We start from the raw sequence: 55046 nt of genomic DNA, 5'->3' as shown, positions 1-55046 counted from the left end.
GAACGGCGTGATCGCCGCCAGCGCCTCGATTCATCAGCAACTGTCGGCACTGCTGGATCCGGCCGGGCCGGGAATTGGAACATGAGCAAACCGCGCTCACTCAGCTTGGCCGCCTACAGGGTGTTGTCATGGGGGTTGCGCAACGGGGTTGCGCCGCAATCCAACCTGCCGCGCCCCGAAGGTGAGTTGCTATGGATCCATGTTGCCACCCCGGATCGGCTGCGGGCTGTGACCGACTTCTGCCGTCGGCTGTCGCAGGTCAGGGCCAAGCTGAATTTCCTGCTGACAGCCCCCCCGGATGAGGATCTGTCCAACTGGCCGGACAGCAGGTTCCCTTTGATCAACCTGCCACAGGAACAGAGTGGAGCCGCCCGCGAGTTTATCGAATACTGGCGTCCGAACATGGGGTTGTGGGTCGGTGGCGATCTGATGCCCAACATTGTCACGCGCGCTGACGAACAGGCGATCCCGCTGGTCCTGTTCGACGCCCAATTCAGCGTCACACTGTCCCGGAACGCCCGTTGGCTGCCGGACATCACACGGGTGACCTTTGACTGTTTCCGCAAGATTCTCACGCCATCCGCCGAGACGGCTCGACAGATCCGCCGCCTCGGAATCCAATCCGGAAAAGTTGCGGAATCACCGCCTTTGCGGATCAGCCCCAACCCTCGGCCCTGGCCAGAAGACGAACTTATCGAGACCACTCACACACTTGCCGGGCGCCCGGTTTGGCTGGCGGCATGGGTTCAGGACAAGGAGTTCATCTCGGTTCTGACAGCCCACCGTCAGGCACTGCGGATGCTGCATCGGCTGGTTCTGGTGTTGCACGTGGCAAACGAGCCGGAAGTCTCGCCGCTGAGACGGCGGCTGGAATCGATGGACCTGCGCTGCGTCAACTGGGATGAAGGGGACATGATTGAAGATACCACGCAGGTCGTCCTGACATCGGACCCCGAAAACCTGGGCCTGTGGCATCGCATGGCACCAGTGACCTTCATGGGCAGTTCACTGGAACGCGGCGCGGGCGGTCAGGATCCGTCCGAAGCAATCGCGCTGGGGTCTGCGATCATGTTCGGACCATATGTGCATCGCCATCAGGAATTCTATTCCAGCCTGCAACAGGTGAACGCCGCCAAAGAGGTTAAAACGGCAACCGAACTGGGCGACGCCGTTGTGCAGCTTCTGGCGCCGGATCAAGCTGCCGACATGGCGTTGGCGGGATGGCAATTGTTGACCGAAGGCGCACCGCAGGCTGACGCCCTGATCGAAATGGTGCAGGATATTCTGGATCAGCGGAGTGCGGATCATGCGGGCACCTGATTTCTGGAACACGACCCCGGACCAACCGGATCTTAGGGCGCGTATGCTGGCACCGTTGGGGCGCCTGTATGCAGCGGCAACCGCCCGTAGGATCGCCTCGGAATCCGGCGAAAAGCCGGGTGTGCCCGTGATCTGTATCGGCAACCTCAATGCTGGTGGAACCGGTAAGACACCAACGGTGATCTGGACCCTTGAACAGCTTCGAGGCGCCTGGCACGAACCACATGTCGTCACGCGGGGGCACGGAGGCTCTTTGGACGGGCCGGTGCAGGTTGATCCGACCCGGCACACGGCTGCCGAAGTAGGAGACGAGCCGCTGCTTCTGGCGATGTTTGCCGAAGTCTGGGTTGCCAAGGACAGGGCGGCGGGCGCACGGGCCGCCGCAGCGGCGGGCGCCACGGCAATCGTGCTGGATGACGGTTTTCAAAACCCCTCGGTGGCCAAGGATTTCTCGATCATTGTTGTCGATGCTCAACGCGGGTTCGGAAACGGTTTGTGCCTGCCTGCCGGGCCACTGCGGGAACCGGTCGACATCGGATTGAAACGGGCCGACCTTGTGTTGTCTCTGGGCGATGAGGCCGCGCAAATGGCTTTCACCGGTCAGTGGGGCGACAAGTTGTCTGTTCCCCATGTCACCGGAGCAATCGAGCCCCTGCAAACCGGCATGGACTGGACCGGCACACGCGCTTTGGCATTTGCCGGTATCGGCCACCCCGAGAAGTTCTTCAAAACCCTGCGACAGCTGGGCGTAGACCTGGTCCGCGCCGAAGCCCTGGACGACCACCAGCCTCTGACTCAGGCACTGATGGCCCGTCTGGAAAACGAGGCGCGCCAACTGGGTATTCAGATGATAACGACCGAGAAAGACGCCGTACGTCTGCCCCCGGCTTTTCGGAGCAAAGTGATCACTCTGCCGGTTCGTCTGCGAGTGGGCGAAACTGACAAGGTCCGCGACATGCTATTGAATGCAGCACCTGCACCAAAATAGGCCCGGTCGGCCCCTACAGGGCCAACCGGAAAAGGGTTTTTAGCCGCCCAGTTCGTCTTCGATCAGCTTTTTGAAGTCAGCGTAGGACTGGTTGTCGACTTTCTTGCCGTTCACAAGGAACGACGGGGTCGACTGAATACCATCTCGTTCGGCGTTTTCCTGATACCACGCAGCCAATGTCCGCGCCTTGGTACCGTCTTGCAGGCAAGCCTCAAGCTGGTCGCCATCGATGCCGGCCAAACGACCGATCTTGCGCAGCTCGTCCACGATCTCGGCCGGACCACCTGCGCGTGTCCATTCTGCCTGCCCTTCATAGATCAGGTCTGTGATACCGAAAAACTTTTCGGGGCCAGCGCAGCGTGCAACCATCGATGCCCAAAGGCCGTAGCGGTCAAAATACACCTCACGATAGGTAAACTTGACCTTGCCGGTGTCGATGAAGTCTTTCTTGAGCTGCTTATACGCGCCTGTGTGGAAGTTTGCGCAGTGCGGGCAGGTATATGATGCATATTCGATGATTTCGACAGGTGCATCCTCGGCGCCCTGCACCATCTCGACGATCGTCGAAGTATCCAGGTCTGCCTCCTGCGCTTCGGCGGCACTGACCAGTGGAATGGTGACATTGGTGTTCGACCCTGTCAGCCAATAGCCGCCAGCGGCCACGGCGACGGCCGCACAGATTACGGTTGCAATACGGCTCATTTTCAGCCCTTTCTCAGCGTTTCTGTTTGGATAAAACGTTGCGCCCGAGACGTTCAAGAGCCGCGCGCAAATCTACATCATGTACATCGCGTGACATTTTGTCGGCCTCGGCGGCAATGTCAGGCGCAATCTGGGGTTTGGCTTGCTTCGGCTTGTGGTCGAAACTGGCCTGCCCCTCGGCAAATCCGGTCGGAGCGGTCTGGGTGATACGGACACGGCTGATGGCGTTATAGCCATAGACCGCGTTTACCTTGCCGCGCAGCTGTTCCTTCTGCATTTCCAGCATCGGAGCCTGTGGCCCGGTCGTTAACACAGTTAGGGTGGCACCAAATCCGCCCTTGCCATAACCCACTTTGACCGGGCGCGCGATGGCGGCGGTTTCCTGGCCGACAATCTCGGCCCAGTGGGTCAAAAGCCGCGACACGGCAAACCCCCGGCTTTCCCCGGCGCGCCGGATCTGATCGTTCAGCAAGGATGCGGTGCGTTTGAACCCGCGGGTCGAAGAACGTCTGCGTTGCATCTGGTTTCCTGCTCCTACACCTCTATTGTACTGGGCAGGCCACCATGTGCCAGCGAAACCCGACCGGGAGTTGAATAAAACTTGCGTGACTCTGCTGAATTCACCGTCAGTGATGCGTTGCTGGAATGGTACGACCGGCACGCCCGCGAAATGCCATGGCGCATCGGTCCGGCAGATCGCGCCGCCGGGATGCGCCCCGACCCCTATCGGGTCTGGCTGTCCGAAGTGATGTTGCAGCAGACAACAGTTGCCGCCGTTCGCGACTATTTCCTGCGCTTCACCACCCGATGGCCTACGGTTCAGGCTCTGGCCGCCGCACCGGACGATCAGGTCATGGGGGAATGGGCCGGGCTTGGCTATTACGCCCGCGCCCGCAATCTTTTGAAATGCGCCCGGGCCGTCACGCAAGACTACGATGGCCGGTTTCCCGACAGCTTTGAAGCGCTGCTGAACCTACCCGGCATAGGCCCCTATACCGCCGCTGCGATCTCGGCCATCGCGTTTGATCGGCCTGAAACCGTGCTGGACGGAAACGTCGAGCGTGTCATGGCCCGGCTCCATGACATTCACGATCCGCTGCCCGGCTCCAAACCCCTGCTGAAGGAAAAGGCGTCGACCCTGACCCCGGCCACACGTCCCGGCGATTACGCGCAGGCGGTCATGGATTTGGGGGCAACCATCTGCACGCCGAAGTCGCCGGCATGTGGCATTTGCCCCCTGCGTGACCCCTGTCAGAGCCGCGTCGCAGGCACCCAGGCCGACCTGCCACGAAAAACACCCAAAAAGCCCAAATCCACGCGCTATGGGCACGTGTATGTTGCGCAAAGCGCAGACGGGGCCATGGTGCTGGAACGCCGGCCTGACAAAGGTTTGCTGGGCGGAATGCTGGGCTGGCCCGGATCAGAGTGGAACGATGCCCCGGCCGAACGGCCTCCGTTCCCGGCGAATTGGAAGATGTTGCCGGGCGAAGTCCGCCATACATTTACGCATTTCCACCTGATTTTGCGGATCTGGACCACAGATGCCGCCGATCACGACGTACCCGAACATCTGACAGTTGTAGACAAACAAAGCTTCAGGCCCGGCGACCTGCCAACCGTGATGCGCAAGGCCTATGATCTTTGGCGAGGACAATAAGTCCGCTGTGCAAATCTTCGGGCCATGGCTAGGATATCTCCGTAAAGTCGGAGCAGAAAAGATGATCGCAACAGGCACATTGTCCCGCTGGCAATCTGCATCCCCTTTCTGGGTGTCGCTGCTGCTGATTCCGCTGGTCTGGTTTTCAGCTGCCACCGGTGGATGGTCACTGCTGCTGGTTCCTGCCGCAACCTGGTGGGCTTTTGCAGTGCTGGACCGGATCACCGGGCTCAACACGCAAAACGCCGACCCCGAGACGCCGGACACGGCGCTGCAATGGTACATATTACTGACAAAACTCTGGGCCCCGATCCAGTTCGTCACCCTTTTTGGTCTGATCTGGTACGCAACCCACGGCACCCATCTGTCAACGCTTGAGAAAATCGGCCTCTTCTTTGGCATGGGCGTCATTTCGGGCACGATTGGGATCAATTACAGCCACGAGTTGATGCACCAGAAAAGCCATATGGAACGCTGGCTGGGGGACATCCTTCTTGCCATGGTGCTGTATTCTCATTTTCGGTCCGAGCACCTGTTGGTCCATCACCGCCATGTTGGCACCCCACGCGATCCGGTAACGGCGCGCTACAACGAAGGTTTCCATCGCTTCTATCCCCGCGTTCTGTGGCAATGCTGGGTTTCGGCCTTCAACGCCGAGCGCAACAAGCTGGCCCGCGTCGGCAGACCGTGGACAGATCGTTCAAACCCGTTCTGGCGGTACTGGGCGCTGCAAGGTGGGATGCTGGCACTGGCCGGCCTGATCGGAGGATGGTCCGGCGTGGCGCTGTTTCTGCTTCAGGCTGGTGTCGCGATCTGGCAGCTCGAGCTGGTCAATTACGTCGAGCATTACGGCCTGACCCGAAAACACCTGGGCGACGGACGGTACGAGCATGTCCTGCCACGCCATTCCTGGAATGCCTCGCAGAAAGCTTCGAACTGGTTGCTGATCAATCTTCAGCGCCATTCGGACCACCATTACAAACCCAATCGCCGGTTTCCGCTGCTGCAACATCACGCGTCGGACGCAGCCCCACAATTGCCCTATGGCTATCCCGTCATGACCGTGTTCGCTATGATCCCTCCGCTTTGGCGGCGGGTCATGAACCCGCGCGTTCGCGCGTGGCGACGCCACTATTATCCCGAGATCACCGACTGGCACCCCTACAACAAATCTTTGAACCCCATGCCCAAAGCGTGACCGCAGCGCGCACTGGCGCGCTGCTTGACCCAACTGTCAGCACTGCATCTGCGATCCTGTTCTGACGGGCGGGAGGCCCTCAGCTTTTCATCACCCAGACATCCATCGGCGCCTCGACCCCTCGCACGGTTTGGTCGCGGCAGGCACCAAAACCGGCCATGACCTCCGGCGCCTGCGGGTTTTCTTCCTCAACCCGCAAACGCACGGCATCGCTGACAACGATACGCGCCTTGAAATCACGCGTCAGTGCCTCAAGCTTGGCCGCCACATTGACCGCATCGCCAATCACCGCGAATTCCAACCGGTTGGCGCCGATATCCCCAAGTACGACCGAGCCGTAATGCACCCCAACGCCGACATGGATTTCGGGCTCTCCCACCCTGCGACGTTCCAGATTCCAACGGTCGATCACACCCACCATCGCACGCGCGCAGTCCAGGGCATTGCTCGCGTCCAGGGGCGTCGGCACCGGAGTGCCGAAGGTCGCCATCAAACCGTCGCCCAGATACTTGTCCAAGGTCCCGTGGTGCCGGAATACCTCGGTTTCCATACGGGCATGAAACCCGCGCAGAACCTCGATCACTTCATAGGGATCCCGCCCGGCGGCGTATTTGGTGAACCCGACGATATCGATGAAAAGAACGGCCACATCTTCTTTGCGGACCTGTTTCAGCGGTTCATCGTTCTGGCTCAGCTCATCCACCACATTGGGCGAGAAATACCGCGACAGGTTGGCCCGTTCACGTTCCAATCCTGCGTTGTTCATCAACAATTGATTGAGACGCCGCATCGAAATGCCCAGAGTTACCGCGACCATTATGAATACGATCACTTGCTGGATACGTTGAGGGACCATGAAACTGTTGGGGTCCAACAGCTCGGCAACATCCGGATAGCCCTGCAAGGCCTCTGCAACCTTTTCGCTGATCCCCGGAATCGGCGTTGCCACCCACGAGGCAACGATCCAACCGATCGTCCACATCAATGCCGTCCACGAACCGATGGCAATGACCGTTCGCCAGGAATAAGCCAGGGTTCCAGCCGCCAGGATGACGAAAAAGTACTGAAAGTTGTCAAACCGGTATTGCATGGCCAGAGGGCGAACATCGTCACTGAACGGGTTGGGCACGATCATTCCAAGGGTCATGATCAGCAAATCCACGAAGATCAAAAGAAGCTCGACCCGCGATTGTCCCACCCGACCGGAACGGCGGATCAGCCAACCGTTGGCGCAGATCAGCAGCAGAATGAAGTGATACCAAAGCACCTCCCATTGCGGGTTCAGGAAAACCAGAAGAACCCCGGTCAGCGCCATCGCCACCCAGCGCGCGCGGACGGCCAGTTCCAACCCTTCTCGCTTGTGCCGCTCCAACGCGGCCTCGGTGTATTTGTTGTCCAGATCGAACGTGTCAGGTTCCGTGAAAAACAGACTGCGGCGGGGCTGCGCGGTTGTCTCGGTCATGGCCGTGATCTTTCTTGCAGTGTCAGGGTCAACAACATGCAATCACTGTTGATCCGAAAACAAAAGACCCCGCCGTAGGATCGGCGGGGCAAGGCGTAGTGCCTTGTGTCAGGCCACAGGCACCGGCGGTGTTCTTTGTATCAGTTCATCTCGGCCCGGATCTGCTGGCGCAGAACGTCGATCGGAACCGTTTTGCCGTCACGCTTGAAGCACCAATAGGTCCAGCCATTGCAGGATGGCGCATTTTCCAGATGGGCGCCCACCTGATGGATCGAGCCTTTGACGTTGTCACCGACCAATGTGCCATCGGCCCGGACCTTGGCTTTGTGGCGCTGGTTCATGGAATACAACTCTTCGCCCGGGCGCAGCATGCCACGTTCGACCAGTTGCCCGAAGGGCACGCGCGGTTCGGCGCGTTTGCTGGCACTGACTTCCAGCGCTTCGCGGTCGAACTTGCGGACCTTGGCAATACGCTTCTCGGCCACCTTGCGGTAGCTTTCCTCGCGCTCGATCCCGATGAACTCGCGACCCAGCATTTTGGCGACTGCACCGGTTGTACCTGTGCCAAAGAACGGATCCAAAATCACATCGCCCGGATTGGTCGAGCCAATCAACACGCGGTGCAGCAGCGATTCCGGCTTTTGTGTCGGGTGTGCCTTGTCGCCGTTTTCATCTTTTAGACGCTCATGCCCGGTGCAGATCGGCAGCACCCAATCGCTGCGCATCTGCACGCCTTCGTTCAGAGCCTTTAGCGCCTCATAGTTGAAGGTGTATTTCGCGCCTTCGCGTTTGCTGGCCCAGATCATCGTCTCATGCGCGTTGGTAAAGCGCTTGCCCCGGAAATTCGGCATCGGGTTCGACTTGCGCCAGACCACATCGTTGAGGATCCAATATCCTGCGTCCTGCAAAGCCGAGCCTACACGGAAAATATTGTGGTAAGAACCGATCACCCAGATAGCGCCGTTGGGCTTCAGCAGACGGTGTGCTGCCTTCAACCATTCGCGCGTGAACTGGTCATAGGCACCAAAGCTGGAAAACTGGTCCCAGTGATCATCAACCGCATCCACCTGAGAGTTATCCGGGCGGTGCAACTGGCCTTTCAGCTGCAAGTTATACGGAGGATCGGCGAAAATCAGGTCAACCGACGCCTCGGGCAGACTGTTCATCACTTCGATGCAGTCCCCGGATAGAATCGTGTTTAAAGGGAGCGCTTTTGCGCCCTTTTTGGTGGTCGTTGTCATATCACTGCCTCAAGTATCCACGGCGCTTTTGCGCTCATTTGGTTGAGACAAGGATGAGTCAAAGACGATTCGCCGTCAATTTCTTTTTTGAATCAGCGACTTACGATTTACTCTTGATACAAGATATTGTGCACTGGCTTGAACGAACGTCTATGGTGTGGGGTCACGCCAAGATTTTGCAGCGCTTCCTTGTGTTGTTTTGACGGATAGCCGGCGTTGGTTTCCCATCCATATCCCGGATGCTGTTGCGCCAAATCCACCATCACCTGATCGCGCCAGTTTTTCGCAAGGATCGAGGCGGCTGCAATCGACACCGATCGGGCATCCCCCTTCACGACGGCCTGCGACGGGATTTTCAGGCCGCGTGGAATCATATTCCCGTCGATAAGCAGGAAATCGGGGGCCGGCGACAGTGCCTCAACCGCGCGCAGCATCGCCAGATGCGATGCCCTGAGGATGTTGATCTCGTCAATCTCGGCGACCGAGGCTTCGGCCACGGCAAACTCGGCGCTGTGCCGGATCTCGGCATCCAGGGCGGCCCGACGTCTGGCCGTCAGCTTCTTGGAATCATTCAACCCTTCGGGGATGGCCTGTGGGTTCAGGATCACCGCTGCCGCGACGACCGGGCCGGCCAAAGGGCCGCGCCCGACCTCATCCAGGCCCGCGATGCGGCAATGGCCCCGGCCCAGCAGCGCCTGTTCAAGTTCGAAATCTGGTTTTGTCATGCCTTTGGAAAACCGTGTTTCACACAGCGCCGCAAGAAAAAAAGAGAGGGCAGCCCACACCGCCCTCTCTCACACGGCGCTTCTTTGGCGCCGCTCCTGCTCAACCGGTGTTACTGGTAAACGACACGGTATCCTTTCTGGCGCAGGCACGCGGGTTCGTATGCCCGCTTGACCTTTTGCCCATTCCAGAAACCGACTTTGCACTCTTGCGGCAGGCTATTGGCATGTTTGTAGTGCTTCTTGAGGCATTTCGGCCCAAGCAGCGGATGATCCTGTGAATACCCGTTGAATGTGCGCAGGCAGCGCTGGGGCAGATCATAACGCGCCACGCGCGGCGGCAGAGGGCGCACCGGCTGCGGCGTGTAAGGTGCCGGGGTATAGGTTTGGTGGCGAGTCGCCCGATCCTTTTTCTTTTCCTTGTTGTAATAGTGAACCCCGGCCCCGATGATCGCGATGGCGGCCAGCCCGCCAAGAATGTCCTTTGCGTCCGCAGCCCGTGCCTGAGACGCAGACACCCCGGTTATTGCAACCGCGGTCGCAACGATGAATGCGATGAATTTCTTATGCATGATGCGTGTCCTTCATAGTGTTTGGGCGACCGTGTGACGGAGCGCGTCCTGATTGCCCTGACACTGGGGGCGACCGGCCCAGACAAGCAATAACGGCCCGGTGTTATCGGATATCAAAACCCGCAAACCCCTTGGGTTATTGAATATCGCGGCGACTCGTGCGCAGGATGCGGCCTATGAAACAGATCCTCTCTTCTCTGACCTTTGCGGTCCTGATATCGCTTGGCTCTGCTGCGTCTGCGGCGGATTGCTATGCGGATTACAAGGCCAAGAAAGACAACCCGCTGCGTTTGCATTATGGGGTTATCCAGGTCTCGAACTGCGACAAGGGCCAGGCCCAAGCAGAAATCGCCCAGCGCCTGAGCGCGTCAGGCTGGACCTTGCTTGAAGTGCAGTCCGTTTTCGGGCCGGAAGGGTTGGATCAGAGGAAAGGCAATGCCGGACAATACTATCTCCGTTTCTGACGCACGCCGGTCGGGGGTCCGTCTGGTTGTGCTGGGCGTCGCAGCCATTATCGCCATTCTGATCACCGCTGCCGTTTTCCTGTTCTGGACCCTGCCGGACGCCAACGCATTCAACGCGCGGGTCGAGCGATTGTTCATCGAGACCGATCTGACCTCGCAAACCGAAATCCGGTTGCTTGAAATTCTGGCTCAGTCCGGCACCGCCTTCGCCGACACCCTGTCCAGCTATCGGATGGTGATCTATGTGCTGCTGGTTTTTGCCTGCGCCATGATGGCCTCGGCATTGGTCTTTCTGGTGATGCTGGTACTGCTGAACCGACGCATGGCGCAGATCGAACGCACCGGCATTCAGGTGACCTCGTTGCTGATCAGCCGCGAGGAAAACACCGTCTACCTCAACAACATGGATTTCAAACTCACGCCTGCCGCCATGGAAACCTTGTCGGTTCTGGCTGAATCGCGACTGGATGATGAGGTTTTGTCCGGCGCCCAGATCGAGGCGATGATTTCCGGCCGTAATGAAGCCGATTGCGACGAAGCCGCAGGCGCGACGCGGATCAAACGGTTGCGGGATGCGCTTGGCAATCAGATGGTCAGTGAACTTCTGGTCAAAAACATCGCCAAAAAAGGGTACATGCTGTCCATCGAAAAAGACGTCATACAAATGGTCTGAACCTTGCTGCATGACCGTATGCGTTGGCACTTTTCCCTTCTGCGCCTCTTGGAATGTGGGATGCAAAGCCCCATTCTAGAAAAAACCCAGGCAAGGGAGGTCGCATATGAACGTCCACGCCGCACCAAAAATCAATGGGTATGGAATATCGGTTGAATCGCTGAATGGCAGAATTGCCATTTATCGCAATGATGTGCTTTTGGCTGAAAGCACAGATGCCAAGGTGATGTATGAAACGCGCCTGCCGCCCACGATCTATGTTCCCCGCGCGGATGTCTGTGTTGATTTGAGCGAAGAAACAGACCTGCAAACATTCTGCCCGTTCAAAGGCACTGCCACGTATCACGACATCAATCTGGGGTCCGAAAACCTGGCCAATTCTGTCTGGGCCTATGAGGAAGCCCTGCCCGAAAGCGCGGCCATTCAAGGCTGTATCGGCTTTGTGCCCGGCGCCTATACGAAGATCCATCTGGGCGACAACCGCCTTCGCGAACCTGAAGACGGCAACATCAGCGGGCCCCTGATTGATTGGTTGATGCGTGGTGCTTCGACCGCGGCAACGCCCGAAAGCTTTACCAAAGCGCTCGCCGAAAAGATGCTGGAGCACGGCATCGCAATACAAAGGCTGAGCATTCTGGCCTGGTCCCTTCACCCCCTGATCGCGGGAAAGCACTATATCTGGGAAAAAGATGAAGAAGAGATTCTGACCCGGGCTCCGACATACGAAATCTATGATCACCCAGCTTTCATCAACAGCCCCTTGCGGCATGTCTCGAACGGCCTGGGTGGCGTGCGGCAAAGGTTGAATGATGAAAACCCGCATAACAGTTTCCCGATCATGGAGGACCTGCGGGCCAAGGGCGCAACAGATTACGTGGCCATGCCCTTGCCGTTTTCCGACGGGCGCACCAATGTTCTGACGCTGACCTGCGATCACCCGGACGGGTTTACCACCGAAAATCTGGGCCTTGTCTTTGAATGTTCCTCGGTAATCGCCCGTTTCTACGAAGTGTTCATGCAGCGTGAAAACGCGCAGGTCTTGCTGGAAACCTATGTCGGCAAACGCACCGGCGCGCGCGTATTGGGCGGCGAAATCAGGCGGGGTGACGGGGATGAGATCGACGCCGCCATCATGTTCTGCGACCTCCGTAATTCAACGAGCCTGGAAGAGAAGCTGGGCCGGGGCGAGTATATCAATCTGCTGAACGAGTTCTTTGAAACGGTCTCGGGCATTGTTCATGACAACAACGGAGAAGTCCTCAAGTTCATTGGCGACGCTGTGCTTGCCGTCTTCCCGGCAACGGACGAGGATGCCAGTACGGCCCGCACCAATGCCCAGCGCTCGGCGATCAAAATCGTCGAAACTTTGGGAGAGCTGCGAAAAGTAGGTACGGACAGGCATTGCGACTGTTCGATCGGCGTCGCGTATGGGCGTGTCACCTACGGCAATGTGGGATCTCGCGAACGGCTTGATTTCACAGTTATCGGTCAGGCCGCAAACATCGCCGCACGTTTGGGCGAGTTCGGCAAGTCGCAAGGGCACCGCATTGTCGTTTCAGAAGACATCGAACCCGCCTGTTCCAATGCTGTACCGCTGGGAGACGTCAATCTGCACAATGTGTCCCGTCCCGTCAGATCATACGCTTTACGAACCGCAGCCGATGAGATTCTGAACGGTTGAGGCCTGTCGTTTGCAGTTCTGAAGAAACCCGCATTGCCTTGATCAACGTGACGCCCTTGCGATCATGCTTCACCGATCACTTCGATCCGGAGGCGTTCTGCTCAAACGGCCCCCAACAAGATCAATGCGGTCTGCGCCGGCGAGATCGTGTTCTGAAGTTGCGCAATCTGACTTCTGGCCAAATAGGTGTCGGTCAGTTTCTCAACAGACTGTGGGTTCGAAAACTGTGCCAGGTCATCCGAGCCGGTCAGTTTGAGCAACCTAGCCTTGAACTCGACCAGTTGTTTGTCAATGTCCAGCTGCGCAAAGGATGACGGCAGTCCAAGTGCCGTTTCCATCATGCTGCGCAAAGGTGGCAGCCCCATAAGATCAAACCACTTTGTGTCTGCGCTTGAGGTCCTGTTGGCAAGATCCGAAAGCTCTCGTTGTGCATAGAGCGAAATTCGCATCGTTTCATCCGACTCGCCAACGGCGATTTCAAACCTGGCCGTCAAATTGGCCTGGGCGATTTGCTCCATGTCGGACGTCCGCGCGGTTTTTCGGACAGCTCCGGGACCAAACCCAAAGGCGTCAGAAAATGCCCGGTATCGCTTGTCGGCCAAACGATTGGACAACGCGTCATCCGCCTGTGTCCCATCCTCGAGGATTTTGCGTATGAAAAACCGGTTGTCCAAATCTCCTTCCAAGCCGAACGCACCCAAAGCGACCTGCAACAACCTGCGATCCGTAACCAGCTCTTCAGCGGATTGGATTTTCCCGATGTTGTCCAGAAAATACTTTGTCTCTCTTTCATTTGCTGCTGACGACGAAAAACTCTGGAGCTGACTTTCATAGGTACGTTGCAGGAACCGCCAGCCCACGATTCCGCCGCTTGGAATGACGGGTTGGAATGTCATTGCTGGTAAGCCATCAGCCGCTCTTCGCGCGGCAGAAGCGAGCGAAGCGATTTGAGGCACTTGTAATAATGCTCTGCAACCAGGGCATCCGTGGCTTCGGCCAAGACCCGACGGCTATCCGCATCCGTAAAAACCTGGCTCAGCTCTTCCACGCGGCGCAACAGTTGCTGACGTGCTTGGCAAGGTTCGATGTCCCCTGACAATACAAGCTGCGCGGCATAACAGACGCGGCGCACCGGCGTATTCACCTCATCCGGATGAATCGCGTCCCGCAATCGAAGTACATTTGCCTGGGGCGTCATAATAGAAAACCGGCCGCGGCGATCGCCGTTCTCAATTACGACCCCGTTGATCAGAACCCTTTCTTTCGGGGCAAGCTTTAGGACCAGACCGCTCATCAAGTTGCCCTCATTTGGCGCAACCCGCGCAGTACGGCCGTGTTGATTTCCACCAACGGCTCAACGGTTGCGCCGTCTCCCAGAACGCGGCTGCTGTGTTGTTCGGTGAATTCGGCAAGGTAGAAGATCCTGGCTCTCAGGTCGTTGGGCAGGGCATTCTCGGAATCGGCAACGCCGGTTGCGAGCACCCCCCATAGCCGCCGGTTTTCGTGCACGGCCTGAACAAAACCCGAAAAATCCGTTGCCTTTTGTGCTGTTGCTGCCTTCAGGCGCCGTGTGATCCTTGAAATCGCTTCGTATTCTGTGTCTCGAGGCGTCCGAGTCGGCGCGGTGGTTTGCGCATAAGTTTGATGGGCTAGGGTTTGCGGTGTCACTTGAAATCCTTCCAAAGGGCCGTCATCAGGCAGTCATTGATGGGGCGCGAAGAACGCGCCCCAACCGATTTCGCGAATTAGCGGAACAGCGACAGAATCGACTGCGGTGCCTGATTGGCGATCGAAAGCGACTGTGTTGCCAACTGTTGCTGAACCTGAAGCGCCTGTAGCCGCGCCGAAGTCTCTTCCATGTCCGCGTCGACCAGAGACCCGATACCTGACTTGAACGAGTCGGACAGGTTCGAGATGAACTCTTTCTGAGTTTCGATCCGGCCTTGGGAGGAACCGAAAGCAGCTGATGCATCGATCGAAGTATCGATCAGCGATTCAACGGCGGCCAGGGCAGCGGTCGCACCCGCACCGGTCGATACATCAATGCCGGCCAGCGCGCCAAGACCACCTGCGCCGGCGTTCACGAATTGAGCCGAGAATGAAATGTCAGAGCCCGTACCGTTGGTGATGGACAGGGTTCCTGCTGTACCCGAGTCATAGTCGACGGTCAGACCGGTAATCCCAAGCTCTTCAATCTTCGATTTCAATCCAACGGCAACCAGATCACCGGTTGTTGTCGCGGCGGCGTCTTCGGCAGACACGGTATAGGACACGACCTGATCGTTGATCGCGACGACAACCTTGTCGCCGGCGGCAAATGCACCGCTGGATTCGTCGGTGACCAGCGCGGTCGCAGCAGTCGCGCCGTTGTCGATGGTTGCGCCGACGCGATCGTTGCCTGCCGATGCGCCGGTCGAACCGTCAAAAACCTGCTTGGTGACATAACCGCCGGTTGACAGGTTCTGCCCTGCAACGGTGATCGACGATGCGGTCACGGCCCCGGTATTGTCACGATCCAACGACGCCAGAACCGAAGCGGAACCAGCAGAGCCGTCAACCAGGTTCAGGCCATTGAACTGCGCTGCGCTGACAACGGACGCAATCTGATCTTTCAGAGCAGTCACATCATCATTGATTTTGCCTCGATCAACGTTGTCTTCCTGCGCGGCGACGATCTTGCCTTTCATCTGGGTCAGCAGATCAGTGACGGTTTCTGCGGCATTCCGGGCAACGGCGACGGTCGATTCGCCAAGCGCGAGGCTGTCCTTGATGGCGTTGAAACCTTTGACGTCCGACTCCATCACTTTGGAAATCGCCCATACTGCCGAGTTGTCCTTGGCCGTTGCGACATCCTTGCCGGTCGAGATCGCGTTCTGGGTCATCGCCAGGTTTTTGTTGACCGACTTGAGAGTTTGCAGCGCAACCATCGCGCCATTGTTTGTCAGAATGCTGGACATAGCTTTCATCCTTTTCGTTCGGGCCATTTTGCCCATGTTCACCCCGCACTATTTGCGGGCATTGGTGTCTTTCTGACCTGTGCGACGCGCCGCGTGGCCGTTCGCGCCACCTGTTGATCTCAGGTGCAACACCACTTTTGAACTCGATCCCCTAACGGAGTGCTAAAGCGCCCGGCCCAGAAATTTCGGATTTGAATCAAAATTCTGCCTATGCCCGCTTTTCCAGCTTTGCCGTGCTGCGCACCGCGAATTCACTTCGCTGTCCGTCTGCACCATAGGTGCTGAATTCCTGCCGAACGCGCCGCAATTCAGCCATTCGGCTGGCGACCGCCCGGATGCCTTCAGCCGCGCTGTTCAGCAGCGCCTGATTGCGCTCGGCTTTCTGTTGGACGCGAATCAGTGCCTCACTTTCCAGCACCTGAAGATCATTGATTGCCCCGATCAGCTTTTCTTTTTCAGGCACCATGCTGGACAAACGGTCCAGATCCCCCTGCACAAGTGCTGCACGTTCCAAATCCAGGACTTCTTCCAAAGACTTGATCAACGCTTTATCGGCCTTAGAAGTCATCGGTTTTCTCCATCAGTGACTTGAACAGAATTTCGGAAAGGCCCACGCCGCCGGACCGGGCCAGTTGCTGCGCCTGATGTTGAACAAGCATCGAAGAAAACTGATCCTCACCGGCGCCACCGCCAAAGGACTGACGGGTCTTTCCCAACCCGGCAGATTTCAGCGTTTCGGCCAGAAACGCGGCCTCCAGCTCTATGGCGGCGTTTTTCAGCCGGGTCTGGGGTGACTGTAATTGAGATACGTGAGGAAGGGTGGAAACCTTCATGGCATTCTCCGAATTTGCTTCGAACTTTCTCGATCAAAGGTGAAAGCGGTTAAAATAAACGTAACTTCCTACAGGCAGTGTTCCGACCAGTCACACGGAGCCGGAGCAAAATGCCCAACCCCCTAACGCTGGCGAACGCAACGCCGACCACAACCGAGAAAGCCGTCACATCTCGTAAGGCTCCGGGCCAAAACACTGGCTCGGAGAGCTTTCAGGATATCCTCGGGCAAGAGGTTGGTGCCACCGGCCGCCCTGAAGGCGAAAACGCTGCCATCAATGCCGAGCTGAAAATTGTCGAATCAGAGCCCGAATTTGTGCCGGAGACAACGGCCGAGGCATCTGAAACGGCCCATCCCACCCCGATTTCAGAACACATCGGCGAACAGCAACCCCCTTCTGCATTTCTGGAAACCCCGGACCTGGACGAGGTAAAGGTGGTGCCGGTTCAGTTGGCGGAGGTAAATCAAGCACCCTCGGAAACACTGAAACAACCACCGGTATCAGTACCAAAAGGTTTGCCCACACAAAGCGACACGCCTTCCCAGGTTCCGGCGCTCTCGCAGAAGGCGCTGGGTCCGACGACCCAACCTGTGCAAGTGACAGCCATGACCGAAATCGGCCAGATGTTTCATCAGCTTGCAAAGCCCACAGGCACGGTCGAACAAATGGGGGCCGTCCCCTTTCCGCTGGACCCTGAAAAGAAGCCGTTGCCCGAAGTGAACATTCCGACGCCCAAACCGTCAGCGCCTGACCGGGCGCCCTCGGTGGCGCAGCTTCAGCTGATGGCAACTGCCGTTGAAGCCGAACCCGTGGCACCCGTTATCGAAGCTGAGGCCCTGCCGGCCGCCAGAGAGGAACCTTTGCCGCTGACCTCGCGTGAGTCCGCGCCTCAAATTACGGTTCCGTCCACTGCTGCCCGAACGGAAATCGCCCGGTCGATTGCTGGTCAGCTGTCAGCAGCTGTCCAGACTCGTATCGGATCAGGAGCAACGGAAATAGCGCTGAATCCGGAAGAGCTTGGGCGTGTGTCGATTGTTCTGAACGGTCGGGAGGACGGCCTGCAAATCACCATTGCGACCGAGCGCCCGGAAACCCTCGAATTAATGCGGCGTCATTTGTCCGTTCTGACAGAAGAGTTTCAGAAGCTGGGTTATGGGGATCTGAGCTTTGACCTGGGAACCTCTTGGGGTTCTAGCGCACATCAAAAGGACGCAAACGACGCTGACACACAATCCCCTTCACATTCTGAAGCTGCGCCGCATGAACGGATCGATCACACAACTTCCCAAACACAGTATCTGGCCTCGGGCCAAGGCATCGACATGAGGTTTTGACCAATGATTACGCCTGTCAACACCGCGCAGCCCTTTGCGGATCAACAAAAGGCCGGGGCATCTCAGAAATCCGCGATTACGTCCGACTTTGAGACTTTCTTGCTGATGCTAACGGCGCAGGCAAAGAATCAGGATCCGCTGGAGCCGATGGATTCGACCGAATATGCGTCTCAGTTGGCGCAGTTCTCGATGGTCGAGCAACAAGTCCAGACCAATGACCTCTTGTCCAACCTGGCCAACGCATTGGGCGGCACAAAACTGAACGAGCTTGCAAGCTGGGTGGGCATGGACGTCCGTTCGACATCAGCCTTTCACTTTGCCGGCCAGCCCGTGACATTGTTTGCCCAGGCCGACCCTGATGCGGACGCGACGAAATTGGTGATCCGCGACAGTGACGGCACGGTGATCGATAATGTCACCGTGCCCACGACAACTGAGGAGTTTGTTTGGGCCGGAGTGGATTCTTCAGGCAATCCATTGGCATCAGGCAACTACACCGCAACTCTGGAAAGCTACAAGGGCGACAAGTTGCTCTCCGAAAAACCTGTCGCCGCCTACAATCGCGTCGTCGAAGCACAGGTTGGCGACGATGCTGTTTTGCTGACCTTGCAGGGCGGTCAGGTGGTTCCCGCAACTCAGGTCACCGCAGTCCGAACTGGTGCTTGATCTGTCGGGCGGGACGGGCCAAACCTTGGCAAATCGACTCGCCATAAGAAGTGATGGAACCTCTGCCCGACCTGCCTGCCCCCCCTCGTGATCTGGTTGACCATCTCCACGCGCAAGGATTGGTCAACGCGCATCCCCGGTTCGAGACCTTGTACGGCGGGCGCACCAACAGGGTGTGGAAGGTCAAGGGCCGCGACAGTGACAAAGTCCTGAAACTCTACAGCACAGCGTTGCGCAATCCTTTGTTTCGCAATGATGCCGAGTTGGAGGCCCAATGTCTGAAGGCGCTTGGCACCACGGGCTTCGTGCCAAGGTTGCGGGCCACAGGGCAATACAAAGAAGCCCGTTGGGTGTTTTACGACCACGCCCCCGGAGCCCCCTGGCGGCAGGATTCAGCCCAGGTTGGCGCCTTGCTGCGCAAGCTTCATACCCTGCCCATTGCCGTCCAGGCGCCAGCCGGATGCAATGGCAGCGCAGACTTGCGCGCTCATGGAAAAAGAATTCTGCAAGGCTGCACGTCAAACGGGCGCGACGAACTCGCTGATTTGCAACCTTCAAATTCGGTCGCACCCACGCAACAGACGTGCCTGATCCATGGCGACCCCGTGGCAGGCAATATCCTGGTGGCGACCGGTGGTCTGACCTTGATCGACTGGCAATGCCCGGCCCAGGGCGATCCCTGCGAAGACCTTGCGCTGTTTTTGTCGCCTGCTATGCAGCAGCTTTACCGAGGCTCACCGCTGTCGAAGAAAGAGGAAGACCAGTTTCTTTCGGCCTACGGCAGGCCCAAAATCGTCGCGCGCTATGAACAGCTCAGGCCATGGTATGCGTGGCGCATGGCGACGTATTGCCTCTGGCGCGCTGAAAATGGTGCGCCCGATTACGCGACAGGTTTGAACTTGGAAACCGCAATTCTGTAACGCCCCGCCTCATCGCAGGTCGGCCAGTGCCAGCATGGCGTAGGCTGGCGGCATGAGCACACGGCGCCAGCGACCCAAAGGAAACCGACCCGGTGTTTGCGTCATCACGGCCGGCAGCCTGGAGTCCTGCCCCAGAACCAACCGCGCCAATGCTCGACCGCAATACGTGCCCATGGCGACGCCGTTGCCGTGATATGCAAAACCGGCGAACATCCCCGGTTGATCCGGAACGGGGCCGACAAAAGGTGTCAGGGCCCGCGACAGGCACACCAAACCGGACCAGATATGAGTGACCTCGACCGTCGACCAAGCAGGAAACATATGTTTGAAATCCTGCTGAACCTTTCGCCGAATGGCTGCTTCAGCCTCGGCCGATGACCGCAGGCCGCCCCTCATACCAAACAGAAAGCGCCCGTCCGGCATCAGGCGGAAATAGTGCAACAGATTGCGCGTGTCATAGCACATCTGATCCGATGTCCATCCCTGTGCCATCTGTTCGGTTTGGCCAAGGGGTCGCGTTACCATGACGGTCGACTGGGCAGGCATGTATCGTCCGCACATCCAGGCCGGGATATCCTCGCTGGAGTAGCCGTTGGTACACACCAACACCGCCTGCGCTTTGACTGGCCCGCTCTGCGTTTGCAACACAAAGCCGGACGCCGTTTTTTCAACGCTCAGAACTGGGGAATTCCGGAACAGATGCGCGCCCATTGCTTCGGCGGCTCGGGCAATCCCGAACAGGTATTTGCGGGGATTCAACCCGAAACCAACCGGCGAAGTGTATCCACCATGAAACGCGCCACCCATGCCCTTCGCGGGCAGGTCTCTGGCTTCGTGCAGGGTTCCCGCCTCGTCGGCATTGCGGCGCAGCATGTCCATCGCCCGCCTGGAATGCGCCAGCTGGGTTTCCCCGCTGGAGTGGGTATCCGCATCGATCTGATGCTGTGCCAACAGATCAGCGACCAGTCGGACCGCTTCCTGTTCCGCTGCCGCATAGTCCAAAGCAGCATCGCGGCCAAATCGGCGCTGCATGGATGCGTGGCCAAGTTTTGAGCCGCCAAGACAGCAAAACCCGCCATTTCGGCCCGAGGCACCCCACCCCGGTGCGCCGGCTTCGAAAACCGCAACCGAAGCATCTTCAGCCAAATGCAGAGCAGCCGAAACGCCTGTAAATCCACCGCCAATAATGGCCACATCCACATGCATGTCGCCCTGGAAGTTCGGCCAATCCAGGCTGGCAACAGTTTCGTCCCACCAACAGCCGTCGCGAGGTTCGCTGCCAAAGGCGTAGTCTGGAAAAATCCGCTTCATTCGGTGCGCGCTGCGGCCATTTCGTCCTGCTGCTGACGTACCATCGCGCGTTTGGTCACAAGCGAGGCCGTGATTACCCCGACCGTCACCACAGCGATCATGATCGTCGACAACGCGTTGATTTCCGGGCTGACACCAAGGCGCACGGCCGAGAATATCTTGATCGGCAATGTCGTCGCCGACGGCCCCGAAGTGAAGGATGCAATCACCAGATCATCAAGTGACAAGGTGAAGGCCAGCAACCAGCCCGAGATTACCGCAGGTGCGATGATCGGCAGGGTAACAAGACGGAAGGCTTGCGCGGGCGAACACCCAAGGTCCAGCGCAGCCTCTTCCAGCGACCGGTCAAAGGTGATGAGGCGCGAGGATACGACAACGGAAACGAAACACATCGAAAAGGTCGTATGCGCCAGAACGATGGTCAGAATACCCCGATCCAGGCCGATGCCAATAAACAGCAAAAGCAGCGACAGGCCGGTGATCACTTCGGGCATGACCAGCGGTGCATAGATCATGCCGGAAAACAGTGTCCGGCCAAAGAAACGCCCGCTGCGGACCAGTACATAAGCGGCGGCCGTTCCAAGAATTGTCGCCAGCGTCGACGAAAAGACCGCGACCCGGATCGTGACCCAGGCGGCATCAAGGAACGCTTCGTTCCGCAGCAGCTCTCCGTACCATTTCGTCGAAAACCCGGCCCAGACCGTGACCAGCTTGCTTTCGTTGAAGCTGAAGACGATCAGGATGATCATCGGGATGTACAGAAACGCAAAACCCAGCGTCAGCGAAACCGTGTTGAACCAGCTCAATCTGTTCATCCCTCGGCCTCCGCCTGTTTCTGCTGGTTGCGCTGGAACAGCACGATGGGAATGACAAGGATCAGCAGCAGCACGATGGCCACCGCACTTGCCACCGGCCAGTCACGGTTCGAAAAGAACTCTTCCCACAGAACCTTGCCGATCATCAGCGTACCGGAACCACCCAGAAGGGATGGGATCACGAATTCACCGATCACAGGGATCATCACCAGGAAACACCCTGCAATGATGCCGGGTTTGGATAGCGGGATGGTCACCAACCAGAAGGCCTGCAAACGGGAACACCCCAGATCCTCGGCCGCTTCGATCAATGATCCGTCCAACCGTTCCAACGCCGAATAGATCGGCAGGATCATGAAAGGCAGGTAGGTGTAGACAATGCCGATATAGACGGCAGTTGACGTGTTCAGGATCGTCAGCGGCGTCGAGATGATACCGGTCCACAGCAAGATCTGGTTGAGGTACCCTTCGTTCGACAGAATGCCCATCCAAGCGTAAACCCGGATCAGGAACGAAGTCCAGAAGGGCAGGATGACCAGCATCATCAGTGTCGGTCGCCATTCCTGAGGCGCGCGGGCCATGCCGTAGGCAATGGGATAGCCCACCAGCAGTGTCAGGAAGGTCGAAATCAAAGCGATCTTGACGCTGGACAGGTAGGCTTTCCAATACAGGTCGTCCTCGGTCAGCCAGACATAATTCTCCAGATCAAGCTGGCTGAAAAACTCCTTTATCCCCGCCCAACCGGCAGACAGGTCCAAAGTCGGAGCATAAGGGGGTATGGCAAGCGCGGTATCCGACAGCGAAATCTTCAGAACGATGAAGAACGGCACCAGAAACAGTGCCAACAGCCAGACGTAAGGAATGGCGATCAGAACGGCGCGGCGCATCAGTTGGCCAACAGAACCGCAGCCGTGGCTGTCCAGGACAGCCAGACCGGGTCTTCCCAGGTGAAAGAACGGCGCGAGATGCGGCGGGTGTTGGCCGTCTGCGCCTTGATGATTGTGCCGTTTGCCAATTCAACGTGATAGGTGGACAGATTGCCCAGATAGGCAATGTCGTGAACCTTGCCCTGCACGGCGTTGACCGCATCGACGGGCCGTTCGGCAGAGATTGTCACTTTCTCGGGGCGGATCGCCAGATGGCAGGGCTGGCCGTCTGAGAAACCGGCAGGCGAAGATGCCGTGAACGGGGCCTGACCTTCGGCCCAATCGATCTGATAGGCGTCCTCTCCGGATGGAGTCGCGCGGCCTTCGATTATGTTCACATCTCCGATGAAGTCAGCGACATAAACAGATTCAGGGTTTTCATAGATGCGATCCGGGGTGGCCACTTGCTTTAACTGGCCTTGATCCATCACCGCGACGCGGGTGGCGACTGTCATCGCCTCTTCCTGATCATGAGTGACGATGACAAAGGTGGTGCCGGTCTTTTCCTGGATATCCATCAATTCGAACTGGGTATCCTGACGCAGCTTCTTGTCCAACGCGCCCAGCGGTTCATCCAGCAGCAGAAGCTTGGGCGCTTTGGCCAACGAGCGCGCCAGCGCGACGCGCTGCCTCTGACCGCCCGAGATCTGATGCGGTTTGCGACGGGCGAACTGTTCCAGCCGGGTCAGGCGCAGCATCTCTTCGACCCGATCTTCCAGATCGTGCTTGGGCATGTTGTCTCGGCGCAGACCGAAAGCGATGTTTTCCCAGACACTCAGATGCGGGAACAGGGCATAGGACTGGAACATCATGTTCACGGCCCGTTTGTTCGGCGGGATGGGGTCAATATCCTGCCCGCCCAGCAGAATATGGCCTTCGGTCGGGGTCTCGAACCCGGCCAGCATCCGCATCATCGTTGTTTTGCCGCACCCAGAAGGGCCTAGCAGGGCAAAAAACTCACGTTCGAAAATATCCAGAGACAGGTTGTCGATCGCCGTGAACTCGCCAAAGCGCTTGGTCACGTTCTGGAACTGGATCAAGGGTTTCGCCTGTGGGTCATTCCACGGCGCAAAAACGTCAGAACTCAAAGCAGCCCCCGCATGGTCAGTTTGGACAATAGTGCGGCGGGGCGATCGCCAGACCGCCCCGCGCTTTTGACCGGATCAGGTGCCTGACTTGATCTTGGTCCAAAGACGGGTCACGACCCGCTGTGTCTTCGCGGGGTACGGAGTCGTGATGTACAGGTTCTGCATCGTGGCTTCATCCGGATAAATTGCCGGATCGCCGATCACGTCTTCCTCAAGAAACTCCTGAGACGCCTTGTTGCCGTTGGCGTAGTATACGTAGTTGGACGCAGCAGCCATGTTGTTGGCATCCAGAATGAAATTCAGGAACTTGTGCGCACCTTCCGGATTCGGCGCGTCGGCAGGAATTGCCATCTGGTCGAACCACATCAACGACCCTTCTGCGAACGGGTGGTATTCGATGTTCACACCGTTGTCGGCTTCGGCCGCGCGGTCCCGCGCCTGCAAAATATCACCGGACCAACCCACGGCTACGCAAATATCGCCATTGGCCAGCGCGTTGATGTATTCCGAACTGTGAAACTTCTGGATGTAGGGGCGAACGCTTGTCAGAACGTCTTCGACCTTCTTGATCACTTCCGGGTCATGGCTGTCGGGGTCTTCACCGATGTACTGCAAGGTCATCGGTATCATTTCGGCTGGCGCATCAAGTAAGTGAACGCCACACGAGGCCAGCTTTTCCATATTTTCTGGCTTCAGAACCAAATCCATGCTGTTCAGGGCCACGTCGTCACCCAAGACTTCCCTGACCTTGTCGACGTTCACGCCGATGCCCGTCGTTCCCCACATGTAGTTGATCGAGTAGGCATTGTTCGGATCATATCCTGCGGTACGCTTCTGAATCACGTCCCACAAATTTTCCGCATTCGGCAACTTGGCCATGTCCAGTTCCTGAAACGCGCCCGCCTGAATCTGGCGTTGCAGGAATGTGCCCGACGGCACCACCACATCGTATCCCGAACCACCGGCCAGCATCTTGGTTTCCAAAACCTCATTGCTGTCGAACACATCGTAAATCAGGGTCAGACCGGTTTCTTCCTCGAATTTGCTTAGCAATTCTTCGTCGATATAGTCGGACCAGTTATAAACACGCACCTCTTCGGCGAATGCCGCCGAAGTCCCCAATGCGATGACCGCTGTCATGGTCAGCGTTTTGATTGTCATATTCTTCTCCCTGCAAGTGTACGGCTATTTTCCCGTTTTTTTGGATTTGATCAAGTTTTGCGTTTTCCCTCGATCCAGCGTATGGTTTCACGAGGTCTGTCACCTGACAAGTCAGGGTTAGTCGAAATGGGAAGAACCGATTGGATTTGATCAAAAATAAGGCATCTGCGTCGATAGTCGACAAAGGGAAACAGCCCGCGCATGAGCAGGTTTATCAAACGCTCAGATCACAGATCCTGTTCGGCGAATTGGTTCCGGGCCAGCCTGTCACGATCCAGGGCCTGACTGATTCGCTGGGTGTTGGCATGACACCGGTGCGCGAAGCCATCCGCCGGTTGATCTCGGACGGGGCATTGGTGTTCCAGGGCAATCGGCGTGTAAGTGTGCCGCTGCTGTCCCCGGGCGATATCCAGGAAATGATCTTTGCAAGAACCTCAATAGAATCAGAGCTTTCAAGGCGCGCGACGTCGAATTTGCAGGCCGAGGATATCGATCATCTTGAGCGGCTTGATACGCATTTGGACCGTATGATCGCCGACGGGGATGTGGGCGGATATCTGCGTCTGAACCAGGCGTTCCACGAAACGCTGTACTCTCATGCAAACGCACCGATTCTCAGTGATCTCGCCGAAAGGCTTTGGTTGCGGTTCGGCCCTTCGCTGCGTGTCGTGTGTGGTCGATTCGGGACTCAAAGCCTGCCGGATCGACACAAGGATATCATTTCCGCCTTGCGCGAAGGCGACGCCGAAAAAGCGGCAAAGGCAACGGCTCAGGACATCGAACAAGGCATGGAATTGATGTCGGACGCCCTGACTTCCGCTTAACTCAGCCTGATTCGATTGACAGCGATGAATTTGATCATATTGTGATCCGCAACTGCGTTCTTGTAGGAGATTCTCCGATGTCCACCATAACCAACCATATGCCGACCGCCGAATTGCAGGCGCTGGATGCGGCGCATCACATCCATCCTTTCTCGGCCAATGGTGCGCTGGGGCAGGAAGGGGCCCGCGTGATTACACGCGCCAGCGGGGTTTACCTGACCGACAGCGAAGGTGAGGAAATCCTGGACGCAATGGCAGGACTTTGGTGCGTCAATATCGGTTATGGCCGCGATGAGCTGGCCGATGTCGCGGCGCGTCAGATGCGCGAACTGCCCTACTACAACACCTTCTTCAAGACGACCCATGTGCCCGCAATCGCACTGGCGGCCAAAATCGCCGAACTGGCACCAGGTGATCTGAACCATGTCTTTTTCGCAGCTGGCGGGTCCGAGGCAAACGACACCAACATCCGCCTCGTGCGCACATACTGGGCCGAGAAGGGGCAGCCGGACAAAAATATCATCATCAGCAGGAAAAACGCGTATCACGGGTCTTCTGTCGGGTCGGCTTCGCTGGGCGGCATGGCAGGTATGCATGCGCAGGGCGGCATTCCGATCCCGAACATTCACCACATCAACCAACCGAACTGGTGGGCGGAAGGCGGCGACATGTCGCCCGAGGAATTCGGCCTGGCCCGCGCGCGCGAGCTGGAAGAGGCCATACAGGAGCTGGGCGAGGACCGTGTCGCGGCCTTTATCGCCGAGCCGGTTCAGGGTGCAGGCGGCGTGATCGTGGCGCCCGATACCTACTGGCCGGAAATTCAGCGCATCTGCGACAAATACGATATCCTGTTGATTGCAGACGAGGTGATCTGTGGGTTCGGCCGAACCGGCAACTGGTTCGGATCGCAAACCGTGGGCATCAAACCGCATATCATGACCATCGCCAAGGGGCTCAGCTCGGGCTATGCGCCGATCGGCGGGTCCATCGTGAATGATGAGATCGCCGAAGTGATCGGCGGGACGGAATTTAACCACGGGTACACCTATTCCGGCCACCCCGTCGCCGCCGCCGTGGCGCTTGAAAACCTACGCATTTTGGAAGAAGAGAAGATCGTCGAGCATGTGCGCGACGTTGCAGCCCCCTATCTGAAACAGAAATGGGAGGCCCTGGTCGATCACCCGCTTGTGGGTGAGGCGAAGATCGTCGGAATGATGGCCTCCATCGCTCTGACACCCGACAAAGCCAGCCGCGCCAAATTCGCGTCCGAGCCCGGAACGGTCGGCTATATCTGCCGTGACCGTTGCTTTGCCAACAATCTGATCATGCGTCATGTGGGCGACCGCATGATCATCTCGCCGCCGCTGATCCTGACCCCGGCAGATATCGACGAGATGTTCGTGCGGATTTACAAATCTCTGGACGAAGCACAGGCGGAAATCATCGCTCAGGGACTGATGAAAGCCGCATCCTGAGATCAGAAAAAGGTTCTATTAAGGGGCGGCCCGTCTGGGTCGCCTCTTATCGTTCACCGCAACCGCTCCAAAAGTGTCGCAGTTGGATAGCCGTCCGGCACCAAGCCCTGCGCCAGTTGGTAGGCGCGAACCGCATTGATGGTATTCGGCCCTGTACGCCCATCGATACCCTTTGTATCGAACCCCGCATTGGTCAGGCGGGTTTGCAGTTCTTTCTTCTCGGTGAAGCTTAGCGCCCGCTCCCCTCGGGGCCAGTCGGACTGAAACGGTGCGCCACCCGCAAGCCGGTCGGACAGGTGTCCGATACCGATCACGTAAGCGTCGGCCCCGTTATAGGCCTCGATCACGCTGAAATTGTCGAAAATCATCAGCGCCACGCCATGCCTCCCGGCGGGCAAAAGGATTGCGGCTTGCCCGTGATCCAGGACCGGTTTGCCGTCACGCCCGACCACGCCACGCGCCGCCCAATCTGACGGCAGCAGGGTGAAGTCCCGTTTGGCGGTGGCATAGTCAAACCCTTCGGGCAAGCGCACCTCGACGCCCCAGGGCTGCCCCTTTTTCCAACCGTGTCGCGCCAGATAGGACGCGGCCGAGGCCAGCGCATCCGTCGGATCATCCGACCAGATGTCTCGCCGACCATCGCCATCGAAATCAACTGCGTGATCCAGATACGAAGTTGGCATGAATTGCGTGTGCCCCATCGCACCTGCCCAGCTGCCCAGCATGTTTTTGGCGCTGACATCGCCTGCCTGCACGATCCTCAGCGCGGCGATCAACTGCGTTTCAAAGAACTGCGCCCGCCGTGCATCAAAGGCCAGCGTCGCCAAGGAACTCAGCGTCCGGTTGCTGCCACGATAAGAGCCGAATGATGTTTCCAACCCCCAGATCGCCGTGACCACTTCATTTTCTACGCCATATACCGCCTCGATTTGCTGCAACACCTGCCGATGTCGTTGCATCGCGGCACGACCATTGGAAACGCGCGTGTCCGAGACGGCGGAATCCAGATACGCCCAGATCGGTTTCGAAAATTCAGCCTGATTGCGGTCTCGTTTCAGGATGTCCTCGTCAAAGATCATGTCCGGGAACACCCTGTTCAATGTTCTTTCCGATATACCCTGCTGCTTCGCGCGCTCGTGAAACGCGCCGAGCCAGGCCTGAAACCGTACGGTCACGGCCGCGGACACCCGCAAAGCCTCAACCGCCGGGCGCGGGACCGGACGGATCGAAACCGCCACATCCGCCGAGGCCAGCTGTATCGTTTTGCCGGACACTGCACTGTCTGGCCAAGTCGTATTTTCTGATATGTCCGCCTGCACCATGGATGCCCACAATGCGACGGTCATGATGCCGCCTACGCATTTTTGCATTCCGATTTTTCCTGATTACTGCTCGACCTCAGGGTAGCGCAAAATCGGCGAATCACAAAGTCTCAGGCGTCCTCATCGCGTTCTTGCGCGTCGCGCGCTGCGCGGATTTGCGCCAAAACTGCGCGCAGCATGGGCACCCGGTAAGGTCTAAAGCTTTGATCTGTCACGGACATGTCCTGCATGCGATCCAACCGGAAGACGCGAAAATCCTGTCTCAGGTGGCACCAGCCGAGCAACACATTTGATCGATCCATATAGACGATGCTCAGCGGGTTGACCCGTCTTTGTGTGGCACCGCCCTTTGCGTCCGTATACGAGAACTCGATCGCGCGTTCGTCCCACGTCGCCTGCCGCAAAATGGCCACGTCGATTGTTGGCGCGGGCGGGCGATTGAACCGCGTTGCCGCCAGAACCGCGTGGCTCAGCCGATGGGACTGACGCTGTGGCAATCGCCCCTGCAATTTCCGCAGGGCGGCGCTGGCTGCATCTGACAAGGCCGGGTCACCAATCACCTGAACTTCGCGCAGGCCAAGAACCAGGGCCTCAAGCTCGTCATCGGTGAAACCCAATGGCGGCAAAGTGGCATCTTCGATCAGGGTGAATCCAAACCCTGCCTCACCGTCGATAACGGCCCCCAGACCACGCAGCGCGTCAATATCCCTGTGTATCGTTCTGGCAGAAACACCCAGATCCTGCGCCAGTTGTTCAGACGTTCTGGGCGATGGGCCAGAACGCAGGGCTTGCATCAGTTGGAACAATCGGGCGGTGCGGGACATGATGAACCCTAGCCTATCCCTAATGACAAAAACTGTCATCAGCTCGGTTTACTCATCCGGCACGTCAAATATACGGAGCCACGCGATGCTGACCCTTCTCACCTATCCTTCCGCCTTCGGACTGTTCAGCGCCAGTCCGTTCTGCGTCAAGACAGCCTTGATGCTTCAGCACTCCGGTCAGGTCTGGCAGCGTTCGGACATGCTTGACCCGCGCAGGATGCCGCATCAAAAACTGCCAGTGCTGCGGACGCCAGAGCGGTTGATTCCGGACAGCGATCTGATCCGCGATTGGCTGGAACGGAAGGGGGCGGAGTTCGATCAGGGGCTTTCGGATGTGGAAAAAGCGCAATCCCGCGCGCTGGTACGAATGGCCGAAGAGCATCTGTATTTCCACATCGTTCTGGACCGCTGGGGAAATGACGAGGTCTGGCCGATCCTTCGCGAAACCTTTTTCACCGGAATTCCGACCCTGATCCGAAAGCCGGCGTCCAATGCGATCCGAAAATCCGTTCTGAAAGGAATCAGGTCACAAGGGATCGGCCGGTTCTCGTTGCCCGAGCGCCTGGACCGGGTCGAACGCGATCTCGAGGCGATCTCGGCCCATCTGTGGCAATCCCGCTTCCTGCTGGCGGATCAACCGACTTCAGCAGATATGAGCGTCGGCCCAATGCTCGCCGCCATGCGCGCAACGCCTGCCGATACCCCACTGACCCGAAGGATCAAACAAGATAATCTGTTGAACAGTTACGTAGACCGGATGGAACAGGCGATACCGATTGCATGAAACCTTTTGATGACCCCACAGTCGCCTCGGCCTTTGAAGCCATGCCCCCGCAAGCACGCGCGGGGGCCCTGGCGCTTCGCGATCTGATACTGAATACAGCAGAGTCTCTGCCCACCGCCAATCCATTGCGAGAAGAGCTGCGCTGGGGCCAGCCCGCCTATCTTGCCCCCAAAGGGTCAACGATCCGGCTGGGGGCTCACAAATCCGCGGATTTCGCACTGTTCGTGCACTGCCAAAGCCGATTGATCGGTGATTTCACCACGGCCTTTCCGGGCGAGGACCGAATTGACGGGAACCGGGCCATTCTGTTCGATGACCCGAGCCAGATCGATGAAACCCGCCATGGCTGGCTGATTGCCCGGGCGCTGACCTATCACCTTTGACGGCGCTTGCGTTCGACCTTGCGCTTGATCTTGTCCTTCTTGCGCTTGGTGCTGGCTGCCTTGCGTCGCGTCGACCGCTTGGCGGGCCCGCGCCCGCGCGGCAGGGCCTGATCGTCGATGGACAGCAGTTCCAGCTCCAACCCGCCGGTCACAGGTGTCGCCTCGGTCAGCCTCACCGTGACCCGCTGGCCGATGGCGATGATCAGCCCGGAATCCGAGCCCATCAGCGTTCCGGCCTCTCGATCAAAATGGAAGAATTCGCGCCCCAAAGACCGCACCGGCACTAGGCCATCCGCGCCCGTTTCGTCCATTTTCACGAAGGCCCCGAACCGGGCAATGCCACTGATCCGCCCGGTGAATTCGTTGCCCACACGTTCGCTGAGATAGGCCGCCAGATAGCGGTCGGTCGTATCGCGCTCGGCCATCATCGAGCGGCGTTCGGTATCCGAAATATGCGTGGCCGTTTCTTCGAGCCGGGCAATTTCATCCTCGGTCAGCCCGTCCTTGCCCCAGCCATGGGCCGAGATAAGCGCCCGGTGCACGATCAGGTCTGCATAGCGCCGGATGGGCGAGGTGAAATGCGCGTAATTACGCAGCGCCAGCCCGAAATGGCCGAAGTTTTCCGGGCTGTAATAGGCCTGCGCCATCGACCGTAAGGTGCTGAGATTGATCAGCTCGGCATCCTCGGTGCCGGCGGCGGCATTCAGCAGCGCGTTCAGGTGACGGGTCTGGAGCACCTGCCCCTTGGCCAGATTCAGCCCGGCGGCCTGCGCCGTCTCGCGCAGGCTTTCCAGTTTTTCGGGCGCGGGTTCTTCGTGAACCCGGAACAGCAGCGGGCTGCGCTTGGCGATCAGCGTCTCGGCGGCGGCCACGTTGGCCAGGATCATGAATTCCTCGATCAGCCGGTGCGCGTCCAGCCGCTCGCGGAAGGCCACGCTTTCGACCTCGCCCTTGTCGTTCAGCACGATCTTGCGTTCCGGCAGGTCCAACTCCAGCGGCTGGCGATCAGCACGGGCCTTTTTCAGCGCGGCATATGCAGCATAAAGCGGTTTCAGAACGCTCTCCAGCAACGGCCCAGTGCGGTCGTTCGGATGACCGTCGATGGCCTCTTGCACCTCGGCATAGTTCAGGGACGCGGCCGAGCGCATCAGCCCGCGCACGAACCGGTGGTCGATCTTGTTGCCGTTTGCGTCGATCTGCATCCGCACCGCGATACAGGCGCGCGGCACGCCTTCGTGCAGCGAACACAGATCACCCGACAGACGGTCGGGCAGCATCGGCACGACGCGGTCGGGGAAATAGCTGGAATTGCCGCGCTTGCGCGCCTCGCGGTCCAGCGCGGTGCCGGGCCGCACATAGGCGGCGACATCAGCAATGGCGACCCAGATCACATGACCGCCCGGGTTTTTCGGGTCGTCATCAGCATGGGCATAACAGGCGTCGTCATGATCGCGCGCGTCCGAGGGATCGATTGTCAGTAAAGGCATATCCCGCAGATCCTCGCGGCCTTTCAGGCCGACAGGTTTGGCCTTGTCGGCCTCGGCAATCACCTTGTCGGGGAAATCATCCGGGATGCCGTGCTGATGGATCGCGATCAACGAAACGGCCTTGGGCGCAGTAGGGTCGCCCAGCCGTTCAACGATACGCGCGCGTGGCAGCCCCATGCGGTTTTTCGGCCCGGCTTGCTCGGCCTCGACCAGTTCGCCATCCCTGGCGCCCAGCGCAGCGCCTTCGGCCACCAGCCATTCGGTCGATCCGGCCTTGTCGATCGGCACGATCCGCCCGCCTTCGGCCCCTTTGCGGAAGATACCCACGATTTTCCGAGGGTTCGTTCCGATACGGCGGATCAGGCGGGCTTCGTAATTGTGATCTTCCTCATGCACCACGGTCAGACGAGCCAGAATGCGATCACCTTCGCCCAGCGCCGGGTCGCTGGCGCGAGCAATGATCAGAACGATGGGCTCGACCCCCTCGCCATGCCATTCCAGCGGCCGCGCGAACAGGTCGCCATCGGCATTCGGCGCCTTTACCTGCAACACGCTGACCGGCGGTAGGCGATCCGGGTCGCGGTAACTGCGCTTGCGCTTCTCAAGATGGCCTTCGGCCTCAAGCTCTTTGAGGATACGTTTCAGATCAATCCGATCCGCGCCCTTGATGCCAAAGGCTTTGGCGATATCGCGTTTTGAGGTCAGAGTGGGGTTCGCCGAGATCCAGTCCAGGACCTCCTGCTTGGTAGGGATGCGAGTCATACGTCCGGCCTAGCACGCGTTTGCGACCGCGTCATGACCAAAAAGCCTCAGGGGTCAAGATCGGTAACCGTATCCACATCGCGCAGCTGATCAAGCAATGACACCCGACCGCCAGAAATCGAGGCCAGCGTGTCAGCCAATGCGTGTTCTGTCGACCAGCGCACGTTTTGGAACAGACTTGCCGGCAAGGCTGCATATCGTTGCGCGCCGACCAGCCAATAGCCACCATCCGGGGCTGGCCCAAACACCATTTGAGAACACCCCAATGCGTTGAAAGCACGGGCAATATGGCGGCGCGAAATGCCCGGAATGTCCGCACCGATCAGGCAAACCGGGCCCTTGGGCATCCCGCGCAGCATCCGCCCCATACGATCCCCCAGGTCCCCACGCCCCTGCGCGGCGCGCGGCAGGTCAGCGGGCCATACCCGGCTGTTCAGACCCTGCTGATCGGGTGAGACGGCCAAAACGATTCGCCAACGGGGATCACGCAGCCGCCGGATCAGGGACCGGGTCTGGTGCCGAAACCACCACGCCGCCGCGACCATGCCGATTTCTCGCCCAAGCCGCGTTTTGACGCGGCCCGGTTGAGGTTCCTTCACCATGATCACCAATGTGCGCTGCATGGATCAGGCGAAATAGCCAGTCAGGATGCGGCTATAAATCGATTTGAGCTGCTGGATCTGGGCCACCTCGACGCACTCGTCAACCTGATGCATCGTGCGACCGACCAGACCGAACTCTACAACCGGGCAATGGTTCTTGATGAAACGCGCATCCGACGTACCACCGGTCGTCGAAAGCTCGGGCGTTGCGCCTGTTTCCGCCTCTACCGCTTTGGCCACCAGATCCGACAAGGGCCCCGGCGGGGTCAGAAAGCTTTCGCCCGAAATCTTGATTGCGACATCTATTTCAACGCCGAACCGAGCGGCCACCTGATCTGCTTCCGACTTCAGCCAGTCACTCAGGCTGGCCCCGGAATGCAGATCATTGAATCGAATATTCACCGTTCCCTTGCACTGCGCCGGGATTACGTTAGTGGCCGCATTCCCGGTGTCGATTGTCACCACTGCCAATGTCGAAGCATCGAAGTGGTCCGTGCCCTGATCCAGTTCGTGCCCCGCCAGCCGATCCATCAGCCGCGCCATGGCTGGCAACGGGTTTTTGGCACGATGCGGATAGGCCGAATGCCCCTGAACACCGGTGATCGTAAACCATGCGGTCATCGACCCCCGACGGCCGATCTTCATCATTTCACCCATCTTGTTCGGGCAAGTGGGCTCACCCACCACACAGACAGACATATGTTCATCGGCGCCGTCCATGTAATCCAGCAAGGCGGTCGTGCCATCCAGCGCGTCGCCTTCCTCGTCGCCGGTAATCGTCAGGATGATGGCTCCGTCAGGCGGGGTGTCGCGCACGAAATCGATTGCCGCCGCCGCAAACGCCGCAACGCCGGATTTCATATCCGTTGCCCCACGCCCATACATCACACCATCGCGTATTTCGGCCCCGAAAGGCGGCATCGTCCATGCGGCTTCGTCGCCGACCGGCACAACATCAGTATGGCCGTTGAACCCGAAACTGCGCGGATGGCCTTTCTGGCCCCATCGTGCGAACAGGTTGCTGACGCCACCACGGTCGACACGCGTGCATTCAAACCCCGCATCCGCCAGCTTCGATCCCAGCAGAACGAGCGCGCCGCCCTCGGCTGGTGTGACCGATGGGCAACGGATCAGATCGGCTGTCAATTGGACGGGGTCGGTCATGCAATGGCCTCTGGAACGGTGTCTTTCGCGGGTTCGCGCACAGATTCAACGAATTGGCCGGTTTTCCAACCCCAATTCGCAAAAATATCATTTCACCCGACTGAGCAGATATCAAAGCGATACCCTGACAAATCATGGCGGTTTACCCGGCGACCATCTTGCCGCCAGCCGCGCAATCGCGTTACAGGGCCGCGAAACAGGTGAATGAAAATGAAGCGCGCATTCTACGCACTGATCTGCCTGACTTTCGCCGTCCTAGCGCAGCAGAGCATGGCACAGTCCCTCACGGTCACGACGGTGACCCGCCCCCCGTTTTCCTATGTCGAAGACGGTGCGGAAACCGGCTTTTCGATGGATCTGCTCGCCGCGCTGGCAGAAGCGCTGAACTGGGACTATTCCATCAATCGGGTGGATTCATTCTCGGATATGCTGGAGGCGGTTCAGAATGGGTCCGCCGATCTTGCAGTCGCCAATATCTCGATCACTGCGCTGCGGGAAACGCAAATGGACTTCAGCCAGCCGATCTTTGAGGCGGGCCTACAGATCATGGTGCCATCGGAAGCCGCGCGCCAGCCTTCGCTGCTGCATGCGCTGCTCTCAAAAGAGTTGTTTATCGCCATCGGCCTGGCTTTCGCCATTCTGTTGGGCGGCGGCATGTTGATGTGGAGCTTTGAGCGCAGTGCTCAACCCTATTTCGACCGCAAGCTGAACGAGGCATGGTTTCCCTCGTTCTGGTGGGCGCTGAACCTTGTCGTGAACGGCGGGTTCGAAGAGAGGATGCCGCGCACGCCCTTCGGCCGACTTCTGGGTGTCGTTCTGGTTGTTTCGTCACTGTTCATCGTGTCCGTTTTCACGGCCCGCATCACGTCGGTGATGACGGTGGATGCGATCACGGGCAGCGTGAATTCGGTGAATGACTTGTATGGCAAAAACGTCGGGACAATCTCGGATTCGACCGCAGCAAGTTTTCTGAACCGGCGTGAGATTGAATTCACCGGCTATCCCGGGCTGGAGCAGATGCTGGATGCGTTCCAGTCCAAACAACTGGATGCCGTCGTATTCGACGCGCCGATCCTGTCCTACTATGCGGCCCATGAAGGCCGGCGAACGGCGTCGATGACAGGCGGCGTCTTCCTGCGCGAGAACTATGGCATCGCTTTCCCGACCGGGTCGCCTCTGGTCGAGGATGTCAACCAGGCCCTGCTTTCGTTGCGTGAAGACGGTACTTATGACGAAATCTATCGCAAGTGGTTCGGTATGCGGAACTAGGCCGGCGCCTCGTCCCCGAAGAACGGTGTCATCTGCGCGACGATCACGGCGTTTTCATCCAGGGCACGCTGCATCAGGGCACGTTCGTCAGGTTCGATGTCATGTCCCTGTGCCTCACGCTCGGCCAGGGTCCCGTAGCCGGTGACATCCAAAGGCGCGGTGTCGGCCTGCTTCAGAATAGCCACCGTCTCGCGCACGGCCTCGGCTTCGTCCACGCCGCTGGCGTAGCAGATCAGTGCCGCCCCCGTCGCACCGTCCGGCAGCCCGTCGCCGTCCTTGCGGCCGATCTGGACCAGAAGGGTATAGACTTGCTGACGAGAGGGCTTCTTTTGCTTTTCCATGGGCCCTGCATTACGCGCGGTGTTTTGGAGGGTCAACTGCTTCCATCGATCCAGGCTTTGAGCGTGGAATCTTCCGCAGCCCCCTGCCCGGCCCACAAGCCTAGAGGATTTGAAGGAACGCGACTCAGCAAAGCCCCTTCCCCATTTTCGCCCAAAAATTGAGCCGCGCTTCAACTCCATTCCTTAAGTTGAATCGGGCACATTTTTGCCACATTTTGACCTCAATTTTAGCCATTTCCTGCTGAGTTCGACGCGTTTCCTGCCTTTCACAACGGTGAAGAGAAGCCAACCCTAGGATGGTGCCACTGCGTAAGTCATTTTTTTACAGGAGAATTAAAATGAGTGTTCTGTCCAAGTTAATGATGACAACTGCAAGTGTGATTGTGCTTTCCGGAGTACCTGCTGTCGCCGTGCTGTCTTTTGTGACGCCAAGTGCAGCTTACGCCCAAGACGGCGGTGGCGATAGCGAAGACGGGGGCGATAGCGAGAGCGGTGGCGACAACGAAGGCGGCGGCGATAACGAAAGCGGCGGCGATAACGAAAGCGGCGGCGACAACGAAGGCGGCGACGATAACGAAAGCGGCGGCGACAACGAAGGCGGCGACGATAACGAAAGCGGCGGCGACAACGAAGGCGGCGACGATAACGAAAGCGGCGGCGATAACGAAAGCGAAGGCACGGAAACCAACGCAGGAAACTCAGAAGTTGACGCTATGCAGGGTGAAAATCGCTGACCCACACAGAGCGTTCGTCTGAGCCAGGACACAATCTCAGGACAGGCTCTGACCAAGGTGCGGTCGCATAAGTCAAACACCCCAAAAAACGGAAAGGCCGGAGCGGGTCAGCTCCGGCCTTTCTGTACAACCGGGGCGATCAGTCCCGCAGCAATTCGTTGATGCCGGTTTTCGACCGGGTCTTTTCATCCACCCGCTTCACGATCACCGCGCAATACAGGCTGATGTTGTTCTTTGACGGCATCGAACCCGCGACGACCACGGAATAGGGCGGGACTTCGCCATATGTCACTTCGCCGGTTTCCCGATCCACGATCTTGGTTGATTTGCCGATGAACACGCCCATCCCCAGAACCGAGCCTTCGCGGACGATGCAGCCCTCGACCACCTCGGAGCGCGCGCCGATAAAGCAGTTGTCCTCGATGATGGTCGGGCCGGCCTGCATCGGCTCCAGCACGCCACCGATACCTACGCCGCCCGACAGGTGGACATTTTTGCCGATCTGCGCGCATGAGCCGACGGTCGCCCAGGTGTCGACCATGGTGCCTTCATCCACATAGGCGCCAAGGTTGACAAAGGATGGCATCAGCACCACGCCCGGCGCGATATAGGCCGATTTGCGGACAACGCAGTTGGGAACCGCGCGGAACCCGGCCGAGCGCCATTGATCTTCACCCCAACCAGCGAACTTGCTGTCCACCTTGTCCCACCAGCCGCCGTCCTGCGGACCGCCTGTCTGAATTTCCATGTCCTTGATGCGAAAGCCCAGCAGAACCGCCTTTTTGGCCCACTGGTTCACGTGCCAGTCGCCGTTTTCCAGCTTTTCGGCAACACGCAGCGACCCGCTGTCCAGCGCGTTCAGCGTGTCTTCGATCGCTTCGCGTTGTTCACCTGCCGTGGCAGGTGTGATCGTGTCGCGCGCCTCCCAGGCGGCTTCGATGGCGGCTTCCAGTTGCGCGTTGGACATGGGGCGTCTCCCTACAGAATCTGTTCATGTTGGTTTGGCCTATACGCAAGCCGGGCCCATGGCGCAATGCGACGAACACGGGCCGTTTTGCGTCTGAAAGGCCCGCAATCAGCTGGCGCGGCGTATATGTCGGGTCAGAATACCTTTTGCCGTGCTCAGGTCCTTCCGCCTGAGTGCCTGAACAAGTGCGGCGTGATCCTTGTCAGTTTGCTGCACCCATTTCGACCGCCAGTGCGCAAACAAGTGGCGTGCGCTTGCGATATGCAGATCGTCGATGGTGTGCAACAGACGGGGCAGCCCGCAAGGTGTCAGGATGGCGCGATGGAATGCTCTGTTCAACGCCTCCCATTGGGGCATCGTCTGCGCCTCGTCACAGGCGATGCGTGCGCGATCGATCTTGTCCAACGCGACCGGAGACATGTTCTGCACCGATTGCTGCAACGCCAGTGTTTCCAGCGCCACGCGCATTTCGATGACCTCTCGCACCTCTGCCGGGTCCAGCGCCGTGACCCGCATGCCCCGGCGCGGCTCGTGCCGGGCCAGTCCATGCGCCTCAAGCCGCAACAGGGCTTCCCGCACCGGAACATGGCTGGTGTCGAAGGTGCGGGCAATATGATCCTGCCGCAGCTTTTCCCCGGCGCTCAGCTCTCCGGTTATGATTTGCTGGCTGAGGTTCTGGTAAATCGTGTCCGAGATCGTAGCGGTCATAAATTATAGATAAAATCTACGACAGCTATCCTCAACCAGATAATTCACCCCGCAAGCGGGTCCGGCGCGACATTCGCACCACACACCAGAACGGCCACGCGCTCGCCCGGTTCGGGCCGATACACGCCCGAGGTCAAGGCTGCCAACGCCGTGGCGCCCGCCGGCTCCACCAGAATACGATGCGCCTGCCACAACGTCTTCTGAGCCGCCGCGATGGCATCATCCGACACCAGGACCGACGTCATCCCCTGTGCCAGGTCGAAACAGATCTGCCCGATCCGGCGCGCGCCCAGCGCGTTTGCCGCGATCCCGGATACGGAAACATCCACCGGCTCACCGGCCTGCAACGCCGCATTCAATGCGCAAGAGGTCTGGGGTTCGACCGCCACGACCTTGCGCGCACCGTCGAACCAGGCCAACGCCCCGGCGATCAGCCCACCCCCGCCCACGGCGACCAGCACCGTATCTGCCTGTAGGCCCTGCGCATCCCATTCCGCAAAGCAGGTCCCCTGCCCCGCCACGGTAGCCGGCGCATCATAGGCGTGAATCTGCATCGCGCCGGTCTCCGCTTCATGCGCCTGCGCCTGTGTCAGCGCATTGGCGTATTCGCCGGGCACAACACTCAGATCCGCGCCGGTTTGCCGGATCAATGCAATCTTGGATGGCCCCGCCAGTTCGGGCACGAAAACCTTGGCCGGATAACCAAGCGCCTGCGCCGCAAAGGCCGCCGCTGCACCATGATTGCCACCGGATGCAGCCACGACACCTGCATCGGGCACGTCGAGGCTCAGCAACGTATTGAACGCACCGCGCGCCTTGAAACTGCCCGTGTGCTGCATGTGCTCCAGCTTCAGCTCAATGGGATGGCCCGGAACTCGGCTCTCGATCACCGGCGTCACCTGCGTATGCCCGGCGATACGATCCCGCGCCGCTGATATTTCGCTCTTCCAATTCATTCTTGTCTTTCCGTGACTGGCACTCTGCCCGCGAACCCTATAGCTGTTTGGAAAACACGCAAGCAGGGATCGATCACCCATGAGAGAAGACCGCCACAATCCGTTTCGCGATGCGCAGACAGATCGTTCGACCGCGAGCGAAGTGCCGGACACGCCGCAAACGCGATCGTCCGCCTATCGCCTTGCCTTTGCCGATGACGAATTCCTGTGCCGCGACGAGCTGCGCCCGGTACGTCTGCAACTGGAACTGCTGAAACCCGAGATGATCATGAGTGAGCGCGAGATCACCTCGACCATCGTGATGTTCGGCGGCGCGCGCATCCCTGAACCATCGCAGAAACACACCGCACGAACGGAAACGCTGGCTGGTCTGTCGGCCTATTACGACGAGGCGCGCGAGTTCGCGCGGCTGATGACCGTGAAATCGAACGAGACCGGCTGCCGTGAAAACGTGATCGTCACGGGCGGCGGCCCCGGTGTGATGGAGGCAGGCAACCGTGGGGCACAGGACGCGGGCGGATGCTCGATCGGGTTGAATATCGTTCTGCCGCACGAGCAGGCCCCGAACCTTTATGTGACGCCGGATCTCAGCTTCAACTTCCACTATTTCGCCATCCGCAAGATGCATTTCCTGATGCGCGCCCGCGCCATCACGATTTTCCCCGGTGGTTTCGGCACATTGGACGAGCTGTTCGAATCCCTGACCCTGATTCAGACCGGCCGGATGGACCGCGTGCCCTTCCTGCTGTTTGGTCGCGAATTCTGGGAAAAGGTCATCAACTGGAAAGCGCTGGCCGATGCCGGAACCATCTCGGACGAGGATCTTGACCTGTTCCGCTTTGTGGACACGGCGGAGGAAGCGGTCGAGATCATTGAAAACTGGGAGCCCGCCCCGCCCCGCGACGAAATTCCGGGGCGCTGAACCATGGCGCCCAAGACCGGAGAGATGCTGCATCTGCGCGGAAATGCCCTGAGCAAGGGCGAACCCGTAGCGCTGCCACTGACCCAAAGCAGCATGTACCACCTGCCGGGCACCCCGGACGGGCAGGCGAGTTACGGCCGGGTGGACAACCCGACCTGGGTGCATCTGGAGCATGTTCTGTCGCATTTGGAAGACGCGCCCTGCCTCAGCTTTCCCTCGGGCATGGCAGCGATTTCCGCAGCACTGTTTGCCACCGTAAAGGCCGGATCACGCCTGCTGATCCCCTCCGACGGCTATTACGTGACGCGCCTATTGGCCGATCGTTTCCTGTCGCGGCTGGGCGTGATCGTTGAGGAACGCCCCACCACCGCCTTTGCCGACGGCGGTTTTGACGGGTTCGATGTGGTCTTTGCCGAAAGCCCCTCGAATCCGGGGTTGGACATGATCGATCTGACCGAGGTGGCGGATCGGGTGCGCGCTGCCGGGGGCATAACCATTGCCGACAATACGACGATGACTCCGCTGGGTCAGCGTCCTCTCGATCTGGGCATCGATGTGGTTGTCTCGTCCGATACCAAGGCGATGGGCGGGCATTCCGACATGCTGATGGGCCATGTGGCCAGCCGCAACGGCGACATCATGGAACGGGTCGAGGAATGGCGGAAAGTCTCCGGCTCGATTCCGGGGCCACATGAAGCATGGCTGCTTCATCGCGGACTTGAAACGCTGGACGTTCGGTTCGACCGGATGTGCAGCTCGGCCGAAGTATTGGCCGAACGCCTGACGGCACATCCCGCAGTGAAACAGGTGCGCTATCCCGGGCTGGCCAACGACCCGTCGCATAAACTGGCGCAAGAACAGACCACACGTTTCGGATTTCTGCTGTCCCTGACGCTGAACAGCGAAGACCGGGCCGAAGCCTTCATCAACAATTGCCCGCTTCTGCGCCCGGCCACGTCATTCGGAGGCGTCCACAGCTCGGCCGAGCGGCGCGCGCGCTGGGGCGACGACGTTGATCCGGCCTTCATCCGCCTGTCCGTCGGATGCGAACCCGTGGAAGAATTGTGGCAAGCTATCGAAGCCAGCCTGAACGCCGTGTGATTACCTTTTGGGCTCACGCAGTTCTTTGAACACGTAGATCGGCAGCACAACGCTGGCGATCAACGCCCCCAGCCAGACCAGCAATGTTGCCGCCAGCAGGTTCGAAACCCCGCCAACGGTCAGCCCGGCTGCAATCAGGTCGGTCACGAAAAGGCCCACGAAGGTTACGATCAGGGCGATCCCACCTTTCAGGGCGGGCGCTTTCTTTTCGCCCAGTTTCAGGATCAGGGGTTCAGCCACGACCTGTACGACGGTGAAGACAATCACCACCACGATGAACGAGATCGGCTTGATCGCAAATCCCGACAATATCAGCGCGGCAAGCAACAACCCAATGGCATTCCCGGCCATCAGGGCCAGGGCGGATTTTATTCTGCGTGACATGCGGCGGTCTCCGTCATTCGACAAGTATAAATATGCATATACTATCAGGTCTTCGGGATTTTACGAGACAATTCAATCGCCTCTTCCGTTTCAACCATTGAAATCAAATGGTAGAACACCTTCATCGTGATCAGACCCGCCCCTGACCTGTGAGAGTGAGATGAGCGACGACCCCTACACCGTTCTTGGTGTCTCGAAGGACGCCAGTGCAGCCGAGATCAAAAAAGCCTACCGGCGTATCGCCAAGGATTGCCATCCGGATCTGAAACCCGGCGATGCCACGGCCGAGGCCAAATTCAAGGCCGCCGCCGCTGCTTATGATCTGTTGAAAGATCCTGAAACACGTGCGCGTTTCGACAACGGGGAAATAGACGCCTCGGGTCAGGAACGCCCGCAACAGCAGTATTACCGGGACTATGCCGAGGCCGCTGGAAACCCCTATCGCGGGCGTCAGGCGGATCCCGACGACATGTCAGACATCTTTGCCGAGTTCATGCGTGGTCGCGGCGGTTTTGGTGGCCAGCGCGGCCACCAGTTTCACGCACCGGGTCACAATCTGAACTATTCACTGCAAATCAGCTTTCTGGATGCCGTGTTCGGCGCCAGTCAGAAATTGACCTTGCCGGATGGAGACCGGATCGAGGTCAAAATCCCGGCCGGGATCACCGACGGCCAGACCATCCGGTTGCGCGGCAAAGGCGCGCCGGGATATGGCGAAGGCCCTCCGGGTGACGCACTGGTGACGGTTTCGGTCGCCAAGCACCCGGTTTTTGAACGTCAGGGCGACGACATCCATATCACGCTGCCGATCACAATCGACGAGGCCATTCTGGGCGGAAAAGTCCCGGCCCCTACCATAGACGGCGGTGTGAATGTCAACGTCCCGGCAGGCACCAGCAGCGGCAAAACGCTTCGGTTGCGCGGAAAAGGCGTGAAAAAGCGCGGCTCGTCCGCCCGTGGTGATCAGCTGATTGAGCTGACCATTGCGACACCGGACAAGATCGATGATGAACTGAAGCAGTTCATGGAAACCTGGCGTCAAAAGCACCGCTATGATCCGCGGAAAGGAATGCAGCTATGATCCTGACCGAAAAGGAACTGATCGAAACGGTCACCCGCCTGACCTCGGACCGCCTGACCGAATACCTGGCGGCGGAAATCGTGATTCCGGAACAGTCGGATCAAGGGCTGGTTTATCAAAATATCGACGTCGCCCGTCTGGAACTGGCCTGTGAGTTGCACGAACAGTACGACATGGAGGCGGATGCGCTGTCGATGATGATCTCACTGATCGACCAGCTGCATGGGCTGCGGGCCGAACTGCGCGAAGTTCTGAACGCGATCGAGGCGCAACCCGAACCTGTGCGGCAGCAACTGGTCAAGGTCATCGGTACAGCGCGATTCCGTCGCAGATAACGGGGTTTTGGACTCGAAACATTTGGATTAGAAGGCCGGCTTGATCCTTTGACAGGTGGCGCCATGACCCAGTCCAGATCCGAATTGCTGATGCCTGCGGGCAATCTGCGCAAGCTGAAACTCGCTGTCCTTTACGGGGCGGATGCGGTGTATCTGGGCACGCCCGATATGTCGCTGCGCACGAAATCCGAGTTTTCGCTGGAAGAGGTGATCGAGGGCGTCGAGTTCTGCCACAGCCATGGCCGGCGCGCCTATCTGACGCTGAACCTGTTCTCGCACAACAAGGACATCCCGAAGCTGGACGAATATATCGACACTGTCCGCAAAGTGCAGCCGGACGGGTTGATCATCGCCGACCCCGGCGTGTTCCAGTACGTGCGCGACCGCGCGCCGGAACTGCCAGTGCACATCTCGACCCAGGCCAATATCTGTTCATGGCTGTCGGTGAAGTTCTGGCAGGATCAGGGCGCGGAACTGGTGGTTCTGGCGCGCGAGGTTTCCTACCCCGAACTGGTGGAAATCCGCGAAAAATGCCCCGACATCAAGCTCGAGGCCTTCGTCCACGGGGCCATGTGCATGACCTATTCGGGCCGTTGCCTGCTGTCGAATTTCATGGCGGAACGTGGCGCCAACCAGGGCAACTGCGCCAACTCCTGCCGCTGGAACTATGCGCTGAAACTGCGCCTGAAGGATGGCACACATCAGGAATTGCGCATCACCGAAGAAAACGCCGACCTGTTCGAATTCCTGTTGGAAGAAGGCTGCCGCCCCGGCGATCTGATGCCGATCGAGGAAGACGACCGCGGTTCCTACATCCTCAATTCGCGCGATCTGTGCATCATGCCCAAGCTGGACGAATACCTGAAGATCGGGGTCGACAGCCTCAAGGTCGAGGGACGCGGCAAGTCGGAATACTACGCCGCCATCGTCGCGCGCGCCTATCGCATGGCCATCGACGATTACTATGCCGACCCCCAGAACTGGGACCCGAAACCCTATATGCGCGAGTTGGAGACCGTGGGAAACCGCGGCTATACGCTGGCCTTCCACGAGGGGCGTCTGACCAACTACGCCCATGATTACGAGCACACGGCGTCCATCGCGCAATGGGAATATGCCGGGATCGTCACCGAAGTGACCCAGGATGCCTTTCTGGTCGAGGTAAAGAACAAGCTGGAACCGGGCGATGTGCTGGATTTCCTCTCGCCCATCTCGCGCGAGACGGTTCTGCTGAGGGTCTATGATTTCGAACGCGCATCCGATGGTGCGCGGATGGACGTAGTGCATGGCAGCACCAAAACAGTGATCCGCCTGCCCTTCACCCTGTTCGACCACGAGGATATCGACGATCTGCGCGCCCGGTTCCCCGCCTATTCCGTTCTGCGCAAGGAACGCGCCCTGACTGACGAACACTGGAGCCGCATCCGCTTTGACAAGCTGGTGCAGGGTTTGGAAACCTCGGGCCGTGACAACCCTGGCGCCTATGCCCGCCGTCGCGACGCCTTGGTTGAAAAGATCGGCGAAGACGGCAACGAACGCCGTTTCAAAACCAACCGCATCGGCACCGAGGGTTGCTGTGGCAAAGGTTGCAACGGCTGCTTGATTTTCTGGCAGCACGACAAATACGCGCTGGCCCGTGAAGTTTTGTCAAAGCGCAAGCAGGGCGAACAACTCAGCCGCCGTGAGGCGACGGAACTGAAGCTGCCGGGCGCACAACAAGCCTGAGCCGGCTCAGTCGCGTGTTCGATACTCTTCCGGCACGTAAAACGTATAGTCCCGATCTGCCACCTGTTCGTGGCAGACATGGCAATAGGCCACGGCACCGGCGCGGTCGCCCATAGTGTCCCCAAAGACCGAGCCGTCCGGCAAGACCATGATGTAACGCCAATCCGCCGTGTCCGGGCTGGCATCTTCTGCCAGTTTCTCCATTACGAACATGGCACCGGGATGCACGTGACCTTCATCCGTCACGGTCATGCTGTCCTTGGCAAGAACCGACCCCATGGGAAGTTCTTCACCTTCCTGCAACGTCGCGTAGTTATGCGCCATGCGATTGGCGTAGCTGTTCACATACCTTTGCCCGTGGGTTGCCGAAATATAGGGCGCATCGTTGAAAATCGGCCAGCTTTGGTAGTTGAGGATCAGGTCCAGTTGCGCCACGGCGTAGCCACGCGCCATGCGGCGATTGAGGGATCGGTAGTGTTCCAAAGCCTCTTGTTTGCTCAACTCGGCAGGGTTTTCGATTGCAATATGAGCGTCCTGGCCGTCAGCAAAGGCCAAGCCTGAACCCGAGACGATAGCAAGCGCAGCGGCACCAAAACGGATGATCGAAAAAGAACTTGCATTCATAATCGTGGCCCACCTGAAATTCAGTTCACCTGAGCGCTTTCTGCACCACTTGGAACAGTCTAGCGGAATCGCAAAAACTTGCCATCTCTGACCCGGACACCTCACCGGCTTGTGCATCGAATTGAAGAGGCAAATTCAGCGACGGGCACGAGAAATATAGCAAATCATGCATGTAGTTTCAGCATCTAAAACATTAAGTTTGAACAAAACAATTGTGACGTGCAGACAAAGCCAGAAAACACTTAAGGCGCGATCCAATCAAGCCTGGCCCAGATGGACCAAACCCTATCGGCTCAGACCCGTTTCGGCCTCGATTTGTTTGCGTGATTTGCGCGCCCGTTCGGTCGCCGACTTCAACTGACCGCAAGCCGCCATGATGTCCTCACCGCGTGTCTTGCGGATGGGCGAGGCATAGCCGGCCTGATAGATGATGTTTGCGAAGGCGCGGATGCGGTTGTTCGAGCTGCGCTTGTACGGTGCGCCGGGCCATTCGTTGAACGGGATCAGGTTGATCTTGGCCGGAATGTTGTGTCGCTTGATGTGATTGATCAAACGATGCGCATCTTCGTCACTGTCATTCACACCATCCAGCATCACATATTCAAACGTGATCCGTTCAGAGTTCGAAGCATTCGGATAGCTGGCCAAAGCGGTCAGCAGTTCCTCGATATTCCAACGTTTGTTGATGGGCACAAGAACGTCGCGAGTTTCGTCCGTAGTGGCGTGGAACGAAATCGCCAGCAGGCACCCGATTTCCTCGGCGGTGCGCGCGATCTCGGGCACCACGCCCGAGGTCGACAGAGTAATCCGCCGGCGCGACAGAGAAATGCCCTCGGGGTCCATGGCGATTTTCATCGCGTCGCGCACGTTTTCGAAATTGTAAAGCGGCTCGCCCATTCCCATCAGAACGATGTTCGACAGCAGGCGGGTTTCGTCCTTAGGTGCGCCGGGGGTTGGCCATTCTTCAAGATCGTCGCGCGCCATCATGATCTGGCCAACGATTTCGGCGGATGTCAGGTTTCGTACAAGTTTTTGAGTGCCGGTATGACAAAACGAACAGGTCAGCGTACAGCCCACCTGAGACGAGATACACAGCGTGCCGCGATCTTCCTCGGGGATGTAGACCACCTCGACCTCATGCCCGCCGGCGATACGGCACAGGTATTTGCGGGTGCCGTCCTCGGACACCTGACGTGTGACCACCTCGGGGATTTCGATCACGAAGTGCTCGGCCAGTTGAGCGCGATAAGCCTTTGCCAGATTGGTCATCTTTGCAAAGTCGCGCACGCCCCATTGGTAGATCCATTGCCAGATCTGACCGGTGCGCATCTTGGCCTGTTTCTCGGGCGTGCCGTGTTCAATCAAGGTTTCGCGCAAACGGTCGCGCGTAAGGCCGACGAGGTTGATCTTCCCGTCGGGCAGTTTGCGCGGGATGGTCATGACGTCTTGGGTGATCGGCGCTTTGGGCGACATTGGCGTATCTCGACGGAATCGGGCTTGGGATGCGCCTCTATATAGGAACCTGCGCAAAGATCAAAAGGTTTCCTAAGCCGGCAGGCCCGGCACGATGAACATACCGGGCCTTTTTGATCAGTTTACCGGCGGCGGAGTGTAGCAATCACTGGCGTCCAGGGTCTGAACCGGATCTTCCGGGCCACATTGCTCGCCCGATATCGGGTAGGTTTCAGCATTCTTCTCGCAAGCGCTCAGCACAGCGGCGGATGCGACCAGAACCAGAGTGATCCAAGTTTTCTGTTTCATCACGATGTCCTCTCTAAGTGGCTAAACCACTTAGTTCACATTGCCGAACGCGAAACTTTGATGCGGATCAAAACTGGCAGATGACCATACGTCAAAAGCCCCGCAACCAGGCGGGGCCTTTTCAACAATCGGCGCGATAAGATCAGTTGGTGCAGCGCTTCTCAGCGTCTTCAATCGCTGCGGTAAAGCCCAGCAGCGAGAAGGTGTCTTTCGTCTGCGTCCCACGCTCGGACCGGGCGGTCAGAACAGCCTCGGTTCCGCGCTTCAGGGCGGTGATGATCTTGGCATCATCCGCATCCGACGCGGCCCAGGCCCATTCGCCTTCTGTGAACAGTTCGAACTCGGTCCCGTCCACGTTCAGGTTCACCGTCGAACCCGCGGCAAACGGGTAGCCGCCAGTAAAGGTCAATTGGCCTTTGACCTCGGCATTCGGGCGATAGAACACAAACAGCAGGATATCGCTGCGCCGTACGGAAACCACACGTCCACCGCGGGTGTTTACGGTTTCCTTGGGTGCCGAGACGCTCCAGCATTCGGTGGGATCGTCTTCGACAAAAACGCTCCAATCCGTTTTTGCAGCTACGCGGTTGGTGCTTGTCGCCTGTTGGGCGATTGCAGATGTTGCTGCGATGCCTGCCATACACAGGCCCGCTATCGTGCGAACGAGCATTGATCCCATTTGTGCAGCCTCCTAGCTCGACCCTTACCTCATACCCATCGGACACGTCTGCGAACCCTGCCGGTTCGTCTATTCGTTTGCGTCTTCCGATGATTGCCGACATACACACACTAACGCAGGTTTCGCCACAGGCGAAAGGGCGATTGGCAGAATTTTGCGCATAAATTTCGGAGGTCCAGATGACGCAGCCCGTACCCATGACAGAACTTTGGCGCGGCCCTCTGCTGGAAAGTCTGCATCTGGGTCATGCGGTTATTTGCGATGACACGGGCCAGATCGTGCGCAGTTGGGGCGACCCGCAATCCGTCATATACCCGCGGTCATCCGCCAAGATGATTCAAGCGCTTCCGTTGGTCACATCAGGGGCGGCGGCGAAATACGGTCTGACCAGCGAACACCTCGCGTTAGCCTGCGCCTCGCATAACGGGGCGGCGATCCACACGGATCGCGTGACGGCGTGGCTGGACCATCTGGGGTTGAACGAGCACGATCTGCGGTGCGGCCCACAGGAGCCCGCCGACACCGCCGCGCGCGACCGGCTGATTTTGGCGGACGACACGCCTTGCCAGATCCACAACAATTGTTCCGGCAAACATTGCGGCTTTCTGACTCTGGCACAGCATATGGGCGCCGGGCCGGAATACCTTGAAATTGATCATCCGGTGCAACAAGCCTGCCTATCTGCCGTCGAAGAAACAACGGCCGAGACCAGCCCGGCATACGGCATCGATGGCTGTTCCGCCCCGAATTTCGCCACATCGCTTTTCGGTTTGGCACGTTCGATGGCTTGGTTTGCTTCAGCAGCAGACCGGTCCGACCGCTCCAGCGATGCAGCGATGCAGCTGGTGGCCGCGATGGTGAAACACCCGGAACTGGTTGCCGGTGAGACCCGGGCCTGCACCGAACTGATGCGCGCCATGAACGGGCGCGTCGCCATCAAGACCGGGGCCGAGGCGGTGTTTGTGGCCATCATCCCGGAAAAACGCATGGGCGTTGCGCTGAAGATCACCGATGGCACCACACGGGCCAGCGAATGCGCCATCGCCGCTATTCTGGTGAGCCTTGGTGTGCTGGAGGCCGATCACCCGGCCACCCGCAAATTCATGAACGCCACGCAATACAGCCGCCGGGGGCTGGAATGCGGCGTGATCAAACCTGCGCCGGGTTTCCCCGGCTAAGGCCACTACATCTCGATCTCGTGCACCTCGGCCACTTCAACCGAGCCTGTGCCATTGACGACCATCGGACAGCCCTTGGCCATCTCGGTCGCAGCATCGATACTGTCAGCTTTGATCACCGTGAAGCCCGAGGCCGGGTTTGCGCCGCCGTTATCGACCACTCCGTTGTTGCTGACGGTGTAAGACTGCCCCACCGGGTTTCCGGGGATATCGAGGGCGTCTCCCATATCCTGAAACCAGGCGCCCCAGGCGGCCATGGTCGCCTCGATCTCGGCGGGGTCGGTCGGGGTGTGTCCCCCGTGATAAACAAACAAATATTGGGGCATATCGCTCCTCCCTGATGAAACCTTATTTGCACTTCGCTTCGAGTTTGCGCAGCGAAGACGTCCAGCCCTGATTGTGGTTCGCGGCTGCTTCGGCATCGGCCAGTTCGCGGTGGTCCAAAACCAGGCGCGACCCCGTGCCTGTCGCTTTGACTGTGAAGGTGACGTGGCTTTCGGCCCCGCGCTGATCCTGATCGTCATGCCAGCCCCAGGTAAACCCCACCGAGTTTGGAGGGTCGACATGCGTGACGTGGCCCGAGACCTTGTATTGCTGGCCCTCGCCGTTTTCCATGACCGAATACCACGGGCCGGTGCGCGAGAAATCCAGATTGTGTTCAGGCACGTGCATCCCTTCGGGGCCCCACCATTGCAACAACCGGCTGCCGTCACTGATCCATGCAAACAGGTCCTCTGGGCTGACGGGGAAATCCCGTTCCAGTTTCAGGTCGGCCATGAATTCTCCCTTTCGATGATATCACTGAGGCGATCAAGGCTGCTTTCCCAGAATTGCCGTTTGGAGATCGTCCAGTCGGCAATCATACGCAGCCCGTCGGACCGGATGGAGTACATCCGTTGGGTGCCCCGCACACGCTGCTGCACCAACCCGGCCTCGCGCAGTACCTTGAGGTGGCGCGAAATCGCGGCGCCGGACATGCCGCGCCCTTCGATCAGTTCACCAGCGGGCAGTTCGCCCTGCTCCATCAGTTGCTCGACAATCGAGAACCGGGTGGCATCAGACAAAGCGGAAAAGGTGGTCAGAAGCGTGCTCATGACTTCTATTTAACACAAATGTTAAATAATGAAAAGCCCTGTCAGGATTCGGCGAAATCCGCGCGACTGTACCCTTGTAGATAAAGCAGTGCCGTCAGGTCGCCGTGATTCACCCGCACATCACATTGTGCGGCCACCGACGGTTTGGCATGAAGGGCAACCCCGGTCCCGGCCCGGCCAAGCATTCCAAGGTCATTGGCCCCGTCACCCACGGCAATCACATCACTTTCCGACAGGCCCCGACGCGTTGAAATCTGCGCCAGCGCTTCGACCTTGGCCTGACGCCCCAGAATAGGACGCGCGACGTCTCCGGTCAGCTTGCCATCTTCCGCCAGCAAAGTGTTGGCACGGTTTTCATCGAACCCCAAAAGCTCTGCCACCCGCGCGGTAAAGGCCGTAAAGCCACCGGATACCAATGCTGTATAGGCCCCGTTGGCCCGCATCGTCGCCAGCAATTCCCTGCCTCCGGGCATCAGGGTGATCCGTTCGCGCAGGACTTTGCCGATGACGCTTTCATCCAGATCCTTCAGCAAACCAACCCGCTCGATCAGGGCACCTTCGAAATCCAGCTCTCCGTTCATGGCGCGGGCGGTGATGTCCTTGACCCTTTCGCCGACGCCAGCCTCATCCGCCAGTTCGTCAATGCATTCCTGCTGGATCATGGTGCTGTCCATATCGGCCAGCAGCATCTGTTTGCGCCGTCCCTGCGCAGGCTGCAAAATCAGGTCCACGCCCATACCCTGCAAGTCTGCCCAAACGTCCCAGCAATTGTCGGGGATGGCGTTCAACTCGAATTCTGCCGCCTCATCCGGGTTGAGCCAGAGGATGTCCCCGCCACCCCACGCATTGCGCAGTGACTCGGGTAATGCGCTGTCCAGCGAAGGCGCTGCCGGATTGGTCAGCAAAGTGGCGACATACATCTTCAATCTCCAAATTTCTTGGCCGGGCGAGGTGATCTAGGGGGTCAACGACAAACGGCCCTGATCGGTCAATTCCCAGCAAGTCTGCCCTTCGAACACAGCGACACCCACCGGGCGCCCATATCCAGCACCTGTGTCCAGATTGACGCGATTTCCATAATGCGTTGCCCGGTCCACCGGAGTATGACCATGCACGATCAGCTTGGGATGCGGACCCCGATGAGCATGAAAATCCTGCCTGATCCAGACCAGGTCGTTGTCCCCCTGCGCGTTGAGCGGCACGCCCGGGCGAATGCCTGCGTGAACAAAGGCAAGCTCGGGCGTCTGATGCATCAGAACCAGATCTCGCAGAAAGGTCAGGTGCGATTTCGGCACCGCCGCCTGCGCCATCTGATGCAGATCTTCCAGACGAATCTGGCCTTCGAATTCCACGCCATAACTGCGCAGGGTCTCCACCCCACCCAGCCTTTCATGCAGCCAATGATACCCGACAAGCAAATGCGGATCGTGACGCGGCGTATCCTCCATGAACCAGGCGAACATGCGATCATGGTTGCCCAGCAAAGTGATCCAGTTCAGACCCGCGTCGCGCCCGGCAATCAGACGCTCGATCAGCCCGCGGCTGTCAGGGCCGCGATCCACGTAATCACCTAGAAACACGATCTGGGCGTCCGGGCCGCCATCACCCCGGATCAGAGACAGCGCGCGTTCCAGCTCGGCCACCTGCCCGTGCAGATCACCAACAACGTAGACAGGCTGTGTCATAGATCCTCCGACGGTAAGGTTCAGCTTGCTTGTGCCGCAGATTGCAGCCCGAGAAAACAAAGGACCCGGGCCTTCGGTCAACCGGGTCCCGAACTGTTTCTCAAACTCAACAGGCCTCGTCAGGTGACATCAAATTCCAGCGGCTTGATCTGCGTGAACAGACCCGTTTCCGCCAGCTTGGCGCGTGCTTCGGCCGGAACGGGTTCGTCGACATAAAGCAACGCAATCGCTTCTCCTCCGGCCTCGGATCGACCTAGGGTAAAGTTCGCGATGTTGACGTTGTTCTCGCCCATGGTCTGCCCCAAAGCACCGATGATGCCCGGCACGTCTTCGTTGGTGGTGTAGAGCATATGGGCACCGACCTCGGCGTCGATATTGATGCCCTTGATCTGGATGAACCGCGGTTTGCCGTCGCTGAACACAGTGCCGCCGATAGAACGCTCGCGCTTGTCGGTCACAACGGTGACTTTGATATAGCCTTCGAAGGCACCCGATTTGTCCTGATTGGTGGTCGAGATCTTGATCCCACGTTCCTTGGCGACAACCGGGGCCGACACCATGTTCACCTCGGGGTTGAACTTTTTCATGATCCCGGCGACCACCGAGCAGTTCAACGCCGCCAGATTCATTTCAGCGGCCACACCATCATACAGGATATTGATCGCCTTGACCGGCTCATCCGTCATCTGGCCGATAAAGCTGCCCAGATGGCCGGCCAGCTTGATCCACGGCCCCATCACCTTGGCTTCTTCCGCCGTTACACTGGGCATGTTCAAAGCGTTCTCGACCGCACCTGTCAGCAGATAGTTCGAGATCTGCTCGGCCACTTGCAGCGCCACATTCTCCTGCGCTTCGGTCGTTGCTGCACCAAGATGCGGCGTGCAGACCACGTTGGGCAGATTGAACAGGGGGTTGTCCTTGGCGGGTTCCTCACCGAACACGTCAAACGCGGCGCCCGCAACGTGACCGGATTGCAGCGCCTCGGCCAAGGCCTCCTCATCAACCAGACCACCCCGAGCACAGTTGATGATGCGCACGCCTTTCTTGGTCTTGGCAAGGTTCTCACGGCTCAGAATATTGCGGGTCTGATCCGTCAGCGGCACGTGCAGGGTGATGAAGTCGGCGCGGGACAGCAACTCGTCCAGCTCTACCTTTTCCACGCCCATCTTGGCGGCTTTCTCTTCGCCCAGATAGGGATCATAGGCGATGACTTTCATCTTCAGGCCAAGCGCGCGCTCGCACACGATGCCACCGATGTTCCCCGCACCAATGACGCCGAGCGTCTTGTTGGTCAGCTCGATCCCCATGAACTTGGACTTTTCCCACTTGCCCGCATGGGTCGAAGTCGAGGCCTCGGGGATCTGCCGCGCCACGGCAAACATCATCGCAATGGCGTGTTCGGCAGTGGTGATCATGTTGCCGAATGGCGTGTTCATCACGATCACACCTTTTTTCGACGCTGCTTCCTTGTCGATATTGTCAGTGCCGATTCCAGCGCGGCCGATCACCTTCAGCTTGTCGGCTTTTTCGAGAATGGTCGGCGTGACCTTGGTGGCCGAGCGGATGGCAAGACCATCATACTGGCCGATCACCTCGGCCAACTTGTCCTTGTCCTTGCCCAGATCGGGCATGAAATCCACGTCGATGCCGCGATCACGGAAAATCTGAACGGCGGTTTCGCTGAGTTTGTCGGAAACGAGTACTTTGGGAGCCATGTTTGTGGTCCTTGAATGTATTGAGAGGTCCGGGCCGATGCGGCCCGGTGGAGATGGGATGCGATCAGGCGGCTTCTGTCTGCGCCGCGATTTCGGCCTCAAAGGCCCATGCCAGCCAAGGCAGCATCGCTTCGATGTCCGAGGTCTCGACCGTACCGCCGCACCAGATCCGCAAGCCCGCAGGCGCGTCGCGATAGGCACCGATGTCCAGCGCGATATTCTCGGACTCCAGCCGCTTGGCCACAGCCTTGGCAAAGCTTGCGCCGTCCTGAATTCGGGCGTCGGTGAATTTCAGACAGACGGATGTGTTCGACCGCGTCGCAGCGTCTGCGGCCAGGTTTTCGATCCAGTCGTTCCGGTCGCAGAACGCATGCACTGCATCGGCATTGGCGTTCGCGCGGGCTGTAAGGCCCTTCAGACCGCCCACCGAGCGCGCCCAATCCAGTGCAAACAGATAATCCTCAACCGCCAGCATCGACGGCGTGTTGATCGTCGCCCCGGTAAAGATGCCTTCGATCAGCTTGCCACCCTTGGTCAGGCGGAAAATCTTGGGCAGCGGCCATGCAGGGGTGTAGCTCTCCAGACGTTCAACGGCGCGCGGGGACAGGATCAGCATCCCATGCGCGGCCTCACCGCCCAGAACCTTCTGCCAGCTGAAGGTGGTCACATCCAGCTTGTCCCAGGGCAGGTCCATCGCAAAGGCAGCCGAGGTTGCGTCGCAGATCGTCAGACCCTGACGATCATCGGCGATCCAGTCGCCATTCGGCACGCGCACGCCCGAGGTGGTGCCATTCCACGTAAAGACCACGTCATTGGCGAAATCGACCGATGCCAGATCCACGATCTGTCCGTAATCGGCGGTCTTCACCTCGGCGTCGATCTTAAGCTGCTTGACCACATCGGTCACCCAACCGGACCCAAAGCTTTCCCACGCCAGCATCTCGACCTTGCGTTCGCCCAATAGCGACCAAAGAGCCATCTCAACCGCGCCCGTGTCCGAGGCGGGAACAATGCCGATCCTGTAATCTGCCGGAATGCCAAGCACCTCGCGCGTGCCTTCGATGGCCGCTTTCAGCTTGTCCTTGCCAACGGCGGCACGGTGCGAGCGTCCCAAGGCGGCATCGGCCAGTTTGGTCAGATCAAATGTGGGGGGTTTGGCGCAAGGACCCGAGGAAAAACGCGGATTGGCCGGCCGCGTCGCCGGTTTTTGAGTGCTCATCTGTATTACCCTTCCAGATACACGCCCCTCGTTGGGGAGGGGTGTCCCACGCACAGAGCTATGGGCCCTTCGCACCCGCAGCAAGCGAAAAAGACGCTTCGCTGGGTAAAAACGACATCCAAAGAGGGCACAAATCAGAACATGAGTTTCCGATTGGCGAAAAACCCCGCCGAAACTCGGCGGGGTTGTTGCTGTTATTCCGCGGCGTCTGCGTATGCGTCCATTGGGGGGCATGTGCAGACGAGGTTTC

61 protein-coding genes (1 of these 61 running past the window's edge) are annotated in these 55046 nt (G+C 58.7%); 23 read left to right on the top strand and 38 right to left on the bottom strand.

Annotated elements, in window-relative coordinates:
* The 3 genes in view from GS605_RS18340 to lpxK are tightly spaced (each overlapping or abutting the next) and all read left to right on the top strand, a layout consistent with a single transcriptional unit that may run on beyond the window.
* On the top strand, positions 1–85 hold the end of the coding sequence (locus GS605_RS18340; RefSeq protein ID WP_171724904.1) for a 3'(2'),5'-bisphosphate nucleotidase CysQ. Its footprint begins 716 nt before the window's first position; only the last 85 of its 801 coding nucleotides appear in the window; the start codon falls outside the window, past its left edge; its stop codon occupies positions 83–85.
* Positions 82–1320: a 3-deoxy-D-manno-octulosonic acid transferase gene (locus GS605_RS18335; protein ID WP_171724903.1), complete on the top strand. Its 1239-nt coding sequence runs from the start codon at positions 82–84 to the stop codon at positions 1318–1320. The genes GS605_RS18340 and GS605_RS18335 overlap by 4 nt, the downstream gene beginning before the upstream one ends.
* On the top strand, positions 1307–2308 hold the full coding sequence (gene lpxK / locus GS605_RS18330; protein ID WP_171724902.1) for a tetraacyldisaccharide 4'-kinase: 1002 nt from the start codon (positions 1307–1309) through the stop codon (positions 2306–2308). Before GS605_RS18335 ends, lpxK begins: the two co-directional genes overlap by 14 nt.
* A gap of 39 nt (positions 2309–2347) precedes the next feature.
* On the opposite strand, the gene GS605_RS18325 is transcribed toward lpxK, so the two are convergent.
* A complete protein-coding gene (locus GS605_RS18325; protein ID WP_171724901.1) occupies positions 2348–3010 on the bottom strand; it encodes a DsbA family protein in 663 nt (220 codons plus the stop codon).
* 13 nt (positions 3011–3023) lie between these two features.
* Positions 3024–3530 (bottom strand): DUF721 domain-containing protein, encoded by a 507-nt coding sequence (locus tag GS605_RS18320; protein WP_171637788.1) that lies wholly within the window; start codon positions 3528–3530, stop codon positions 3024–3026.
* A gap of 81 nt (positions 3531–3611) precedes the next feature.
* Here GS605_RS18320 and mutY point away from each other — a divergent pair, with 81 nt between their 5' ends.
* Positions 3612–4667, top strand: coding sequence for an A/G-specific adenine glycosylase (gene mutY, locus GS605_RS18315; protein ID WP_171724900.1), 1056 nt, complete (start codon positions 3612–3614; stop codon positions 4665–4667).
* Between the two features lie 61 nt (positions 4668–4728).
* A complete protein-coding gene (locus GS605_RS18310) occupies positions 4729–5865 on the top strand; it encodes an alkane 1-monooxygenase (RefSeq protein ID WP_171724899.1) in 1137 nt (378 codons plus the stop codon).
* A 79-nt stretch (positions 5866–5944) separates the two neighbouring features.
* Here GS605_RS18310 and GS605_RS18305 read toward each other — a convergent pair whose 3' ends face one another.
* The 4 genes from GS605_RS18305 to GS605_RS18290 form a co-directional block, all read right to left on the bottom strand.
* Complete coding sequence (locus tag GS605_RS18305) at positions 5945–7327, bottom strand: adenylate/guanylate cyclase domain-containing protein (protein WP_171637795.1); 1383 nt, start codon at positions 7325–7327, stop codon at positions 5945–5947.
* Between the two features lie 140 nt (positions 7328–7467).
* Complete coding sequence (locus GS605_RS18300) at positions 7468–8568, bottom strand: site-specific DNA-methyltransferase (RefSeq protein ID WP_170427508.1); 1101 nt, start codon at positions 8566–8568, stop codon at positions 7468–7470.
* A gap of 107 nt (positions 8569–8675) precedes the next feature.
* Positions 8676–9293, bottom strand: a complete 618-nt coding sequence (locus GS605_RS18295) for a ribonuclease HII (protein ID WP_171724898.1) — start codon at positions 9291–9293, stop codon at positions 8676–8678.
* Positions 9294–9403: 110 nt separating this feature from the next.
* On the bottom strand, positions 9404–9862 hold the full coding sequence (locus tag GS605_RS18290; RefSeq protein WP_171637801.1) for a hypothetical protein: 459 nt from the start codon (positions 9860–9862) through the stop codon (positions 9404–9406).
* A gap of 176 nt (positions 9863–10038) precedes the next feature.
* Between GS605_RS18290 and GS605_RS18285 the strand changes: the two genes are divergently transcribed.
* The 3 genes from GS605_RS18285 to GS605_RS18275 all read left to right on the top strand — a co-directional run bounded on the left by GS605_RS18285 (position 10039) and on the right by GS605_RS18275 (position 12680).
* On the top strand, positions 10039–10326 hold the full coding sequence (locus GS605_RS18285; protein ID WP_171724897.1) for a hypothetical protein: 288 nt from the start codon (positions 10039–10041) through the stop codon (positions 10324–10326).
* Positions 10298–10999, top strand: a complete 702-nt coding sequence (locus GS605_RS18280) for a helix-turn-helix domain-containing protein (RefSeq protein ID WP_171724896.1) — start codon at positions 10298–10300, stop codon at positions 10997–10999. Before GS605_RS18285 ends, GS605_RS18280 begins: the two co-directional genes overlap by 29 nt.
* Before the next feature lie 106 nt (positions 11000–11105).
* Positions 11106–12680, top strand: coding sequence for a DUF427 domain-containing protein (locus GS605_RS18275; RefSeq protein WP_171724895.1), 1575 nt, complete (start codon positions 11106–11108; stop codon positions 12678–12680).
* A 101-nt stretch (positions 12681–12781) separates the two neighbouring features.
* On the opposite strand, the gene GS605_RS18270 is transcribed toward GS605_RS18275, so the two are convergent.
* The 6 genes from GS605_RS18270 to GS605_RS18245 form a co-directional block, all read right to left on the bottom strand.
* Positions 12782–13576 carry a DUF1217 domain-containing protein gene (locus GS605_RS18270; protein WP_171724894.1) on the bottom strand — a complete coding sequence of 265 codons (795 nt, stop codon included), beginning with the start codon at positions 13574–13576 and terminating at the stop codon, positions 12782–12784.
* On the bottom strand, positions 13573–13974 hold the full coding sequence (flbT, locus tag GS605_RS18265) for a flagellar biosynthesis repressor FlbT (protein WP_171637811.1): 402 nt from the start codon (positions 13972–13974) through the stop codon (positions 13573–13575). Before flbT ends, GS605_RS18270 begins: the two co-directional genes overlap by 4 nt.
* On the bottom strand, positions 13974–14348 hold the full coding sequence (gene flaF / locus GS605_RS18260) for a flagellar biosynthesis regulator FlaF (RefSeq protein WP_171637813.1): 375 nt from the start codon (positions 14346–14348) through the stop codon (positions 13974–13976). The genes flbT and flaF overlap by 1 nt, the downstream gene beginning before the upstream one ends.
* Before the next feature lie 77 nt (positions 14349–14425).
* On the bottom strand, positions 14426–15637 hold the full coding sequence (locus GS605_RS18255; protein WP_171724893.1) for a flagellin: 1212 nt from the start codon (positions 15635–15637) through the stop codon (positions 14426–14428).
* 208 nt (positions 15638–15845) lie between these two features.
* A complete protein-coding gene (locus GS605_RS18250) occupies positions 15846–16205 on the bottom strand; it encodes a flagellar biosynthesis protein FlgN (RefSeq protein ID WP_152459294.1) in 360 nt (119 codons plus the stop codon).
* Positions 16195–16470, bottom strand: a complete 276-nt coding sequence (locus GS605_RS18245) for a rod-binding protein (protein WP_171637817.1) — start codon at positions 16468–16470, stop codon at positions 16195–16197. Before GS605_RS18245 ends, GS605_RS18250 begins: the two co-directional genes overlap by 11 nt.
* A gap of 110 nt (positions 16471–16580) precedes the next feature.
* On the opposite strand from GS605_RS18245, the gene GS605_RS18240 reads away from it, so the two are divergent.
* Genes GS605_RS18240 through GS605_RS18230 form a run of 3 tightly spaced genes read left to right on the top strand, consistent with a single transcriptional unit; the run spans position 16581 to position 19390 of the window.
* Positions 16581–17804 carry a flagellar hook-length control protein FliK gene (locus tag GS605_RS18240; protein ID WP_171724892.1) on the top strand — a complete coding sequence of 408 codons (1224 nt, stop codon included), beginning with the start codon at positions 16581–16583 and terminating at the stop codon, positions 17802–17804.
* 3 nt (positions 17805–17807) lie between these two features.
* Positions 17808–18470, top strand: a complete 663-nt coding sequence (locus tag GS605_RS18235; protein ID WP_171637821.1) for a flagellar hook capping FlgD N-terminal domain-containing protein — start codon at positions 17808–17810, stop codon at positions 18468–18470.
* A 53-nt stretch (positions 18471–18523) separates the two neighbouring features.
* Positions 18524–19390: an aminoglycoside phosphotransferase family protein gene (locus tag GS605_RS18230; protein WP_171724891.1), complete on the top strand. Its 867-nt coding sequence runs from the start codon at positions 18524–18526 to the stop codon at positions 19388–19390.
* 9 nt (positions 19391–19399) lie between these two features.
* Here the strand turns inward: GS605_RS18230 and GS605_RS18225 are convergent, their stop codons facing one another.
* The 5 genes from GS605_RS18225 to GS605_RS18205 all read right to left on the bottom strand — a co-directional run bounded on the left by GS605_RS18225 (position 19400) and on the right by GS605_RS18205 (position 24691).
* Entirely contained in the window at positions 19400–20701 is a 1302-nt protein-coding gene (locus GS605_RS18225; RefSeq protein ID WP_171724890.1) for an FAD-binding oxidoreductase, read from the bottom strand.
* The gene (locus GS605_RS18220) at positions 20698–21516 is read right to left on the bottom strand and encodes an ABC transporter permease (RefSeq protein WP_152459300.1); all 819 of its coding nucleotides are present in this window, start codon (positions 21514–21516) and stop codon (positions 20698–20700) included. The genes GS605_RS18225 and GS605_RS18220 overlap by 4 nt, the downstream gene beginning before the upstream one ends.
* Complete coding sequence (locus GS605_RS18215; protein WP_171637827.1) at positions 21513–22403, bottom strand: ABC transporter permease subunit; 891 nt, start codon at positions 22401–22403, stop codon at positions 21513–21515. The genes GS605_RS18220 and GS605_RS18215 overlap by 4 nt, the downstream gene beginning before the upstream one ends.
* Positions 22403–23530: an ABC transporter ATP-binding protein gene (locus GS605_RS18210; RefSeq protein ID WP_171205253.1), complete on the bottom strand. Its 1128-nt coding sequence runs from the start codon at positions 23528–23530 to the stop codon at positions 22403–22405. Before GS605_RS18210 ends, GS605_RS18215 begins: the two co-directional genes overlap by 1 nt.
* A gap of 75 nt (positions 23531–23605) precedes the next feature.
* On the bottom strand, positions 23606–24691 hold the full coding sequence (locus GS605_RS18205) for a polyamine ABC transporter substrate-binding protein (RefSeq protein ID WP_171724889.1): 1086 nt from the start codon (positions 24689–24691) through the stop codon (positions 23606–23608).
* Positions 24692–24831: 140 nt separating this feature from the next.
* On the opposite strand from GS605_RS18205, the gene GS605_RS18200 reads away from it, so the two are divergent.
* Positions 24832–25515, top strand: a complete 684-nt coding sequence (locus GS605_RS18200; RefSeq protein ID WP_171637831.1) for a GntR family transcriptional regulator — start codon at positions 24832–24834, stop codon at positions 25513–25515.
* A gap of 77 nt (positions 25516–25592) precedes the next feature.
* Complete coding sequence (locus GS605_RS18195; RefSeq protein ID WP_171724888.1) at positions 25593–26990, top strand: aspartate aminotransferase family protein; 1398 nt, start codon at positions 25593–25595, stop codon at positions 26988–26990.
* A gap of 53 nt (positions 26991–27043) precedes the next feature.
* Here the strand turns inward: GS605_RS18195 and GS605_RS18190 are convergent, their stop codons facing one another.
* Together GS605_RS18190 and GS605_RS18185 are read right to left on the bottom strand one after the other, a co-directional pair.
* Positions 27044–28360: a lytic murein transglycosylase gene (locus GS605_RS18190; protein WP_171724887.1), complete on the bottom strand. Its 1317-nt coding sequence runs from the start codon at positions 28358–28360 to the stop codon at positions 27044–27046.
* A gap of 62 nt (positions 28361–28422) precedes the next feature.
* Positions 28423–29136: a YafY family protein gene (locus GS605_RS18185; protein ID WP_171724886.1), complete on the bottom strand. Its 714-nt coding sequence runs from the start codon at positions 29134–29136 to the stop codon at positions 28423–28425.
* 85 nt (positions 29137–29221) lie between these two features.
* Between GS605_RS18185 and GS605_RS18180 the strand changes: the two genes are divergently transcribed.
* Both GS605_RS18180 and GS605_RS18175 read left to right on the top strand, forming a co-directional pair.
* Positions 29222–29920 (top strand): glutathione S-transferase family protein, encoded by a 699-nt coding sequence (locus GS605_RS18180; protein ID WP_171724885.1) that lies wholly within the window; start codon positions 29222–29224, stop codon positions 29918–29920.
* Positions 29917–30303, top strand: coding sequence for a DUF1801 domain-containing protein (locus GS605_RS18175; RefSeq protein WP_171637841.1), 387 nt, complete (start codon positions 29917–29919; stop codon positions 30301–30303). The genes GS605_RS18180 and GS605_RS18175 overlap by 4 nt, the downstream gene beginning before the upstream one ends.
* Here GS605_RS18175 and rnr read toward each other — a convergent pair.
* From rnr to dapE, 3 genes are read right to left on the bottom strand one after another with little or no spacing between them, the layout of a single operon-like run.
* Positions 30294–32552 carry a ribonuclease R gene (gene rnr, locus GS605_RS18170; protein ID WP_171724884.1) on the bottom strand — a complete coding sequence of 753 codons (2259 nt, stop codon included), beginning with the start codon at positions 32550–32552 and terminating at the stop codon, positions 30294–30296. The two genes, GS605_RS18175 and rnr, sit on opposite strands and share 10 nt — an antisense overlap.
* A 47-nt stretch (positions 32553–32599) precedes the next feature.
* Positions 32600–33175, bottom strand: coding sequence for a TIGR04282 family arsenosugar biosynthesis glycosyltransferase (locus tag GS605_RS18165; RefSeq protein ID WP_171724883.1), 576 nt, complete (start codon positions 33173–33175; stop codon positions 32600–32602).
* Between the two features lie 3 nt (positions 33176–33178).
* Positions 33179–34318 (bottom strand): succinyl-diaminopimelate desuccinylase, encoded by a 1140-nt coding sequence (dapE, locus tag GS605_RS18160; protein ID WP_171724882.1) that lies wholly within the window; start codon positions 34316–34318, stop codon positions 33179–33181.
* Between the two features lie 210 nt (positions 34319–34528).
* Between dapE and GS605_RS18155 the strand changes: the two genes are divergently transcribed.
* Positions 34529–35587 (top strand): transporter substrate-binding domain-containing protein, encoded by a 1059-nt coding sequence (locus GS605_RS18155; RefSeq protein WP_171724881.1) that lies wholly within the window; start codon positions 34529–34531, stop codon positions 35585–35587.
* Here the strand turns inward: GS605_RS18155 and GS605_RS18150 are convergent.
* Positions 35584–35928, bottom strand: coding sequence for a hypothetical protein (locus GS605_RS18150; RefSeq protein ID WP_171637852.1), 345 nt, complete (start codon positions 35926–35928; stop codon positions 35584–35586). The two genes, GS605_RS18155 and GS605_RS18150, sit on opposite strands and share 4 nt — an antisense overlap.
* Positions 35929–36266: 338 nt before the next feature.
* Here GS605_RS18150 and GS605_RS18145 point away from each other — a divergent pair, with 338 nt between their 5' ends.
* Positions 36267–36662, top strand: coding sequence for a hypothetical protein (locus GS605_RS18145; protein WP_171724880.1), 396 nt, complete (start codon positions 36267–36269; stop codon positions 36660–36662).
* 139 nt (positions 36663–36801) lie between these two features.
* On the opposite strand, the gene dapD is transcribed toward GS605_RS18145, so the two are convergent.
* From dapD to GS605_RS18130, 3 genes are all read right to left on the bottom strand, one after another.
* A complete protein-coding gene (dapD, locus tag GS605_RS18140) occupies positions 36802–37629 on the bottom strand; it encodes a 2,3,4,5-tetrahydropyridine-2,6-dicarboxylate N-succinyltransferase (RefSeq protein WP_171119955.1) in 828 nt (275 codons plus the stop codon).
* A 108-nt stretch (positions 37630–37737) separates the two neighbouring features.
* Complete coding sequence (locus GS605_RS18135) at positions 37738–38337, bottom strand: GntR family transcriptional regulator (protein ID WP_171119956.1); 600 nt, start codon at positions 38335–38337, stop codon at positions 37738–37740.
* Between the two features lie 44 nt (positions 38338–38381).
* Positions 38382–39293, bottom strand: coding sequence for a threonine/serine dehydratase (locus tag GS605_RS18130; RefSeq protein WP_171724879.1), 912 nt, complete (start codon positions 39291–39293; stop codon positions 38382–38384).
* Between the two features lie 79 nt (positions 39294–39372).
* On the opposite strand from GS605_RS18130, the gene GS605_RS18125 reads away from it, so the two are divergent.
* The gene (locus GS605_RS18125; protein ID WP_171724878.1) at positions 39373–40215 is read left to right on the top strand and encodes a TIGR00730 family Rossman fold protein; all 843 of its coding nucleotides are present in this window, start codon (positions 39373–39375) and stop codon (positions 40213–40215) included.
* Between the two features lie 3 nt (positions 40216–40218).
* Positions 40219–41316: a cystathionine gamma-lyase gene (locus GS605_RS18120; RefSeq protein ID WP_171724877.1), complete on the top strand. Its 1098-nt coding sequence runs from the start codon at positions 40219–40221 to the stop codon at positions 41314–41316.
* On the opposite strand, the gene GS605_RS18115 is transcribed toward GS605_RS18120, so the two are convergent.
* Positions 41317–41700 carry a hypothetical protein gene (locus tag GS605_RS18115; protein ID WP_171724876.1) on the bottom strand — a complete coding sequence of 128 codons (384 nt, stop codon included), beginning with the start codon at positions 41698–41700 and terminating at the stop codon, positions 41317–41319. It abuts the gene before it with no gap.
* Positions 41701–41860: 160 nt separating this feature from the next.
* Here GS605_RS18115 and GS605_RS18110 point away from each other — a divergent pair, with 160 nt between their 5' ends.
* From GS605_RS18110 to GS605_RS18100, 3 genes are all read left to right on the top strand, one after another.
* Positions 41861–42781 (top strand): DnaJ C-terminal domain-containing protein, encoded by a 921-nt coding sequence (locus tag GS605_RS18110; RefSeq protein ID WP_171638609.1) that lies wholly within the window; start codon positions 41861–41863, stop codon positions 42779–42781.
* Positions 42778–43116, top strand: coding sequence for a hypothetical protein (locus GS605_RS18105; protein ID WP_171638611.1), 339 nt, complete (start codon positions 42778–42780; stop codon positions 43114–43116). The genes GS605_RS18110 and GS605_RS18105 overlap by 4 nt, the downstream gene beginning before the upstream one ends.
* A gap of 63 nt (positions 43117–43179) precedes the next feature.
* Positions 43180–44841, top strand: coding sequence for a U32 family peptidase (locus GS605_RS18100; RefSeq protein ID WP_171724875.1), 1662 nt, complete (start codon positions 43180–43182; stop codon positions 44839–44841).
* A gap of 6 nt (positions 44842–44847) precedes the next feature.
* Here the strand turns inward: GS605_RS18100 and GS605_RS18095 are convergent, their stop codons facing one another.
* The 4 genes from GS605_RS18095 to GS605_RS18080 all read right to left on the bottom strand — a co-directional run bounded on the left by GS605_RS18095 (position 44848) and on the right by GS605_RS18080 (position 47905).
* Complete coding sequence (locus tag GS605_RS18095) at positions 44848–45465, bottom strand: cytochrome P460 family protein (RefSeq protein ID WP_171724874.1); 618 nt, start codon at positions 45463–45465, stop codon at positions 44848–44850.
* Between the two features lie 285 nt (positions 45466–45750).
* On the bottom strand, positions 45751–46938 hold the full coding sequence (gene rlmN, locus GS605_RS18090) for a 23S rRNA (adenine(2503)-C(2))-methyltransferase RlmN (protein WP_171724873.1): 1188 nt from the start codon (positions 46936–46938) through the stop codon (positions 45751–45753).
* A 117-nt stretch (positions 46939–47055) separates the two neighbouring features.
* Positions 47056–47226: a hypothetical protein gene (locus tag GS605_RS18085; protein WP_171638615.1), complete on the bottom strand. Its 171-nt coding sequence runs from the start codon at positions 47224–47226 to the stop codon at positions 47056–47058.
* Positions 47227–47368: 142 nt separating this feature from the next.
* Complete coding sequence (locus GS605_RS18080) at positions 47369–47905, bottom strand: invasion associated locus B family protein (protein ID WP_171638616.1); 537 nt, start codon at positions 47903–47905, stop codon at positions 47369–47371.
* A 179-nt stretch (positions 47906–48084) separates the two neighbouring features.
* On the opposite strand from GS605_RS18080, the gene GS605_RS18075 reads away from it, so the two are divergent.
* Positions 48085–49083: an asparaginase gene (locus tag GS605_RS18075; protein WP_171638617.1), complete on the top strand. Its 999-nt coding sequence runs from the start codon at positions 48085–48087 to the stop codon at positions 49081–49083.
* Between the two features lie 5 nt (positions 49084–49088).
* Here GS605_RS18075 and GS605_RS18070 read toward each other — a convergent pair whose 3' ends face one another.
* From GS605_RS18070 to GS605_RS18040, 7 genes are all read right to left on the bottom strand, one after another.
* Positions 49089–49409 (bottom strand): YciI family protein, encoded by a 321-nt coding sequence (locus tag GS605_RS18070; RefSeq protein ID WP_171638618.1) that lies wholly within the window; start codon positions 49407–49409, stop codon positions 49089–49091.
* A gap of 22 nt (positions 49410–49431) precedes the next feature.
* Positions 49432–49860: an SRPBCC domain-containing protein gene (locus GS605_RS18065; RefSeq protein WP_171724872.1), complete on the bottom strand. Its 429-nt coding sequence runs from the start codon at positions 49858–49860 to the stop codon at positions 49432–49434.
* Entirely contained in the window at positions 49848–50177 is a 330-nt protein-coding gene (locus GS605_RS18060) for a helix-turn-helix transcriptional regulator (RefSeq protein ID WP_171724871.1), read from the bottom strand. The genes GS605_RS18065 and GS605_RS18060 overlap by 13 nt, the downstream gene beginning before the upstream one ends.
* Positions 50178–50218: 41 nt before the next feature.
* Positions 50219–51097: a phosphoserine phosphatase SerB gene (serB, locus tag GS605_RS18055; RefSeq protein WP_171724870.1), complete on the bottom strand. Its 879-nt coding sequence runs from the start codon at positions 51095–51097 to the stop codon at positions 50219–50221.
* 36 nt (positions 51098–51133) lie between these two features.
* A complete protein-coding gene (locus tag GS605_RS18050) occupies positions 51134–51862 on the bottom strand; it encodes a metallophosphoesterase family protein (RefSeq protein WP_171638622.1) in 729 nt (242 codons plus the stop codon).
* A gap of 119 nt (positions 51863–51981) precedes the next feature.
* Complete coding sequence (serA, locus tag GS605_RS18045; RefSeq protein ID WP_171638623.1) at positions 51982–53577, bottom strand: phosphoglycerate dehydrogenase; 1596 nt, start codon at positions 53575–53577, stop codon at positions 51982–51984.
* A 64-nt stretch (positions 53578–53641) separates the two neighbouring features.
* Positions 53642–54796, bottom strand: a complete 1155-nt coding sequence (locus tag GS605_RS18040; protein WP_171638624.1) for a phosphoserine transaminase — start codon at positions 54794–54796, stop codon at positions 53642–53644.
* Between the last annotated feature and the right edge of the window lie 250 nt (positions 54797–55046).

This window comes from Ruegeria sp. HKCCD7559 (assembly GCF_013110575.1).
GTDB lineage: Bacteria > Pseudomonadota > Alphaproteobacteria > Rhodobacterales > Rhodobacteraceae > Ruegeria.
Note: the sequence above shows the minus strand (reverse complement) of the source record. Positions and strands in the feature narration are given on the sequence as shown.

Bases quoted from the DNA above. Each gene is read 5' to 3' on its own strand.
- GS605_RS18335 (WP_171724903.1), top strand. From the start codon at position 82: ATGAGCAAACCGCGCTCACTCAGCTTGGCCGCCTACAGGGTGTTGTCA.
- lpxK (WP_171724902.1), top strand. From the start codon at position 1,307: ATGCGGGCACCTGATTTCTGGAACACGACCCCGGACCAACCGGATCTT.
- GS605_RS18325 (WP_171724901.1), bottom strand. From the start codon at position 3,010: ATGAGCCGTATTGCAACCGTAATCTGTGCGGCCGTCGCCGTGGCCGCT.
- GS605_RS18320 (WP_171637788.1), bottom strand. From the start codon at position 3,530: ATGCAACGCAGACGTTCTTCGACCCGCGGGTTCAAACGCACCGCATCC.
- GS605_RS18310 (WP_171724899.1), top strand. From the start codon at position 4,729: ATGATCGCAACAGGCACATTGTCCCGCTGGCAATCTGCATCCCCTTTC.
- GS605_RS18305 (WP_171637795.1), bottom strand. From the start codon at position 7,327: ATGACCGAGACAACCGCGCAGCCCCGCCGCAGTCTGTTTTTCACGGAA.
- GS605_RS18300 (WP_170427508.1), bottom strand. From the start codon at position 8,568: ATGACAACGACCACCAAAAAGGGCGCAAAAGCGCTCCCTTTAAACACG.
- GS605_RS18295 (WP_171724898.1), bottom strand. From the start codon at position 9,293: ATGACAAAACCAGATTTCGAACTTGAACAGGCGCTGCTGGGCCGGGGC.
- GS605_RS18290 (WP_171637801.1), bottom strand. From the start codon at position 9,862: ATGCATAAGAAATTCATCGCATTCATCGTTGCGACCGCGGTTGCAATA.
- GS605_RS18285 (WP_171724897.1), top strand. From the start codon at position 10,039: ATGAAACAGATCCTCTCTTCTCTGACCTTTGCGGTCCTGATATCGCTT.
- GS605_RS18280 (WP_171724896.1), top strand. From the start codon at position 10,298: ATGCCGGACAATACTATCTCCGTTTCTGACGCACGCCGGTCGGGGGTC.
- GS605_RS18275 (WP_171724895.1), top strand. From the start codon at position 11,106: ATGAACGTCCACGCCGCACCAAAAATCAATGGGTATGGAATATCGGTT.
- GS605_RS18270 (WP_171724894.1), bottom strand. From the start codon at position 13,576: ATGACATTCCAACCCGTCATTCCAAGCGGCGGAATCGTGGGCTGGCGG.
- flbT (WP_171637811.1), bottom strand. From the start codon at position 13,974: ATGAGCGGTCTGGTCCTAAAGCTTGCCCCGAAAGAAAGGGTTCTGATC.
- GS605_RS18255 (WP_171724893.1), bottom strand. From the start codon at position 15,637: ATGTCCAGCATTCTGACAAACAATGGCGCGATGGTTGCGCTGCAAACT.
- GS605_RS18250 (WP_152459294.1), bottom strand. From the start codon at position 16,205: ATGACTTCTAAGGCCGATAAAGCGTTGATCAAGTCTTTGGAAGAAGTC.
- GS605_RS18245 (WP_171637817.1), bottom strand. From the start codon at position 16,470: ATGAAGGTTTCCACCCTTCCTCACGTATCTCAATTACAGTCACCCCAG.
- GS605_RS18240 (WP_171724892.1), top strand. From the start codon at position 16,581: ATGCCCAACCCCCTAACGCTGGCGAACGCAACGCCGACCACAACCGAG.
- GS605_RS18235 (WP_171637821.1), top strand. From the start codon at position 17,808: ATGATTACGCCTGTCAACACCGCGCAGCCCTTTGCGGATCAACAAAAG.
- GS605_RS18230 (WP_171724891.1), top strand. From the start codon at position 18,524: ATGGAACCTCTGCCCGACCTGCCTGCCCCCCCTCGTGATCTGGTTGAC.
- GS605_RS18225 (WP_171724890.1), bottom strand. From the start codon at position 20,701: ATGAAGCGGATTTTTCCAGACTACGCCTTTGGCAGCGAACCTCGCGAC.
- GS605_RS18220 (WP_152459300.1), bottom strand. From the start codon at position 21,516: ATGAACAGATTGAGCTGGTTCAACACGGTTTCGCTGACGCTGGGTTTT.
- GS605_RS18215 (WP_171637827.1), bottom strand. From the start codon at position 22,403: ATGCGCCGCGCCGTTCTGATCGCCATTCCTTACGTCTGGCTGTTGGCA.
- GS605_RS18205 (WP_171724889.1), bottom strand. From the start codon at position 24,691: ATGACAATCAAAACGCTGACCATGACAGCGGTCATCGCATTGGGGACT.
- GS605_RS18195 (WP_171724888.1), top strand. From the start codon at position 25,593: ATGTCCACCATAACCAACCATATGCCGACCGCCGAATTGCAGGCGCTG.
- GS605_RS18190 (WP_171724887.1), bottom strand. From the start codon at position 28,360: ATGCAAAAATGCGTAGGCGGCATCATGACCGTCGCATTGTGGGCATCC.
- GS605_RS18185 (WP_171724886.1), bottom strand. From the start codon at position 29,136: ATGTCCCGCACCGCCCGATTGTTCCAACTGATGCAAGCCCTGCGTTCT.
- GS605_RS18180 (WP_171724885.1), top strand. From the start codon at position 29,222: ATGCTGACCCTTCTCACCTATCCTTCCGCCTTCGGACTGTTCAGCGCC.
- GS605_RS18175 (WP_171637841.1), top strand. From the start codon at position 29,917: ATGAAACCTTTTGATGACCCCACAGTCGCCTCGGCCTTTGAAGCCATG.
- rnr (WP_171724884.1), bottom strand. From the start codon at position 32,552: ATGACTCGCATCCCTACCAAGCAGGAGGTCCTGGACTGGATCTCGGCG.
- GS605_RS18165 (WP_171724883.1), bottom strand. From the start codon at position 33,175: ATGCAGCGCACATTGGTGATCATGGTGAAGGAACCTCAACCGGGCCGC.
- dapE (WP_171724882.1), bottom strand. From the start codon at position 34,318: ATGACCGACCCCGTCCAATTGACAGCCGATCTGATCCGTTGCCCATCG.
- GS605_RS18155 (WP_171724881.1), top strand. From the start codon at position 34,529: ATGAAGCGCGCATTCTACGCACTGATCTGCCTGACTTTCGCCGTCCTA.
- GS605_RS18150 (WP_171637852.1), bottom strand. From the start codon at position 35,928: ATGGAAAAGCAAAAGAAGCCCTCTCGTCAGCAAGTCTATACCCTTCTG.
- GS605_RS18145 (WP_171724880.1), top strand. From the start codon at position 36,267: ATGAGTGTTCTGTCCAAGTTAATGATGACAACTGCAAGTGTGATTGTG.
- dapD (WP_171119955.1), bottom strand. From the start codon at position 37,629: ATGTCCAACGCGCAACTGGAAGCCGCCATCGAAGCCGCCTGGGAGGCG.
- GS605_RS18135 (WP_171119956.1), bottom strand. From the start codon at position 38,337: ATGACCGCTACGATCTCGGACACGATTTACCAGAACCTCAGCCAGCAA.
- GS605_RS18130 (WP_171724879.1), bottom strand. From the start codon at position 39,293: ATGAATTGGAAGAGCGAAATATCAGCGGCGCGGGATCGTATCGCCGGG.
- GS605_RS18125 (WP_171724878.1), top strand. From the start codon at position 39,373: ATGAGAGAAGACCGCCACAATCCGTTTCGCGATGCGCAGACAGATCGT.
- GS605_RS18120 (WP_171724877.1), top strand. From the start codon at position 40,219: ATGGCGCCCAAGACCGGAGAGATGCTGCATCTGCGCGGAAATGCCCTG.
- GS605_RS18115 (WP_171724876.1), bottom strand. From the start codon at position 41,700: ATGTCACGCAGAATAAAATCCGCCCTGGCCCTGATGGCCGGGAATGCC.
- GS605_RS18110 (WP_171638609.1), top strand. From the start codon at position 41,861: ATGAGCGACGACCCCTACACCGTTCTTGGTGTCTCGAAGGACGCCAGT.
- GS605_RS18105 (WP_171638611.1), top strand. From the start codon at position 42,778: ATGATCCTGACCGAAAAGGAACTGATCGAAACGGTCACCCGCCTGACC.
- GS605_RS18100 (WP_171724875.1), top strand. From the start codon at position 43,180: ATGACCCAGTCCAGATCCGAATTGCTGATGCCTGCGGGCAATCTGCGC.
- GS605_RS18095 (WP_171724874.1), bottom strand. From the start codon at position 45,465: ATGAATGCAAGTTCTTTTTCGATCATCCGTTTTGGTGCCGCTGCGCTT.
- rlmN (WP_171724873.1), bottom strand. From the start codon at position 46,938: ATGTCGCCCAAAGCGCCGATCACCCAAGACGTCATGACCATCCCGCGC.
- GS605_RS18085 (WP_171638615.1), bottom strand. From the start codon at position 47,226: ATGAAACAGAAAACTTGGATCACTCTGGTTCTGGTCGCATCCGCCGCT.
- GS605_RS18080 (WP_171638616.1), bottom strand. From the start codon at position 47,905: ATGGGATCAATGCTCGTTCGCACGATAGCGGGCCTGTGTATGGCAGGC.
- GS605_RS18075 (WP_171638617.1), top strand. From the start codon at position 48,085: ATGACGCAGCCCGTACCCATGACAGAACTTTGGCGCGGCCCTCTGCTG.
- GS605_RS18070 (WP_171638618.1), bottom strand. From the start codon at position 49,409: ATGCCCCAATATTTGTTTGTTTATCACGGGGGACACACCCCGACCGAC.
- GS605_RS18065 (WP_171724872.1), bottom strand. From the start codon at position 49,860: ATGGCCGACCTGAAACTGGAACGGGATTTCCCCGTCAGCCCAGAGGAC.
- GS605_RS18060 (WP_171724871.1), bottom strand. From the start codon at position 50,177: ATGAGCACGCTTCTGACCACCTTTTCCGCTTTGTCTGATGCCACCCGG.
- serB (WP_171724870.1), bottom strand. From the start codon at position 51,097: ATGTATGTCGCCACTTTGCTGACCAATCCGGCAGCGCCTTCGCTGGAC.
- GS605_RS18050 (WP_171638622.1), bottom strand. From the start codon at position 51,862: ATGACACAGCCTGTCTACGTTGTTGGTGATCTGCACGGGCAGGTGGCC.
- serA (WP_171638623.1), bottom strand. From the start codon at position 53,577: ATGGCTCCCAAAGTACTCGTTTCCGACAAACTCAGCGAAACCGCCGTT.
- GS605_RS18040 (WP_171638624.1), bottom strand. From the start codon at position 54,796: ATGAGCACTCAAAAACCGGCGACGCGGCCGGCCAATCCGCGTTTTTCC.